Raw genomic sequence first — 57,671 nt, 5'->3', positions numbered from 1 at the left:
AAAATATTAAACTTTTTTCGTTCGACAGAGCAACCCTATTTTTTTTATTTTTTGGGGTAGGGTTTTTGGGTATGCCTTATAAAAAAATACAGTTATTCCAGGAAAGGAAAAAATTTTTTCGGCTAGCGATGGTAGGGGTGGGGGATGCGCCGGCACATCCCCAACCCCTCGGGCGGCCGGTCACCCGTGTGGGGGGAGCTGGATGGAACCATCCCTGGTTCATTTGCAACGTATTTCGATATTAACAATAATTGTGCCGAAAAGAGCATGTATAAAAGAGTATATATTTCAAGATGTCATGTGTTTTAGAAGATAAAAAAAGACCCGGTGTGTGACTTTATTCATGAGCAATATGAATCCGTTCAATTCATATTTGAAAAAAGTCCCACGCCGGGTCCTGGTTGGGGCAAAACCGGATTATGCGCTGTCCAGCAGTATTGTTTGGATATTGGTTGTGCTATCCCCTCTGATCGGTCCGAGTATACGGCGTGTATGGGGGATGCTGGCCTAGCGGGTGGTCCCCGGCTAGCCATCGTTTGACTACGCCGCTAAAAACGCTCGAAATGGTCATCCTCTGGGGGGGGTGCCGTCCATGTGCAATTCTATTCCCTTGGGAGAAGATTTTGGAGAATGTGCTCCGGGCAGCATGCTTTTTTTCGGGGGATGCGCTGTGTGCTTAGCGATGTTGGCAGTGGCCAACGTAGCGGATACCTGTTCTCCGACATGGAAAAAGGCGATGGTCTTTTGGAGTTGTTCGGCCTGGGAAGAGAGTTCTTCGGATGTGGCGGCCATCTCTTCAGAGGCCGAAGCGTTCTGTTGGACCACCTGGTCGAGCTGCTGCACGGCCTGATTGATCTGCTCCGCGCCCGCGTCCTGTTCCTTGCTGGCCGCTGTTATTTCCTGGACGAGATCGGCGGTCTTCTTGATTTCAGGGACTATGGCATCGAGCATTTTTCCCGCGTCTTCGGCCTTGCCCACGCTCGTGCCGGAGAGTTCGCTTATCTCGGCCGCTGCCCGGCCGCTATTCTCGGCCAGTTTGCGGACCTCTGCGGCTACGACCGCGAATCCCTTACCGTGTTCTCCGGCCCGGGCCGCTTCAATGGCCGCGTTCAAGGCGAGAAGATTGGTGTTCCTGGCGATCTCCTCGATGATCGAGATCTTGTCGGCAATATCTTTCATGGCCCCGACTGTTTCGCCGACGGCCGTGCCGGTACTCTGGGCGTCCTCGGCCACCTTGACGGCGATTTTTTCTGTCTGCAGGGCGTTTTCAGTGTTTTGTCGGATGTTTGAGGCCATTTGTTCGGCACTGGAGGTGATTTCTTCTACTGAAGCGGCCTGTTCTGTCGCCCCGTGGGAAAGCTGTTCCGAAGAAGAACTCATCTCCTGGCTTCCGGAGGCGACGTTTTCGGCCCCTGACTGCACTTCCTGGATGGTCGAGCGCAATTTGTCGATCATGCTGTTGAGTGCCTTGGCCAGGACACCGATCTCGTCTTTTTGGTCAATGTCCAGATTGGCCGTGAAGTCGCCCTTGGCCATTGCATCGGCAAAGGCGACGCTGGCAAAAATGGGCCGGGTGGCGGTACCGGAGTATGGTTAATGGCTGTGGTGGATTGGGAAGGGAAGAACGGTCGGGGGTCAGTCGTTGGATATGTCGTATTTGTTCAGGATGGAATAGACCCGGGAGCGGGTCAGTCCGGCTTGCCGGGCGATGTGTTTGACGTCTCCGCCAAAGTGGCTCCAGAGATCCTGGAAGTACCGTCTCTCGGTTTCATGGTACATGAGATCCTTGAAGTTTTTCCAGTCCGGGATGGGATCAAAGGAAAGGGGGGAGCTGTCCGGATTGAGCATGGAAGAGGAGGGATCAGGGGTGCGGAATTGGTTTTTGAGCACGGCCACGCGCATGCTCACGGGAAGGTGTTTCTGATGCAAGATCGGGTCCTTGGCCGCTTTGGCAATGACCCGTTCCATGAGGTTGACCAACTCGCGGACATTTCCCGGCCATTCATAGCTTTGCAATGTCTCCAGGAATCCTTGGCTGAGGGTTTTCGCGGCCATCCCGAGCTTTCCGCAAATGGTAGCCGTGTAGTGTTCGGCAAGCAGCCGGACATCGTCCTGACGGGCTTTGAGCGGGGGAAGGTGGATTTCGTGGGACCTGATCCTGAATAGGAGATCGTTCCTGAATTTTTCTTGTTCGGCCGGGGAGTCCAGATCCTTGTTCGTCGCAGCGACCAGCCTGAAATCGCTCGTGCGTTCCTTGGTCGAACCGATGCGCCGGTAGGTTTTGGTCTCCAGAACCCTCAGGAGGACTTTCTGGTTGGAGGCGGAAAGCTCTCCGATTTCATCCAGGAACAGGGTTCCCCCATGGGCGAGTGCGACCAGCCCTTCCTTGTCGCTGACCGCTCCGGTGAACGATCCCTTGCTGTGTCCGAACAGGGCGTTCTCCACCAGGCTGTCGGTCAGGACAGCGCAATCCACGGTCACGAAAGGTTTGTCCATGCGTGGGCTGTTGTCGTGCACCGCCCGTGCAAAAAGTTCCTTCCCGGTTCCCGTGCTCCCGGTGACCAAGACGCTGTGTTCCCCCCGGGCCGCTTCGGCCATTTCATCCAACGCCTTTTTCAGGGTCGGGCTGGAGCCGATTATATGGGTATGGGCGGTCAGTCTGGTGGGCTCGCGTTTGAGCCGTTCTCTGCGGTATTCCAGGGCCTGCTTGAGGATGAGAGCGATCTGCTTCACGGAAACCGGTTTGGGCACGTAGTCAAAGGCCCCCTGGGTCAGGGCCCGTTCCGCACCATCGAGATCGGCAAAACCCGTGATCACGATGACTTCGGGCCTGGAAGGCATGTTCCTCAAGTCCTGGATGATGTCCAGACCGCTCCCGTCGGGAAGGCGGATGTCCAAGAGGACTGTTGCGATATCCTTGGTCGAGGCGATATCCAGTCCCTGGGCCAGGGTCTTGGCCGTGAATGGTCTGTGCCCGGCCTTGGTCACAAGTGTGCTGAAGAGCTCCCGTATGGGTGCCTGGTCATCGATGGTCAGGATGTTTTGGGGAGAATCGGTCATACAAAGATCCGGTGGGTCGGAACATTTGGCTAAGGGACATTGACTCTTTAGCCCAAACCCGTGATATTCACAAGGAATAATGTGTCGATCGAGTGTACGTGGAATATATGTTGTATGACGATTTTTTGCTTATACGGAACATGAATCAAGGGGGTAACAATGACCGAGGAACGATCCGTCCTTATCGATCAGATTGTCGAAACGATCCGTCAGACGGCAGCCCATTATGGACTCTGGTTTGCCGAAGCCGTGCACCAGGTAGGTCTGGAAACCGCCCTGGATGCGGAGCACGAGGCCGGGGATCGGTTGCGGCACATTCTGGAACACCGGATGTGCCGGGTCTTTGGCAGGGAAACCAGGGAAGAGCTGTTTGCGGGGATGGATGAGCAAAAACTGCATTCGTTGGCCAAGTCCCTGCATTCTTCATGGCTGGCAGCGGACGGTGTGTGGTTCCAGGCGGTAGAGAGCCGGTGTGGTATGGACGACGCCAAACGGGTCAATGATACCTGTTGGATGCGTTTTTCACCCTTTGAGGCCCATCGGATCAAGGCGATCCTCGGACTACCCGAGAATCCGGGACTGGAAGGATTGAAAAAGGCTTTGTCCCACCGCATGTATGCGCATATCAACACCTGGGAGATCGTCGAGGAGACGGAAACCTCCTTTGTCTTCAGGATGAACAAATGCCGGGTGCAGACAGCGAGAAAACGCAAGGGCATGGACGACTATCCCTGCAAGTCCGGGGGCAAGGTCGAATACCGGGGATTCGCTCGGGAGATCGATGCACGGATCAAGACGACATGTGTCGGGTGTCCGCCGGATGAACATCCCAAGGAATGGTATTGCGCGTGGAAGTTCGAGATGGAAGGGTAGAAGGAAGGGGAGACGGGAGAAACGGAGACGGGAGAAACCCGTGTAGGGGCAGATTCCATATCTGCCCTTTGATGGGGCCAGAAGAAACGAGGGCAGGGGGCAGAAGAAATTCCCGTCTCCCTTTTTCTATCCCTTTTTATAGAAAAAAATCCGAAGAATCCCCTCCTCCGGCCCCCTGGTCAGTGTGCTGACGACAACGAAAGCGACCAGCGAGACAGCCAGGGTGGGCACGATGACGTGCATGCCCATGAACCGTTTGATCCAGATGACCAGGGTGAAATAGGAGGCCAGACCGGCACACATGGAGCAGAGGGCCCCCTTGGCATTGGCCCGTTTCCAGTACAGGCCCAGGACCACGGGCCAGAGGAAGGTGGCCTGCATGCCGCCGAAGGCAAAGAGGTTGATCCATACGATGAGGTCCGGCGGGCGCAGGGAGGCGATAAACACGATGGTGCCCAGAAGGGCGGTGCAGTAGAAACTCAATCTATGCAACCGGCTGTCATCTGCGGCTTTGCCCCCGCGTATATAATTGATGTACAGATCCCGGATCAACGTGGCCGAGGCCAGGATGAGCTGGGAATCGATGGTGGACATGATCGCTGCCAATGGGCCTGCCAGGAAGATGCCCGCCACTACGGGCGGGAGAATGGCCAGGCTCAGTGCGGGCATGATCTTGTCACCCACGGTCAGATCCGGGATGATGGCCCGGCCCAGGGCCCCGCACAGGTGCATGCCCAGAACGAGCAGGCCGAGCACCACGGTGCTGACCACGATGGCCGTGTGCATGGACCGGCTGTCCCGGTAGCCGAAGCAGCGCACGGCCGTGTGCGGCAGTCCTATGACCCCGAAACAGACCAGGACCCAGAAGGAGAGGATGAAGGGTTTGGCCAGAAAATCCTTGGGCCCGAACGGGGTGATCAGCCCCGGATCGATGGCCTGCATTTTGTGGATGATGGCGGTCATGCCCCCGCCCATATGGACGATGCCCACAAAAAGGGCTCCCGTCCCCACGAGCATGACCATCCCCTGGACCACGTCAGTGAGGACCACCGCCCGGAATCCCCCCAGGGTCGTGTATAGGACCACGGTCACGGCAAAAACGGTCAGCCCCACATGATAGGGCAACCCCGTAGCCGTTTCAAAGAGCCGGGCCCCGCCGATGAACTGGGCGACCATGGCGGCGATGAAGAAGATGACCAGACTCAATGTGGCCAGAATGACCACGGCCCTGTTTTCGTACCGTGCCCGCAAAAAATCGTTGATGGTCACCGCGTCGATGCGCCGGGCAACGATGGCGAACTTTTTCCCGAGTACCCCCAGGGTCAGCCATGCCGTGGGCACCTGGATCATGGCCAGCAGCACCCACCCCAGCCCCATCTTATAGGCCACACCCGGCCCTCCCACGAAACTGCTCGCGCTGATGTAGGTGGCCACCAAGGTCATGGCCAGCATGATCCCGTTCATGGACCGGCTGCCGATGAAGTATTCTTCCAGAAAATTTCCCGAACGGGACAAAACCCTGTTGGCATACACGGCCAGAAGATAGACAAAACCCAGATAGACCCCCAGGGGAATGAGCACTTCCAGGTTGAGGTTCATGATTGTATCCCCTGATCCTGGGAATGATTGTTTCTGTTTTTGGCCGGATTGACCGATTCACCAAGGTCAATCCGGCCAATTTGGTCACCGGGGTCATCAGGATCCAGGTCCACATCCGTAAACCAAAATCGTACCATACCCCAGGCGGCCACCCCAAAGACCGGGACCCCGGCCACGCAGCTCATGAAAAACCAGGCCGGCAGTCCCAGGATGGGGGTATACGATCCGGCCGGGCCGCTCCCCAGGCCATAGGCGAACCCATACCACCAGATGAAATTGGCGATGGTCAGAAGAACGCAGGCAAGGGCCTCCTTGGCTGCGGTGCTAAAACGTGGGTCCTGCTGCATGGGGACTGGATCCTTGTTTGTCGGGAAGATTATTTTTCTGTTGAGGGGGCCAGGGCCTTGGCGATGGTCTCCATGAGTTGATCCGGGCTGTAGGGCTTCTGTATCAGTCTTCCCTTTTCCGCGATGATCGTATTTTCCTTGAGTTCGTTGAAGCTGTAGCCGCTGCTGAAGATGACCGGAAGATCGGGACGGATGGTCTGGATCTTTTCCCATACCTGTTGGCCGGTCATTCCGGGCATGATCACGTCCAGGAGAACCAGGTCGATGGATCCGTTGTGTTGCTTGAATAATTCTACCGCCTCGTTCCCGTCCCGGGCTTCGATGACCGTATATCCAAGGTCTTCAAGGACCTCCCTGGTCAGGGAACGGACCATCTCGTCGTCCTCGGCCATGAGAATGGTCGCGGCGCAAGGAGTAAGGATATCCGGCCCGCAGTTCTCCGTGGCCTGGTTCTCTTGGGCGTCCGTGGCCGGAAGGTAGATGACAAATGCCGTGCCCTTGCCCGGTGTCGAGTCCACGTGGATCAATCCCTCATGGCTTTTGACGATCCCGTAGACAGTGGCCAGTCCGAGACCGGTACCCTTGCCCGTCTCCTTGGTGGTGAAAAAGGGTTCGAACATGTGTTCCCGGACCTCGGGGGGGATCCCCATGCCCGTATCCCTGATCTCGAGGCGGACAAAACAGCCCTGGCGGGCCCATGGATGGTCGTCGATAAAATCCCGGACCAGACAGACATGGGTGGTGGTGATATGGATAGTCCCCCCCTCGGGCATGGCATCCCTGGCATTGACACACAGATTCATGATGATCTGGTGGAGCTGACTGGTGTCGGCCTCTATTTTGGGTAGAGCGGGAAAGGGATCGAATGTGATCTCGGTCTGTTCCCCTATGGTCCTCTTGAGCAGGCTGAGAACCTCTGCAATCACGCCGTTCAGGTTGACGACCTTCCGGGAGACCATGTCCCGTCGGCTGAAGATGAGCAATTGCCTGACAAGGTTGGCAGCCTTTCCGGACGCATCGGAGATCTTTTCCAAACGGTTTTTGTTGTCAGCGACAATGGTCGGATCCTCGACAATCTTGCTCGTGTACCCGATGATGACCTGGAGAAGGTTGTTGAAGTCGTGGGCGATCCCCCCAGCCAGCTGGCCGATGGCCTCCATTTTCTGGGCCTGTCTGAGCTGGGTTTCCAGCTGGGTTTCCCTGGTCACATCCCGTTGACTGAAAATGTAACACACGGTCGTTCCACGATCGTCCTTGATAGGCGATCCCTTGACCTCGAGATCATAGGTTGCATCCCCATCAAAGGTGGATTGGATATGATCCCGCCATCCCTTGTCCGTTTCAAGGCTGTCCCACATGGGGCCGCTGTTGAACAGGGGCGCGATGTTCCATATGGGGGTGGATCGGACGGTTTCCGGGTCGACATGGTAAAAATCGGCAAAGGCCTGGTTGATGGAATGGATCATGCCTCGGGTGTCACAGATGGCGATGGCCTCTTCGGATTGCTCCAGGGCGGCAACGAGACGCTGCTGTTTTTGTTCGGTCTGTTTGCGTTCGGTGGTATCCCGCAGGGTACCGGTAACCTGGAGGGGCGTCCCGTCGGGGGCCGTTTCCATGATCTTTCCCCGCGCGACCAGCCAGCACCACGTGTTGTCGGCCCTGCGTACCCTGAATTCCTGTTCATAAAAGGGGGTATTCCCCTGTAGATGGTCCATCCTGGCCGTTTCCAGAATGTGGACGTCCTCGGGATGGATATGGGTATGCCACTCTTTGATGCCGGGGGCCCGGAGTTCATCGGGGTAGCCGAGGATATCTTTCCAGAAATATTTGAAAACGATGGTGTCGGCGACGACATCCCAGTAGAAGAGGGCCTGCTCTGTTCCCCGGATGGCCAGATCGAGCCGATCGTTGGTCTGGTCGACCTCCTCTTTTGCCTGTTTGAGGTGCCTGCGGTTCAGGGCAAAGAGAACGATGAGCAGGGTTTCCAGGGCGATGAATAGAATGGTCAGCCATATCCAGGGCCTGTAGGCTTGGTAGAAACTAAATGGTTTGTTTATTATCAGACTGCCGTCAGGGAGTTGTGAAGGGGGGATCCCGAACCGTTCCAGGCCGCTGGAGTCGAAAAGCAAGGTGTCGATCTTGACAGCCCTGTGTAACCCGGGTGGCCGTTGGTTAACCATGAGTACCTGCAGACCCATCTCGGCTGCCCTTGCCCCCTGATGGTATCCGCTGACAACATGTCCTCCGACAACCCCCTGAACAACACTGAAATCCGAAATGACAAAGATGGGCTTGTCTGTGGATTGTGCAACAATTTGTGCGCCGCGGCGGTGGGAAAACCACTTTCCGTCCATGGTCCTGAACAGGACCGTGTATAGAATGACGGTATGCGGGGGGAGGCTAGCCAAACATTCCTGGATGTGTTCAATACTCTTGGGCGCTATGTAGGTGAAATCGACCCTGTCCGCATACTCGTTTTCCAGCCGCTGGATCCGGTCCAGCCCGCCCCTGCCCGTGGGGGAGGTGTCCGCAATGACCGCGATGTGTTTTGTCTTGGGAAAGAGGTCCAGGGCGAGATCGAGATTCTCCTTGTCGCTCCACTGTTCGAAGACACCGCGCATCCCCATTTCAATCGCCCGGGTGGCGGTATGCATGTCGTTGATCCCGCAAAAAATGACAGGGGTGCTGTAAAAGAGTCCCTTCTTGTACTTTAGAAGAAAATCGACGGCATTGTCGTCACAAGCGATGATCAGATCAAAGTGCAAATGCTTGTACTTATGGTGGAACAGGGTGCGCAGTTTTTCGTAATAGACACGGCTTTGGTGGTGCTTGCTGTCCATGTACTCAATGTATATATTTACCTTATCCCTGTATTCTTCGAATACATTGAAGATTCCGTCGACAATGCTGTCCGACCAAACGTACCCCGGGTGGTAGGAATTGAGGACAAGGATACGTTGCCGTTTGGGAAACTCGGCCCCCTCTGCCCGGACCGGAAAAAGCGTGCATAGGAAGACGAGCACGAAAGGAACGTAGCGTAACCATGCGTTTTCCTTTCTCCTCGACGGTCCGCGGTCGGAAAGATGTTGTGTGCAGGGTATCATTGTGTCCTGCCCAAAAGTTGGATGCGTGCCAGGCTTTCGATCTCTTCGGTCAGGGCCAGTGCAGTGACCAGACCATCAGCCCAGACCACGAGGCCGTGGTTTTCCATGAAGATGCAGGGGTGGGTCAGGGATGCAGTGCCCACGGCCTTGGCCAATTCCTCGGTTCCGGGCATGGTTGCCGGGACCGGGATCATTTTTTGGACGAAGACCTTGCCCTCGAACAGGGGAAGATCAAGAAGATTGTCGTTGTTCCGGCACAGGGAGAGGGCCAGTAGGTGGGGGGGATGGGTGTGGACGATGGCCCGGGCTTCGGGCTGGCTGGCATAAACGGCCAGGTGGACCGGTGTTTCCGAGGACTGCGGCGGGCCGGATTCGACCCTGTGGGTACCCAGGTCCATGAGGGTCAGGTCCTTGGGCGTCAGGTGGCCCTTGGCGCTGCCCGTACCGGTTATGAGCATGTGTTCGTCCGTTCTGACGCTGATGTTCCCGTTCATTCCGTTGAACAATCCCCGGCGCCATCCGTCACGGCCCGTTTGTATGATGGCCTCTATCCATTTTTGAGCGGGAGAAGGGGTGCCGGGCCTGCGTCCGGGCAGTAACACCGGTTTGATATCCAATACCGGAGTCGTGTCCATGGCCTCCATGGGATGGACGGACAGGACATTGCCCCGGATTTCTCGGATGGTCACCCGGTGGTGCCCGATGGGGTTGGGACGGTCGGGTGAACGGGTGGCAAAGACCCCGTGCATGGCCCGGTCGGGATTTCCCTGGGGATGGCATTGGAGAACGGTGCGGTCCCCCCGGTCCAGCCAGGTCAGGACGATGATCTCCTGACCGACTTCCAGGCAGTGCATGGCAGGGAGATACTCGGTTGCGATTTCAATACGCGAGACAGGATCGTTGTCTCCGGCCTGCTTGGGGCATTCCTTGCGATTGGCGAATGGTGAACGGACCCGGCCGATGGGAGTGAGATGCATGGGCGTCTGGGACATGATTATTCCGGATAGATGGTTTTCCAGTGGCTGTAAAAAGCCCCGTAACGGTTTGCAAAAATGGCCCTGCGCGCCTTTGTGACCAGATCGAGAAGAAAATGGAGATTATGGATGGTGTTCAGCCGGTAGGAGAGGAGTTCCCTGGAAACATAGAGATGGCGCAGATAGGCCTTGGAAAAGTTCCGGCAGGTGTAGCACGAGCATTCCGGATCGGGGGGAGAGTCGTCTTCCTTGTACTGGGCCCGCTTGATGTTCACTTTGCCCTGTGAGGTGAACAGGGTGCCGTTACGGGCGTTGCGGGTCGGCAGGACGCAGTCGAACATGTCCACGCCGTTTTTGATCCCGTTGACCAGGTCCATGGGTGCGCCCACCCCCATCAGATAGCGGGGTTTTTCCGTGGGCAGGAGAGGAGTGGTGTGTTCGAGCATGTCCAGCATCTCGGTCTTGGATTCGCCCACGCTCAGTCCTCCGATGGCATATCCTTCAAAGGGAATGGACATGATCTCCTCGGCGCTTTGGCTGCGGAGGTCCTTGAAGAATCCCCCTTGAATGATCCCGAACATGAGCTGGTCCCCGGTTTCACCCCTTGTATAGGCGGCCCGGCACCGCTTGGCCCAGGCCGTTGTTTTTTTGAGGGATTTGGCCGTGTAGTCGTGATCCGCGCCATAGGGTACGCATTCGTCCAGGACCATCATGATGTCCGAACCCAGGTTCTTCTGGATGGAAATGACCTTTTCCGGGGAAAAGAAATGCTTGGACCCGTCGATGTGCGAAGAGAATTCCACGCCCTCGTCGGTGATGGTCCGTAGTCCCGCCAGGCTGAAGACCTGGAACCCGCCGCTGTCCGTCAAGATGGGTTTGTCCCAGCGCATGAATTTGTGCAGCCCGCCCCGTCGGGCGATCATTTCGTCACCGGGGCGCAGATAGAGATGGTAGGTGTTGCCCAGGATGATCTGGGCCCCCATGGCGTACAGGTCATGGGGATCGAGACTTTTGACCGTTCCCAACGTACCCACGGGCATGAAGATGGGGGTCTTGATGGTTCCGTGGGGTGTGACCAGGGTGCCGGCCCTGGCTTGGCCGTCCGTGGCTTCACAGGTGAAAAGGGGGGTATTGGTATTCAAGAGTGGTGCTCCGAAAACGGTATGAGGGGGGCGGAAAAAAGGACGATCCGTGTCCGCTTTTTGTTATGAGCCCGAGTAACTACGCAATCTTTAGCCGACCAGCAAGTGGAGATGCCGGAACAGGTCAGGGATGCGGGGGCGGGGGGGTGTGCGCGGCATCTCCGCAGATACGCTGTTTGAGGGCGATAACGCATTACAATGGAGCAACTATTTGTCCTCGTCCTCCTGACGTGATAGGGGGCAGGAAAACCCATCCTACCACCCCAGGAGGAAACCATGCGATCCATTCTCGTGCCTGTGGACTTTTCCACCATGACCGAAGATGTTCTGGAAATGGCCAAACTTTTTGCCGGGACCTTTACCGGTAAGATCCATCTCATCCATGTCATTCGGGTCGATCCCGCATTGACCGGATATCTTCCTGGGCCCCGTCTTATCGAAGAACCCATGCCCGCCCATTGCGGCAAGGCCCATGCCTTGCTCCAGGAACAGGTCCGGCAATTGCGCTATGCCGGATATGAATGTTCCTCGTCCCTGTATGAAGGAGAGATCGTGGGGACGATCATCAAAAAGGCCCGGGACATGGAAGCCGAATTGATCGTCATGGGGGCCCACAACAAGGGGAAGCTGGAACGATTTTTCCTCGGCAGTGTGTCCGAAGGGGTTCTCAGAAGGGCCTGCTGCCCGGCGATGATCGTCCCGGCCGGAGGCAGGGACGGGTGTGAGAAATAGCGGGGAGTGCGGAGTGCAACCTGCGCACTCCTCTCAATATCCATTGGCCGTCGACAGGATGTCCCATGCCTGCTCGGCGGTTTCCACGTATTGGAAGAGGCGCAGGTCTTTCTCCGAGATGGTCCCGGCCTCGACCAGGGCCTCGAAATTGATGACCCTGTCCCAGAATTCTCGGCCAAAGAGGAGGACCGGAAAGGGTTTGACCTTGCCGGTCTGGATGAGGGTCAGGCTCTCGAAAAGTTCGTCCATGGTGCCGAATCCACCGGGAAAGGCGACCATGCCACGGGCACGGATGAGAAAGTGCATCTTTCTGATGGCAAAATAGTGGAACTGGAAGGAGAGTTCCGGGGTGATGTACTCGTTGGGCCGTTGCTCAAAGGGGAGGACGATGTTCAGGCCGATGTTCTTGGCCCCCACGTCATGGGCCCCGCGGTTGGCCGCACCCATGATGCCCTCGCCGCCCCCGGTGATGACCACCAGACTGTTGTCCTCGGTGTTTTGGGAGATGAGCCGGCCCAGTTTCCTGGATTCATTGTAGTACATGGAATACTTGAGCCCATTTTGGGCACGTCTGAGCAGTACGGAATAATCCTCCCGCTCGGGGCATGCCGTGCACAATTCTTGGAGACGTTCGACCTCTTTTTGGGCCTCTTCCGGCTCCTTGAGCCGGGCACTGCCAAAGACCACGATGGTCGATTTGATGTTGTTTTCCTGGAGTAGGAGTTCTGGCTTCATGAGTTCGAGCTGGAGCCGGACCGGCCGGAGTTCGTCGCGGAGGACGAACTCGTCGTCCTGGAAAGCCAGTCTGTAGGATGGGGAAGTACATTGGGGCGTACCCACATGCAGACCGGCCGACTTGGCGTCTTCATGGGCGGAAGGGAAGGGGCTCTTGCGTGGTGGACGTGTCATTGGAGTACCTCCGGAACAATGGGCGGAAGGGGATAGTCGGTCCTGACGATGGAATTTGACAATGATATGCAATAACAGACTGAATTACAATCTGCTTTTTTTGGGGAGGGCAAATTCCCATTGGACCGGTATGAGGAAATGGGGTATTTGGCCCGAAAGTTCGTCCCCTCCCGATCCCCCGTAGGACAGGACGTGGGGATTCTCCAAAGCGTCACGAAAACCGGAAGTATGGTATATCATGAATATTGCACGTTACTATATCCTTGCCTTGAGATCCGGACTGCGCATGGCCGGCAATATCTTCAAACCCAAAGCCGGGACGTTCGAGCGCAAGGCATGTGTTTCCAACAGCGCCCTCTATGACGAGGTGGTCGCCTGGCAGAAAAAACAGATCGCATCGATGTCCTTTGAGGACAGTGTGCCGAGTAAGTCCGGGGGTATGATTGACATAGCCAAGATGCGAACTATCCACAGAAGAACCCTGCTCGAAGTCGAACACCGGGAGGATGGAATGTGGAAGATCTCCACGGATACCCTGCAGAAGGGCCGGGGGATCAGTCTGGACCAGTCCATTGTCCTCATGCACAGGCTCAGGGACGCCGGGTTCCCCGACGGGGCCCTGGGGGTCGTTTCCGTGCAACTCGAACAGCAACGGCATTCTTTTGCCATTATCCAGGACAGGGAAGATGATTTTTGGATGCTGGACAACGGGTATTTTTCCGTATTCCCGGTCCGGGCGAGCCGGTTCTTGGCCAAACGTGAGGATCTTGTCTATTTGATAGGATTTAATTTTTTTGATGTTTGGAATTATTGATTAAGAGTGGGGACGTTGAGACATGGGGGGATTGGAGGTAATTTAAGAAATTGGGGTGGTTGTGGAGCGGAAAGGCAGTCATTGCCAACCCTTGTGCTGGAACTGGTTCAACCCCTCAACTCCCTAAAATTTCTTAACTCTCTAAGATTTCTTAAATTTTCTACATAGCGGGCAGTAAAAATGAGTATTACTAAAAATTTTCAGCGGATCAGGGAGGAAATCCCGGACCATGTCAGGATCGTCCTGGCGGCAAAGACCAGAACCCGCGAAGAGGTGGAGGAGGCGATCATGGCCGGTGCCGGGGATATAGGGGAAAACTATGTCCAGGAAGGCGAGGCCATGCACGAGAGTCTGGGCGGATTGGCCGGCAAGGTCACCTGGCACATGATCGGGGATCTGCAGACCAACAAGATCAACAAGGCTCTGCCTGTCTTTGACATGATCCAGACCGTGGATTCCCTGAAAAAGGCCCGGGCCGTGGACCTGCGCGCCGAGCGGCTCGGCAAGGTCATGCCGGTACTCATGGAGATCAATATCGGCAGCGAGCGGACCAAGTCAGGCATGCCCCCGGAGCTGCCTCTTGTAGAAAAGGTCGTCAGGGAGGCTGCCGGGTTGTCCCATATTGCCATCCAGGGATTGATGACCATGGGGCCGAGATTCGGCGATCCCGAGGCATCGCGGCCCTACTTTAAGGCCACCCGAAAGATTTTTGATACGATCCGGGACCGGGATATCCCTCAGGTGGCCATGGAGGAACTCTCCATGGGTATGTCCAACGCTTACAAGGTGGCCATTGACGAGGGCGCTACCATGGTCCGACTGGGCTCCTGCGTGTTCGGCAGACGCGAGGGATGTAAGCTCGGGTAACGGGCAGGATGGTGGTTTCGGGTCTTGCAAAAACGTGTCATTGTTTGAGCTGAATCTTCGTCTATAGCCGTCAATGCAACGCCAAACCCATGGAGATCCCGGATCAAGTCCGGGATGACGCCACTTTCCGATCTGCGCACTGTGCACTGCGTACTGCGAACTGTGCACTGCGAACTGCGCACTGAAGCTTTTATCCTATATCCTTTATCCTCAACCCCTTACCTTCATCACGGAGACCCACCCACCATGCTTGAACTGGCCATAGTCGTCGGTCTGGCCACCTTGATTTCGGCGTTTTGTTCTGTTGCCGAAGCGGTGTTGTACTCGGTTCCCTGGAGTTTTATCGAACGACTGCGCAAGGCGGGCAAGTCTTCAGGACTCCTGCTTTCCGAACTGCGCAGGCAGATCAAGGAACCCATTTCCGCCATCCTGACACTGAATACGGTCGCCCACACCGCGGGAGCAGCTGTTGCCGGGGCCATTGCCGCGCGGCTGTATGGCGAGGAGCATCTTGGGTATTTCTCCTTGATTTTTACGGTGATCATTCTTGTCTTTTCCGAGATCCTTCCCAAGACCATCGGTGTGGTCTACTCCAAAAGTTTGGCCGCCCCCCTGGCAAAACCCCTGGTCGGACTCGTCTGGCTGTTCAAGCCGGCCATCTGGATGACCAACTGGTTGGTCCGTTTCGTGGAACACAAGAAACCCGGGCCGGCAAGTTCCGAAGAGGATCTTCTGGCCGCCATCAGCCTGACCCGTCGGGCCGGGGCTATCAAGCCCTATGAGGAGCGGTCCATGCACAATATCCTCACCCTGGACAAAAAGGTCGTCCGCGACGTCATGACCCCGAGAACGGTTATTTTTTCACTGCCAAGCCATATGGCCGTTTCCGAGGCCCGCGGTCTCAAGACCTCATGGCCCAACAGCAGGATCCCCGTGTACGATGGTGACGATCCCGAAGACATCGTGGGGCTTGTATACCGTCGGGATGTGATGGTCGCCCTTGCCGATGACCGGGACGGCGTGCCCATCAGCAAGTTGATGAAACAGGTCCGGTTCGTGGTCGAGACCATGACCCTGGACCGGTTGCTGGTCAAATTCCTCGAGTCCAGGGTGCATCTCTTCGTTGTTCTGGACGAATACGGGGGGCTGGCCGGGGTTGTCAGCCTGGAGGACGTACTCGAGCAGATCCTGGGAAACGAGATCGTGGACGAAACCGACCAGGTCGTTGACATGCGGGAGTTTGCCAGGCAACAGCGCGCGGAGTTGATCGGAGGGAAGTGACAGGTTGACCGGCACCGGCATCTGTTCTTGTTTCTTGTGCGTATTCTATATCTTTTATCGTATATCTTTACCCAGTTATCCCATGACCAAGCAAACCAACCAGAAATGGATCTATATCACGGCATTTACGTGTCTCGCCCTGGGGATCGGGTATCTCCTCTTTTCCGGGCTTTCCCAAAATTCTGTCTACTTTCTCAATGTCTCCGAGGCATTGGCCATGGACAGCTCCAAGCTTTCCCAGGCACGATTGTTCGGCAATGTGGCCAAGCAGGGGATCGAGCGGTCCAGTGACGCCATGGAGATATCCTTTGTCCTCGTCGACAAGGAAGACCAGGACAAATCCTTGCCGGTCCATTTTCGCGGTGTCGTACCGGATACCTTCCAGCCGGGGGTCGAGGTCATCGTGGAAGGGGGGATGCAGCCCGGGACGGGTACGTTCCGGGCCAAGACCTTGATGACCAAGTGTCCATCCAAATACAAGAAAAAGTCATCATAAACCGTGTATCCATCCAGCTCCCTTCCGGGATTCCTGCACGTTCCGAACGATTGCCAAAGGGGACGATGCCGCTGGCCCGGCATCCCGGGATATATCGGTTTTACCTGAACATTGGACAGATTGTTCGGTCGCACAAGATCCCGGAACGGGTCCGGGATGACGGTCAACGGATGGATGGCTCTCCATCCGTCGTGACTGGCCGCGAACCGTTGTACAGAATGGTCAACGAAGTCTTTCAACCAAGGACCCTTTTCATATGCATTCCATCGCCTTTGCTTCACTCTTTACGGCCCTCCTGATCACCCTGGCCCTTGCCTGCAAGGGGTGGTTCGATCTCTCCAAGAACAGGGACTCGGTCCTCGTCTGGATGGAACGGGGGCAGCTGGCCTGCACCGGCCTTTTATGTCTGGGATCGTGGATACTCATTCTGGCCCTTGTCCAGCGTGACTTCTCCTTCCTCTATGTCCAGGAATACACGGACACGTTCCTGCCGACCTTCTATGCGGTGACGGCGTTTTGGGCCGGGCAGGACGGATCGTTCCTCTTTTGGGCCCTCATGCTTGCGGTTCTGGGAACGATCATGATCTTCACCCCCGGGTACCGGCTCATGGACCGAAGAACGAAATTGTGGTTCTGGTTGTTCTTTTTTCTGGTCCAGGGATTCTTTCTCCTCCTCTTGACCAGTGTGAGCAATCCCTTTGTCCAGCTGGTCAATCCCCCGGCCCAGGGAAACGGCATGAATCCGCTCCTGCAGAATCCGGGGATGATCTTCCACCCGCCGCTTCTTTTCATCGGCTACGCCGGATTCACCCTCCCCTGTTGTATCGCTTTTGCCTTCTGTGTGACCGGCCACCCCTTTGTCTGGCTCGAACGGTGCCGCAATTGGCTGGTAACGGCCTGGATTTTTTTGACCGCAGGGATTATTCTCGGGGCGTGGTGGTCCTACATGGAGCTCGGTTGGGGCGGATACTGGGCATGGGATCCGGTTGAAAACGCCTCCCTCATTCCGTGGTTCGCGGCCACGGCCCTGTTGCACACCGCCCTGATCGGTAGAACCCGCAAGGGGCTTTTGAAGACGAATATCTTCTTGGCCAGCCTGACCCTGCTTTTGTGTTTCTACGGAACATTCATTGTCCGCAGTGGATTTATCCAGTCATTGCATGCCTTTGGTTCCGGGGGGATCGGGTTCCCGCTCATATCGTTCATGGTTCTGGCCTTGGTGGTCACCCTTGCCGTTATCCACGCATGCCGGTGCCAACCCAGCAGGGAGCTGGACGGAATGTTCAGCAAGCCCGGGATTCTTCTGATTGTTGTCTGGTTGCTCCTGACCATTGGGGGGATCGTTTTTCTCGGGGTCAACTGGCCCCTTATCAGCGGGATTTGGAGCGAAAACACGGTTGGCCTCGGCGCGGACTTTTACAATCGGGTCTGCCTGCCCCCCTTGGCCCTTGTCGTCCTCTTGCTCGGTTTTTGTCCCTGGCTGGCCTGGAAATCCGGTTTCAAGAGCCGCATGGGGGGATATCTGACCCTGGGCGCATTGATCCTGGCCGGTGGGGCGCTCCACATGCTCGGTCTTGTCAAACCGCTCGCCCTGCTCGCCGGGAGCTCCGCCGTGGCCGTGCTCGTCTCCATCACCGCCCTGTTTTTTTCCAACCGGTCATTGACCCGTCGGCTATGGGCCTGGGGTGCATACGGGGTCCACGCCGGAGTCGCACTGGTTGCCCTGGGTATCGCCTTTTCCGGTCCCTATCAGATCAGTCAGGAGGGTATCCTGCAAAAGGGGGGCACCCTCTTGGTCGGGGAGTATGAAATCCTGTACAAGGACTTCCGGGTCATACCCGACCCGGCCATGACCGCCTACGAGGCGCGGCTCATGGTTGCCAAACAGGGACGTCCCCTGGGCATCCTCACGCCCCAGAAACGGATGTACGCCAATTTTGAGCAGTCCTTTGCAGAGGTGTCCATCATCCCTTCCCTCGGCGACGAGATCTACGCCACGTTGCTTGGTTTTGACCAGGACGAGAACATCAGTCTCAAGATATCCATCAATCCCCTGGTCAATTGGCTCTGGATCGGGGGGACACTCATGTGTCTGATGGCCTTTTTTTGTCTCCGGCGCCAGCGCCGGATGGGAGTGGATACTGCGGTCGGGCAGGGGGAGAAAAGACAATGAGCCGTCCCCTTCTCGAGGTCCGGGAACTGTCACATTTTTATGGGTCCCGGCTGGTCTTCAAAAAGGTGGGGTTTTGTCTCGATCCGGGCATGGCCGTGCTTGTGGCCGGTGAAAACGGGGCCGGCAAATCGACCCTGCTCAAATGCATAGCCGGACTGGTCACCCCGGCCGCCGGAACCGTGGCGACCCATGTCGGCCCCCACCAACTGGCCTACATGGGCCATGCGACCTTTGTGTATCCTGGTATGACAGCCATACAGAATCTTTGGTTCTGGAACCGGATGTACGGACTGGGGCGCGATGGAGCCGGGCTCCTCGGATTGCTCGCACGGGTCGGACTCAAACCGTTCGCCTTTGAAAAAGCCCGGGGATTCTCCCGCGGTATGGCCCAGCGTCTGGCCCTGGCCCGGATCCTTTTGATCGATCCAAAGGTCATTTTGCTGGACGAACCGTCTACCGGGTTGGACGATGGTTCCTGTGATCTCCTGTTCAAGGAAATCCGGGCCGCCCGCGACAATGGTGCCGGGATAATGTGGGTCAGCCATAATCTTTGCAGGGACCTTCTTCAGAGCGACAGGGTTCTCTATTTGAAAGAAAAACGGGTGGGTTTCTGGGGTACCTCCCGGGAATATGCGGAGCGGTTGGAGCATGTTGCCTAGAACATTGGTCATCGCCGGCAAGGATCTTCGGCAGGTGCTCACCGGAGGGAACGGGTTGTTCCAGGCCGTTCTTCTGGGATTGCTCCTGGTGTTCATCTTCAGTCTGTCCACCGCGCCCGGAGAACGCATATCCGCGCAGGGGGCAGCGGCGATCTTTTGGATATCCTCCTGCTTTTCTCTGGTTCTCGTCTTCACCATGCTCTACCGCTTGGAAGAGGAAAACGAGACCCGCATGGCCCTGATAATGACCCCCATGCCCATCCAAACGGTATGGCTCGGAAAACTCGTGTCCGGATTGTTTCTCCTGGCCATGGCGCAATGTTGCTTTATCCCGGCGATCATCGTCTTTCTGGGTCAGGAGACATTGTCATCCTTCCTGGGGCTTGTGGTCCTCATTGGCGGGGTCGATGTTGGTCTGGTCGTTCTGGGCTCCCTGCTCGGGGCCGTGTCCCAGGGGCATGAGACACGGGATTCGCTGCTGTCTATCATTTTGTTTCCCCTTTTGCTCCCCCTGCTCCTGGGCGGGGTCAAGGTCGGAGGAACGCTCCTTGCGGGCGTTCCCTTGGAGGGGGTCACCGATTGGTTCGGGATCATCGGGGCCTTTGATATCGTCTTCACCGGTGCCGGACTGCTTCTTTTTCCGTATGTTTATGGGGAAGAGTGACCGTCATCCCGCATACCCATCTCTCAACCACGATGCGCATATGAATGATCGATCGTCACGAACCGCCGGGCTGCCTCTGTTGCCGCTGGCCACGCTTCTGGGCCTTCTGGTTTCCCAGTATTTTATCTGGGTCTATGCCCCGGAAGAACTGACCATGGGGCTTGTCCAAAAAATTTTCTATATCCACCTGCCCCTTGCCTGGTGGGCCCTGGTCTGTTTTGGCGGAGTGTTCGTGGGCTCGATCATGGTCCTTGTGCGCAACAATCCCGCATGGGACAGTTTTGCCGGTGCCTGTGCCGAGGTCGGGGTGCTGTTTTGTGGTTTGGCACTCGTTACCGGTTCCTTGTGGGCGCGGTCCGCATGGAACACCTGGTGGACCTGGGATCCCCGGTTGAGTACGGCCCTGGTCATGTGGTTCGTCTATGCGGGCTATCTCATTTTGCGGGGGAGCGGACTCGGGGGGACCAAGTCGGTCAGACTCCGTGCGGTCCTGGGGATTATCGCCTTTTTGGACGTCCCTTTGGTCTTTTTTTCCGCCCGCATGTGGCGTAGTATACATCCTTCTGTTTTTGCAAATAAATCTGGCGGCCTGGAACCGGAGATGCTCATTGCGGTACTCGTTTCCCTGGCCGCATGGGGGGGGCTCACCCTGACATTGGTCCTGTTCCGTTGGCGTGTCATGCGGTACACGGGCGTCATGGACGGAATCGCCCGGCTCTGAGTTTTTTGCCCCTGTTCTCTTCCCTTATTGTCCACCGGAGTATTCATGAACTATCTTTTTATCGCCAATCTTTGTGTCTGGATCGGTATTGGCGGTTACCTCTGCTTCATCCATGCGGCCCAGAAACGGCTGGCGGAGCGTATCGACCATATGGAGATCATCCATGACCGATAATTCCACCTCCACTCCCGTGGTTCCCGAAAAACCGGTTTTCATTCTGGTTGGCCTGTGTTTGTTGGCCTTGGTCGCCACCATGGTTTTCCATCGGATCACCCACCCGTTGCTGGACATCCGCAAGATCGAGAGCCACACGGGCATGGAACAGGGCCCCATGGGCGATATCACCGGGCTGATGCAGCGGTTGGAAGAGCATCCTGAAGATGTGGATGCCCTGCGCAGCCTGGGGAACGCCTTTATGCACATGAAGGCTTGGGACAGGGCGGTCATGTTCTGGGACCGTGTTCTGGCCATACGACCGCATGATGCCATGGCCTTGAACCAGAGGGGGGTCTGCTTCTTCCAGAAACAGGACTACGAAAAGGCGGCCGACACCTTTGCCACACTTCTAACGACCGATCCGGCCAATGAATATGCCCTGTTCAATCTCGGCGTCCTGCACAAACATTTTCTGGGGCATCCAGAAAAGGGCGACAGGTATCTCGAGACCATCCTGGAACAGGGCCGGGCATCTCCTGAAGTCATGCAGGGGGTACGCCGGGAATTGGATACCAAGCCCCAGGGGACAAGTGGGGAATGATTCTTGCCCCATACATGCCTGTTCCCTGCCCGTAAGCAAGACACTATTTCCTTGTCCTATGCTTGTAAAAAAGGCATGGTTCCTTCATCATCAATCAGGAACTATGCCTTTTTGCGTCTAACCGGGTTGTAGACGATGCGCGGTCTCTCACGACAAAAAACGGTTCTCGTCCACCGACAAGGAGAACGGAAGATGCCGACCCAGCTCCTTTCCTCACCACGTCGGGAGCAATTCCAACAAACTGCTGTCCCTCCCTCTCATCCTACTATGTCTGTACAAATCGACAACGTTCTCCATCAATTGGACCAGATGCCGTCACTTCCTGCCGTGGCCGCAAAAATACTGCATATCGTTCTCGAGGACGAATTTTCTCTTCCGGAATTGGCTACGCTCGTGGAGTCCGATCCTACGCTGACCCTGAAGGTGCTCAACACGGTAAACAATGCCGAGCGGGGTGGACATCCGGTTTCTTCGGTTTCGCACGCCTTTCCCCTGATCGGGATGCGGCCCCTGCGTATTCTTTTGCTTTCGGTCATTGTCAAGGACGGACTGGTAGAAAACGGAACAGACCAGGAGGGTATCCACAAGGAGCTATGGACCCATTCCCTGGCCTGTGCGATTTTTGCCGGTCTGCTGGCCGAACGGACCTATCCGCAGCTACGTAACGAGGCCTTTGCTGCGGGGATGCTCCATGATCTGGGCAAGATATTTCTTCTGGTCTATTTTCCGGAAAAATACCTGGAATGCCGGGAGCGTATTGTTCGGAACAATGAACCGGCATCTGTGGCTGAAGAGCGGATTTTTGGGACCAACCACACCACCATCGGCAGGGAATTGGCCAAAAAATGGCATCTTCCCCAACATATCGAACAGGCCATATGGCGGCACCATCTCGATTCCGCCGTCCTCGGACAGGAGGACGGTCTGCAGGAGATGCTCCTTCTGATCAAGGGGGCTGACTATTTGGCCCACGAGGCCCTGGTGGACACCCCGCAGCCGTCCATGACCCGGGATGCCGACTCCAAGAGGATCATCAATTCACTTGGACTCGACCCGCAGGACATGCTCCAGATAAGGGATGGTTTCTCCAGGGAATTCAAGGAGCATATATCCCTTTTCGATCTTGAGTCCGACGGGACCTCGTTATTCTATCAGGCCCTGCAACGGGCCAATGAACGGCTGGCGCGTATCGCTCTCGAGTTGGACCGGAAAAACGAGTCCCTGACCATCTCGGACCGGTTCTCCACGGCTGTGATCAAGGCGGGCATCGCTTTCAATACTGTCGAGACGGTTGGTGATTTTTTTCCCACCCTCCCAAAATATTTGGGCGCAAATGTGGGTATCCAAAGAGGGATCGTCTATTGGATCAACCGATCCGGGACCTTTCTCGAAGGGATTCTCTGGAAGAGTAATGGGTTTGAGCGGCTTTTTTCCTCACCCATGAACGGGGCCATGGAACCGGTACCTAAATCCGGTACACCTCCATTGAGTCCGGCACTGCATGGACTGATCAAGACCGCCGGGGAACGAGGAAGAGGGTGCGGGGACAACCCCGATCGTACGGATCCTCGGCGGTTCTCCATCGCCCAGGGGCTGACCATCTTTCCCTTCCAGGCGAACGGATTCATGGGGGAGGTCTGCCTCGGCCGGGAGGGGACAGCCGTTCCGCCGACCAATCAGGAACTCATGGGGCTTTCCCAATTCGTGGCCCTGATAGAGACGACCCTGGACCGTTTGCGTGTGAACCGGGATCTCTGTCGGCGGGCCGATGAACTTTCCGCGGCCCTGTGGAAAAACCGTCAGGTCAATCTGCAGCTCATGCAGACGGAAAGACTGGCCGCGGTCGGTCAGCTGGCCGCCGGGGCGGCCCATGAGATCAACAACCCCCTGGCGATCATTTCGGCACGGACCCAGATGATCGAGGCCAGAGAGGAGAACGACAAGAAAAAAAAGGAACTCAAACAGATACATGGCCAGATCGAGCGGATCAGCACAATCCTGACCAATCTGATGGGGTTTGCCAGGCCACCGGTCCCGAGCAAGGAAAGGGTGGATATCAACCAGTTGCTGGACAAGGTCCTTGATCTCGTGGCTCCTCCGATGCTCAAGCAGCATATTCAGGTCGAACGGAACTACGCACGGGATCTCCCCCTGCTCCATGCCGATGGGGGGCAGCTGGAACAGGTCTTTCTCAATTTTTGCATCAATGCCCAGCATGCCATGGAGGAGGGCGGGGGAACCCTGAGGGTTAAGACCGGAAGGGGGGGCTCTCCCAAATGGATCGGAGTAGCCATCGAGGATAGCGGGGTGGGCATATCCGAGAACCATTTGGCCAAGATATTCGATCCATTTTTCACCACCAAGGAACAGGGCAAGGGGACCGGATTGGGCCTCTCCACGGCCTACGGGATTGTGACCAACCACTATGGCAAGATCGATGTACGCAGCGTACCCGGCGAAGGAACCCGCATACTTGTCAGTCTGCCGGTCATGGATTCCCAGCAGGACGAACCGGCCGACGCCCGGCAGGCCGACCAGGGTGCGGTCCAAGAGGAACAACCCGACGCATGTGGTGTCCGCCCCAGAATACTGGTCGTGGATGACGAAGAGCATATTCGGGAGATCCTTACCGAGACCCTCACGGGCCATGGGTGTCGGGTAGATATCGCTGAGAATGGTAAACAGGGGCTCAAAAAACTCACCCGGCACATCTATGATCTCATGCTCATGGATATCCGCATGCCTTCCTATTCGGGGCTGGATCTTTTGGCCAGGATAAAGAACCAGATCGCTCAGATGCCGGTCTTCGTGATCACGGGGCTCGCCTCTTCCGAGGAAATGGACAAGGCCCTGGAACTCGGTGCGACAAAATGCATCCGCAAACCCTTCCACATCAAGTCCCTGATCCAGGATATCAGGACCGTGGTGTCTCTTCCTTGAGGGAAACCATGGCTCCGGGAACACGCATCATTGCCTTTGCCAGCGGCAAAGGAGGGGCCGGGAAGACGACCATGGCCGTGAATATCGGCCTTGCCCTGGGCACCATGGGGGCAAGGGTCTGTCTGCTCGATGCCGATTTCGGACTGTCCAACGTGGATCTGGTCCTGGGGCTGGATCCACCCGAGCGGACGTTGGAAGACGTCCTTTTTTCCGGTCTGCCCCTGGAAAAGGTGATCGTGTCCGCCGGGAACAATCTGGACATCATTCCCGGGAGTTCGGGCATTTCCAGGATGGCCGAACTGGGGCGGGCCAAAAGAACCCTGCTGGCCGAGGAATTCAAAAAACTCGACGGGTATGATTTTATTCTGATCGACAATTCCCCGGGGCTGTCCCAACAGGTCGTCTCCCTGTGCTTGAGTGCCAGGGAACTGATATTGGTCGTCAACCCGGAGGTGACCTCCCTGGTGGACGCCTATGCCTTGGCAAAGGTTTTGCGCGAAAACGGGTTGTGGATCCGTCCGCGGGTCATCGTCAACCGGGCCGGAACCATGGGCGATGCCAAGAAGATTTTTTCCACCCTGAGCACGACGGTCGAAAAATTTCTGGGGCTCAGGAGCTGTTTACTCGGCGTCGTTCCAGTGGACGCCAAGGCCAGGACGGCGTTCAACAAAACACCCTTCTGCCTGGCCCATCCCCATTGTCCGGCCTCCCGGTGTGTCCAGCTCATTGCCAGGCGGATATTCGAACACGAGGACAAGACCTGGAAAAAAACACACCCGGAAGAATTTTGGGAATCCGCACTGACGAGGATCAAACAACGTCCCCGGTTCGATCTGAATCTTCCCTCCCCCCAACTCGATACCGACCTGGCCTCCTATGCGCACATGGCTCCCGAAGAACTCGGCTCCATAATCAGGCAGCGCGCATGGGAAATGGATCATCTGCACAATCATTTACGCAGAAGACTGGGAGAGACCGAGCTGGTCCATCAGGCCGGATCCGTGGCCACTGCACTCCACGATTTTTTCCAACGTCTGGAATCCTTGTCTCCCGATCCTCCCACGCGGGAGATCTGTGGCAGTGGGATCGCCGTTCTCAGCAACCAGCAGGAAATGCGACAGATCCTGTCGGATATGCTCTCGATGCTGGGATATGGAACGCAGCCATTGGTCCCGGAAAAACAGGCGGAGCAGGGGGGAGAGAGGCCGTGTCTGGCCATTGTCAACAACGACCGCCCGTTCCACAGGATCCGAACGGCCCTGGATGGGGTGCGTGACGTGCCTTTGGTTTTTCTTGGGGAATACGGTTGTACGAGGGGGCTTGAGGAATACGCGGCACGGATCGTTGCCGTGCTCCCCCCGCCCATCTCGCTGGAAGGGTTGAGAACGACCCTGGAAAAGGTGGTCGGCAGGGGGAGAGAGCGTTGAGCGGACAGAAAAAATGGACGGTGGAAGGGCCGTGACCGGAATGACTCGGTCACGGCCCTATTTATTGGAGGAGTATTTTTTTGGGTTTATGCCGTATTTCTTGATTTTGTAGTTGATCACCCGGTAGCTTGAGCGCAGTTCCCGTGCGGCTTCAAGCATGTTCCCACGGGTCTTTTTCAAGGCCTCGACAAGAAGTTCCTGTTCAAAGCGGGCCACGGACTCGCCAAAGGAGAGTTCGCTATCCGTTGCCGAACTCTCCGCCGTTTGCAGGGTCGGTGGCAGGTGATAGGTCCGGATGGCCTCGTCCATGCAAAGTAGGGTGGCCCGTTCGATACAATTGCGCAGCTCACGGACGTTCCCCGGCCAATGATACTGGGCGAGAAGATCGATGGCCGGACTTGAGATCCGTTTGATGGTCTTGCCGTATTCCTGAGAAAACATGGTCAGGAAGTGCTCAGCCAGGGGCAGGATATCCTGCCTGCGTTCCCTGAGGGCAGGAATGTATATGGGAAAGACGTTGATACGATAGTAGAGGTCCTCTCGGAACCGGTTGTCCTTGATCAGGGTCTCCAGGGGTTGGTGGGTGGCGCAAACGATACGCACGTCAATGGTCGTCGCTTTTTCGCTCCCGAGACGCTGGATCTCTCCTTCCTGGATGGCCCGTAGCAGTTTTGCCTGGGCCTCGGCACTGAGTTCCCCGATCTCGTCCAGGAACAGGGTTCCCTGGTGGGCCAATTCAAACCGTCCCTTTTTGCTCCCGACAGCCCCGGTAAACGCCCCCCGTTCGTACCCAAAAAGTTCGCTTTCGATGAGTTCCGAGGGCAGGGCCGCGCAATTGAGCTTGATGGACGGAGCCTTGCACCGAGAACTCATGTTGTGGATGGCCTCGGCCAAAAGCTCCTTGCCGGTTCCGGATTCTCCGCGCAGGAGCACGGTGGCACGGCTGTCCGCGACCTGCATGATCTGGCCCATGACCTGTGACATGGCTTTGGATGAAGCCACGATCTTGTTTTTGGCCAGGTTCTCAGCCTGTTTGGTTTCTTTGTTCAGTGAGGGGCCGTGGAGTTGGTTGTGCAGGATACTCTCCTGCAGGTACGCGGTTTGGCGGGCGATGATCCTGGCCAGGGCCTGGAGAAAATTCTTGTGTACTTCCAGAACCTCCCGGGATTGGATGGGAAGATCCGCGCTGAGAACGCCCAGGATCTCCATTTTTTCTCCCGAAGTGAGGACCGGTACACTGACAAAGGACAGCCCCGCCATCTCTTCGTGGCTGCGGCCTCCGGCCCTGTTCAAGAACAGGGGTTCTTCGGACATGATCGGGACGACGATCGGTTCTCCGGTGCTCAGGACATGCCCGGTGACCCCTTCCCCCGGGGCATACGTAGAGGAGGGGGGGCGCGCATGGCCGTGGCTGACGCTGAATTTGAGGGTGTCGGTCTTGGGGTCGAAAATGGCCAGGGTGATCCGTTTGTAACCGGATAGCTCGGCTGTCTTTTCAAGAACCCGCTCGAGGACTGGTTGCAGGGGCTGGAGAGGATCAAGGTCTGCGACGACCAGATTGAGGATCTCGAGCAATGATTGGGGGGTGTTGGACATGGGTATATTAGGGGCTGGATATGTCCGGGGAAAAACCGGCCATGCGGTTTTTCCCCGGGTTCGAAGAATTTTCGTTATCCACTTGGGGCCATTTGTTTGGAGGATTAATTGGGGCTCGTAACAGCAGAGGCCCCGAGGTCAACGGCCCGTAGATTGATGTCCACTATCTTGGGTTTGAGATGGGCCCGTATGCCCGTCTGCAGTTGTGCGAGGTCGATGGGGATCAGTCCCAGGGAGCACAGGGCGCCGAGCAGGACGATGTTTGCGGCCTGGGGGGTCCCTGCCTGTTTGGCCAGGGAGAGGCAGGGAAGGAAAAAGGACTTGTGGGCCTGTTCGTCAGTGGCCTTGCGGATCATGTCCATGTCCGGATAGGCTTCGCGTCCCAGGGCCACGCCGATGGGCAGGACCGGCTCGCTGTTGCTGACGGCCACCCCTCTGGGGGCGAGAAAACAGAGCGCCCTGTAGGTCTCCAGGGGCTCGAAACCGAGAAGGATATCGGCCTCGCCCGGGCTGATCTTTGGGCTCTGGTAACCGCCAAAAAGGATGGTCGAGGCAACCACGCCGCCGCGCTGGGCCATACCGTGGATTTCGCCGGCCGTCACATCCAGGCCGTTGTCCAGGCCGATCTGGGCCAGCAGATTGGTCGCGGTCAGGGTGCCCTGTCCGCCCACGCCGGTGAGATAGATACGGGTCTTTGGCATTATGCAAGACTCCTTTTTCGTGCTTTGATATGGTCGCTGAGCTGGACACAGAGCATGCAGCCCGAACATTGCAAGGGATCAATGCCCACCTTGCCCGCTTTGAGGAAAAAGGCCGGACATCCGAGTTCGTTCAGGCAGGTGAGGACGTCTTCGCTGTTCTCGAAGCCTTCCTCCACATAGGCGATCTGCTTGGAAGCGGATTTGAGCACCTTGCGTTTGAAGATCTCGCAGGGTTCCCGGGAGATGACCACCCTGACCCCGGATAGCCCCTTGTACTCTCCGAGGGTCTTGACCAAGGCTTTCTGGTTCAGAGATTTGACCGTGGCGACATGTTCCACGCCGCAGCCCCTGACAATGGCCTCGATGTCGATCTTGTGGGCGTTGTCCCCGATCTGGGTCTTGTCCACGCCCGGATTGGGCTGATGGCCGGTCATGGCCGTAGTCCGGTTGTCCAGGATGACGACCAGGATGTCGTGGTTGTTGTAGACCGCATTGACCAGGCCGGTCATGCCGGAATGGAAAAACGTGGAGTCTCCGATGAACGCGACCACGGGCTGGTCCGAAACCCTGGCGGCTCCGCACCCCGTGGAGATGGACGAGCCCATGCACAGGAGGAAATCGGCCGCCTTCAGGGGCGGGAGGATGCCCAGGGTATAACATCCTATGTCCGAGGAATACAGGGCATCGTCGCCGAAAACACTGCGGACCGCATAGTAGGTGGACCTGTGGGAGCATCCGGCGCAGAGATTCGGCGGACGCATGGGAAGATTTTCTGGAATCCGGCAGGGGACGTGCTCGGGCAGGGGCTGGTTCAGGGTTCTCAAGAGAAGGTTTCTGACCATGAGCGTGGAATATTCCCCCTGGAGGGGAAGGTGTTGGCCCTTGCCGATAACCTCGACCTGAAGATGGTGCTGTTGGATCAAGGCGCGGACATGCTGTTCCACGATGGGCTCGAGCTCCTCGAGGATGACCACCGTGTCCAGCTTTTTGAGAAAATTCTGGAGGAGTTCATTCGGCAGGGGGTAGGTCATGCCCAGTTCGAGAACCCGTAGGGAATCAGCCAGGTCGTGTTCGGCAATGACGTCGTTGGCATAGGCCCGGCAGATGCCCGAGGCGATCACCCCGGTCCTGCCCTTGCCGCTTTCCGTGTTCCAGGTGCTTGTTTCAGCCTCGCCCTCGAATGCACCGAGCTTGTCCAAGAGTACGTTGTGGCGGACCCGGGAGACCGCTGGAACCGGAACAAAACGCATGGGATTCTTGTCCATGTGTCCCGTGGTCTTTGCTGCAGGGAGTTCCTCAAAGGCCACTGGTCCGCGGAGATGGTTCACCCGGGTGGTGGTCCGGACCATGATGGGCTGTTCGTACTTGGCCGACATGATGAGGGCTTGGCGGGTCATATCCTTGCATTCCTGGGCCGTGGCCGGTTCGAAACAGGGAATCCCGGCCAGTCGGGAATAATAGCGGTTGTCCTGTTCGTTCTGGCTGGAATGACATCCCGGATCATCGGCGCTCAGGATGACCAGACCGCCGGGCGTGCCGATATAGGCCAGGGTCATCATGGGATCGGCGGCCACGTTGACCCCTACGTGTTTCATGGTCACCAGTGTGGGGACTCCGGCCAGGGCGGCTCCACCGGCCACCTCCATGGCGACCTTTTCATTGGCCGAATATTCAAAGACAAATTCGCCTTCGGGAGAAATCCGGAAAAAGGTATCGGGAACTTCCGAGGAAGGCGTGCCCGGATAGCAGGACACGAAACCGACGCCCGCTTCCAGGGCACCCCGGACAATGGCTTCATTCCCGAGAAGAAGCATCCGCGTTTCGGGGGATGTGCTCAAGAGGGGATGACTCATGATGGTTTGCCTTTAGGATGGTTTGAGGTTCGAGTATTGTGTGTAGAAATAATGACGCGCAGGGCATACCGCAGATAGCCGCCGTACGACACGTGGAACGAGGTCTGGGGGCAAGGCGGTTGTAGGGGGTACGTTTGGGGGTTTAGGCAAGACGGGAAACAACGCTCCGGGGTCGGCGCGAGGTCCCGGAGGGGCGATTGTCGGGTCTCCTGCCTCCGGTCTCTCTGTCTCCCGTCTCTGTTTTAACCCATCTTCGCCCTAATCTCGGCGATCTTCATGTCCAGAAACGCCGTATTGGTCACCGCTCCGGTGGTCTTGAGCTCTTCGTAGGCTGCCAGGGCCTTTTTCCAGTCCTGGGCCTGCTCGGCGGCATGGGCGATCTGTCGGGACAGGGGGGTGGCGAAATCCTTGGCCGCTGTCGTGTCGATAGTATCCAGAACCGTGAGGGATTCTTCGTACTTGCCGTCCAGACCCAGAGCCCTTGCCTGCCCCATGAGAGCCAGTATCTCGATTTCCCCCTCAGACTCGCCGGCCACCCGGGACCAGGCCGATGCCGCCTCCTGATAATCCTTGCTGTTCATGGCCGCATTGGCCACCTCCAGAAGGGTTCCAACGGGCATCGCCGATGGATGTTCCGAGAGGAACTGGTTCAGGGAGGTGATCCGTTTGGCCGGGTCTTCCTGGATGAGGATGGAGCCCAATTCATTGTTCAGCTTTTTGGTTTGCATTTTTGCATAGGTGGTATATCCCGAATACCCTCCGACAACGAGGATGATCGCCCCTATTCCCATTCCAATGGGTTTGAGGTTGTCCAGAATCTTTTTGAGAAGGGGGTGGAGATCCTGATCCGCCTCCTGTTCGATTTCATTAAGAATATTACGGTGGTGTTCGTTGGGCTGGGTATCGGTCATGGTCGTGATTCCTCCTGGATCATCGTGGACTTGGCAAAGAGACTGACTTGTATGCAGAATTTGCAAAAAGGTCAAAATTTTCCTGCTGGTGGATGTGGGGTAAAGTCAATAGGTTGAGAATGGTTGGGGTTTGGGGTAGATGGAATTGAGACAAATTTGTCAATAATGAAAATTTTACCTGAATAGCGGGAGGTGGCTTGATTATGGATATGGTTGAACAGATTCGGGACATGGCGGCTCGGGCCAAGCAGGCCGGGCAGGAATTGCTCAAGGTGGCAAGCGGGGAAAAAGAGAAGGCTCTCATGGGGCTTGCCGGGCTTCTTGAAACAAACCGGGATATGATTTTTGCCGCCAACGCCAAGGATATTGGAGCGGCCACGGCCAAGGGCATGGATGCGGCACGCATCGACAGGTTGCGCTTGAGCGATGCGACCATCGGATCCATGGCCGAGGCGTGCCGTTTTGTGGCCAAACTTGAGGACCCCGTAGGAGAGATCGACGCGATGCGCAAACGGCCAAACGGGCTTTTGGTCGGTCGGATGCGTATCCCTCTCGGGGTCATCGCCATTATCTACGAGTCGCGCCCCAACGTGACCGTCGACGCGGCCATCCTCTGTCTGCGGGCCGGCAATGCTGTTATCCTCCGTGGTGGTTCCGAGGCCTTCCATTCCAACCAGGCGCTTGGCAGTCTGCTCTCCCAGGCCATGGAGGAAGCCGGATTGCCCGGCGATGCCGTGCAGATCGTTCCGACCACGGACCGGGCCGCTGTCCAGGCCATGCTCGGGCTGGACGAGTACATTGATGTTGTCATTCCCCGTGGGGGGGAAGGATTGATCCGGGCGGTGGTCAAGGACGCGACCATGCCGGTGCTCAAGCACTACAAAGGGGTCTGCCATATCTATGTCGATGCTGCGGCCGACCAGGAGAGGGGACTGGCCATTGTTCACAATGCCAAGGTCCAGCGGCCCGGGGTGTGCAATGCCCTTGAATGTCTTCTGGTCCACAGGGATGTCGCCGGAACGTTCTTGCCAAGGGTTGCTGAAAGTCTTGGCCGGGATGGCGTGGTGTTCAGGTGTTGTCCCCGTTCACTCCCCTTGCTGGGGGAGAGAGGGGTGCCTGCCGGAGAGGAGGATTACGGCAAGGAATTCCATGCCCTTGAGCTGGCAGTCAGAATCGTGGATTCCCAAACACAGGCCCAGGAACATATTGCGGATTACGGCTCCAACCATTCCGAGGCCGTCATTACCAAAGACCATGACCGGGCCATGCGTTTTCTGCGCGAGGTCGATGCCTCGGCCGTGTTGATCAACGCCTCGACACGGTTCAACGACGGGGGGGAACTCGGTTTGGGGGCGGAAATCGGCATCAGCACTTCCAAGCTCCACTCCTATGGACCCATGGGGGTAAAAGAACTCACCAGTACCAAATTTGTCGTCCTGGGTGAAGGGCAGATCAGGGAATGATACGATCGGGGGCGGGGAATGGCAGGAGGAAATCGGGGACCAATGGTTGGGGCAACCGACAGGTCATCCCGGACCTGCTCCGGGATCTCCATGGTGGCACGGGGCCATTTTTGCTGCGTCCCTTATTTTCCAGGGCGGCCCCTATGCCGGAATGAGGGGAGCGAAGTCCCGGTTTGGAATGTGACGGACCTCTGATGGGGTGCCGGGTAAAAAATTAATGTTTTACTCGAGAAAGTTTTTGATGCCCGTGAAGACAATCTGGGCGGCCAGGGCAGAGAGGATCAGTCCGGTGAGTTTGCTCAGGATGATGATCCCGGTTTTGCCAATGAGCCGTTCTATATGGGTGGCCATGAACAGAAGAATGCCCACACTCACGACCGCCGTTGCCAACGCTGTTGAACCGATGAGGGTTTCAATGATCTGACGGTGTCCGGCACCCATGACGAGCAGGGCGCCCACGGTTGCGGGACCCACGGTGATCGGAATGGCAAGGGGGACAACGCTCATGTCTCCATCCTGGGTGTCGTGCTCCGGTTTTTTCCCGGCTTTTCCCTGGACCAGTTCCACGGCAGAGAGAAAAAGGAGGGAGCCGGCACCGATGCGGAAGGCATCCAGGGTGATGCCGAAAATGTCGAAGATGGCATTGCCCAAAAAGTAGATAACAAAAGTAGTACAAAGCACAGCGCATGTGACCCGCACGGCCATGCGCTGTTTTTCGTGCGGGTCCATATCCCTTGTCAGGGAGAGGAACATGGTCAGGACAAAGAATGGTGTGAGCAGGAAGAAGAGCTTGATGAACAAACTGAGGAACATGTATTGGTCCTATGCCGGTCAATGTGAACGCCTGAAAAATTATCTGCACGGCCACATATGCATAATGGTCGTTCTTGGCAATGTCCGATGTGGGCACGGTACGCTCAGCGCACGACGAGCCAGAAGAGCTCCTTTTCCGCTGCGATATTTCCGGCGGGGAGCAGGGAGCGGTAGTCCGGGGTATGGACCCGCTCGAGGGCCGAATGTTTTCCCTTGGCCATGACAAGAAAAATGACTGTCTTGGCCGCCGAGAGCAGGGGCGCGGTCATGGTCAACCGGGGGATGCGGGGAGGGATTTCCGGACTGGGGACGGGCAGGACCCACCGTCGTGTATGCAGGGCGGGAGCGCCCGGAAAGATGGAGGCGGTGTGGCCATCGGGACCCATGCCCAAAAGGACCAGGTCAAAACGGGGGAACACGAGCGGCCCGCTCTGGTCCCATGCGGCGGGAAAGGCGGGCAGGCCAAAGGACCCGGCTATGGTGTACTCATAGTTCTGGGCGGCCAGTTCCGGATTTTCGGATTCACCGTGCATGCGATGGATGTTCTTGGGGCCGAGGCGGACCTTGTTCAGGAATATGGAGGCGGCCATACCGTAGTTGCTTCTTTCCGATCCGGGATCGACCATCCGCTCATCCCCCCAGAATATTTCCGTCTGTTCCCAGGGGATGCTCGGGGGATTGGTGGAATGCCCAAGGCGTTTGTATAGGGGAATGGGTGATGTGCCTCCGGAAAGAACGAACCGGAAGACACCGTTTCTGGTCACATAGTCGTTTGCCCGTCGGGCAATCAGATCGGCGGCGCAATCGACCATGTCGTCGGAGGTGGAAAAAGAGAGCCGCTGTAAGGATGCTGGGGGGCGCATGGAAGACTCCGGGGGGTTATGGGAGGGAGAGGACATGAACGCGTGCAGCAGAACGTATTGTTGGTTTTGTTCCCGTCTCCTGTGTCCGTTCCTGAATAATATGACAAATTGGGGAAATTGGAGGATTCCATAAATTTGAGAGATGAGAGACCTATATGCTAAACCAAAACCATTTTGGGATGCTGGGTTGTTATCGAACCTCTGATCCAAGCGACGGTCCGTAGGGGCACCCCTTGCGGGTGCCCTTTTGGCGAGTGAACCCACATCTGGCTAGCAAAAGATGGGCCCCTGGAACCCAACACGAGCCGTTATTTTTTATCCGTCATCCTCTAACGAACACGCCCGTCCCTTGAACTGGAAGAAAAAAGTTAATGTTTTACTTACGGTTTTTGAGAAAATCTTGGGCGCAAGAAAGGAACCCGCAGCCCGTTTGTTGATCTCTGCCAGCGTGGGGTAGGGGTGGATGGAAGAGGCCAGGGTAGAGAGCTTCATTCCCCCATTGAAAAAGGCCACCCATCCACCAATGATTTCTCCGGCATGGGGGCCTGCGATCTGCACGCCGATGGGTTTTTCCTTGTGGTCGAGGATGAGTTTGAGCATGCCGGTTTCTTCGTTTTCGGCCAGGGAGCGGTCGTTGGCGGCAAACTGTTCCGTGATCACGGAGTACTCGATCCCGTTCTCTCGCGCCTGTTTTTCCGTGTATCCGATGCCCGCCAACTCCGGATCCGTGTACGTACACCAGGGCATGAATGTGTAATCGACCTTGCGGGGCAGATGGAAGGCTGCGTTGGAAACGACAATCCCTCCTTCGTATCCGGCCGCATGGGTGAACAAATATCTACCGGTCACATCCCCGGCAGCATAGATGTGCTTTTGGCTGGTTCGTAAACGGTCATCGACCGTGATACCCGTTGGGGAGGAATCCACCCCCGCCCGATCGAGTCCGAGGTCCATGACGTTGGGGGTTCTTCCCAGGGCAAGGAGTATTTTATCGGCTTCGAACAGCAGGTTTTTACCCTGGCCATCGGTCACCTTGACCCGTTTCATTTCTCCGACCGAGCTCACTCGGGCAAGAGACAACCCCGTCCGCACGGTGATGCCTTCCTCTTCAAGACATTGCTGGATGATCGTCGCCATGTCCGGGTCTTCCCGGGAAAGAAGCTGTTCGCTGCGCTGGATAATGGTTACCCGGCTTCCGAGCCGGGCAAAGGCCTGGGCCATCTCCACGGCAATAGGGCCACCGCCGAGGATGATCATGGACCCCGGAAGACGATCCAGGGAAAAGATCTCCCGGTTGGTCAGGAAATCAAGGTCTGTGAGTCCTGACACCGGTGGCAGGGCAGGGCTTGAACCCGTGGCCACGACCCATTTATCGGCTGAAAAACGGGTGCCGTCATCAAGGGTTATCTGGTGTTCATCCACAAAGGTCGCATTCCCCGTACGCACGGCAGCCCCGAGTTTACAGAACCGTTCCCTGGAATCGTGTTCCTGGATCTGTTCGATAACACCGCTGATCCGTCTTCTGATGCGGCCAAACTCTACCGGGGGAAGATCCACCTTGGGTAGGCCCAGGGAACGGGTTGTTCCGAGAAGGTGATAGACCCGTGCCGAGTGGATGAGGGTCTTGCTGGGCACACACCCGTAATGCAGGCAGTCCCCCCCGAGCTCGGGTTCCCTTTCCACCACAAGGGTCTTGGCCCCGACCTGGGCACAGCCTGCAGCAACGGTCAAGCCTGCGGCTCCGCCGCCGATGATGCCGATATCATAATCATAGGAAGGCATGTTTGCTCCGGTGAAAGGGGGGAATTACTCCAACTTTTCAATCGACTTCTTTCTGACAACGGCGATGGTCTTCTTGGTTGCCAGGGGGAACAGACCGAGAATGACGAACGCGCCGATGAGTGACGGCGAAAGAATGCCCTGCAGGGATTCGAGCTTGCCCAGTTCTTTTCCCGCGTTGATATACACCAGGGTCCCCGGGAGCATGCCCACTTGCGAGACCCAGTAGAAACGCAGCAGGGGGAGTCTGGTCAACCCCATGAGCAGGTTGATGGCAAAGAAAGGAAAAACCGGGATGAGCCGCAGGGTGAACAGGTAGAAGGCACCCTCGCGGGCGATGCCTTGATCGATTTTGGCAAAGGTTTTGGAAAACCTGGTCTTGATGGGTCCGCGGAACAAATACCGGGCCACGGAACACGCAATGGTCGCGCCCATGGTGCTGGCGAAAGAGACCAGGATCGTACCCATCCAGAAGCCGAACAGCGCGCCCCCGGCCAGGGTCATCACGGCGGCACCGGGAAGGTTGAGGGCCACCACCGTAATGTAGATGAAAAAATACCCTCCGCTGACCAGAAAAGGGTGGGCCATCAAAAGCTCCTGGAAGAATTGCCGGGAGTGTTTGATGGATGCAAGGGTCAAATACCCGTTCAGGTCCAGGGAAAAAAACAGGGTCACGGCAACGATCCCCGCGCCGAGAATGAGGATTTTTTTCCATGTTGTGCTGTCCATGGTCCGATGCCGGTTCATGGGGTCTCTTCTTGGTTCACCCGTTGACGACCGTATGCGGCAGCGCCCCACAGTCCCAGGTCTTCTTCACGGTTTAGAAAAACAGGGATGTCTTGGAGCAGGTCGTGGTAGTCGCTGGACTCCAGAAATTCCATGATGAACGCGGGATGGGTGATCATTGCGGGATGCTTGGCCGCCAGACCGCCGCTTATGTACAGTCCGCGTGTGGGCAGTATATTCAGACAATACTGTCGGCAGGCCCTGCCGTAGAACCGTGCGAACCACTCCAGCGTCTTGGGGAACCGGTCGGATTGGTTTGCCACGTCGGCAGGGGAGAGGACGGTACCGCCCAGAAAGGCATGTAGTCGGGACAATCCGGATCCCGTGACCACCATGTCCCCGGTGGCGTAATCGTGACCGGTTTCTCTGCGCAAAAAGGCCAGATATTCGGTCTCATGTTTACCGTACAGGGGAAAGGCGGCATGGCCGGCCTCCGAGGCGACCGTTACATGCCCCCCGTGTCCATCGGGAACAAGGATGCAGTGGCCGAGCCCCGTGCCCGCGCCCATGACGGCCAGGATACCGTCCGTGTTTGGACTACCCGCCTGGATGGTCATCGCATGCCGGATCAGGTCGGTCCGACAGCCAAAGGCCTGGGCCTGGAAATCGTTGATCAGAATGTTGGTTGGAAAGTACGGGGTGATCATGTTCTGATGGATGTTCCAGGGGATATTGGGCGGATGGACAGACCCATCCTGTTCAACGGCTCCGGCCAGGGCAAACACGGCCATCCGGATATTGCCTACGGGACCGGCATGGCTGACCCGCTCGAGCATATCCGTGAAACACCGGCTCGATGGGGTGGACAGCTGGATACGGTCTGTCATTTGGCAACGATCATTCTCGGTTGTGAACCAGCCAAATCTGCTGGATGTTCCGCCGATATCTGCTGCAAGAATGTACTCTGCCGTGTCCATGGTGCTCATTTTTTGTCGGTTGGTGGATACAAAACGTTTTTACCCAGTATTGCAGAACTTCTGTTCCGGCACAATACCCGATCACAAGAACACGCTGGAAATGGAGCCCCCTCAGGATATCCCGGTCCGGTAATACCCGTGCCCAACCCATTGTTTTTTCTCGTCTCCCGGGGCTCAAAAAAACGGGGGGTTCGCAAAAGGCCCCTGCGAATCTATCCGGAATGATTGTGTTTATGACTATTTTCACCGGGAATTGCCAAAGCCCCCTGGCCATGGACCAAGGGCAAGGGGGCTTTTTGTGGATTATATCAAGGTAGATGAAAACGGAGAATTTTTTGTCAAACGTGCAGGGAGGGGCAGGACCGAAGAAACGTGGGGGTTACTCTGGTTGGGCCAGGCTGATTTCAACGATAAGGTCACCATCATCGGAGGAGAAAGGGATGCTCAAAATGGGGGCGGAGGGGATATGTTCCAGGGACTTGCCCTTGCCTATGACAACCGACGGGGTCGATGCCTGGAAGGTCATGCCCATTTCGGAGAGGCTGCTCCGGGCCTGTCCGGAAATCATGTTTGTCAGTTCACCAACCGCATCGGCGATCTCTTCGTTGATTTCCGTATAGTTTTCAAAAAGCATGTTGTTCACGATTTTTAGGATAGCTTCCTTGCTCAGACTCACGGCGATAACACCTTTGGCGTGTCCGTCGATGGTAATCTGTCCTGTTATATCCCCAACGGCTTTCCCGTCTCTGTTCAAGAAAGGTTGGCTGGGACTGGCCTCCACACCGGCCATGGTGGATAGGACATTCAGCACGGCCTGGAGCAGGGGGTTGATGAAGTTTACATTATACGTTTGTGCTGACATCGTATGCGGATTTCGTCCTCATGATTGTCTATCCATGGGTAGAGGGGCGGCTCAAATAAATCCTTCGAGCACCTGATCGATGCACTCATCGTGGATCGAACATATCTCTTCGATTTTGTTCCGTGTCACGCCCAGGGATTTCCAATGTTCTTCTTGCATTCCCGGCAGAACGAATGTGCTGCCTGATGGTATGGCCATGGCATTGGCCATATTGTCGGCCAACTGGACAAGGGCGGCATTGCGCGGGGCATGGGCCTTTTCCGGAGTGTGGTGGTTGGCAATGATATCCCGTAAAAAATCAGGCATTTGCCATGTCTTGAACAGGAGGTCGCCCACGTCGGTATGGTCGTAACCGAAAATCTGTTTTTCTGCCTCGACCAGCGGGAGCATTTCGCTGCGTGCGGCGAGGAGGGCCTGAACGGATCCGTAGGGCATGTTTTTGAAGATGATCAACCGTCCGGCATCATGGAGTAATCCCGCGGTAAAAAAACTTTCAGCCGGAAGGTCGAGCTCACCGGCGAGCAGCTTGCTGAATATGGCACAACTCAAGGAATGTTTCCAAAAGGTCCGCATGTCAACAAGCTCGGGAGGAATATCCTTGAAAAAATTGATCGCAGAGACACCCAGGGCGAGCGTGGTCAAGGCCTCGTCCCCGATAAGGGAAATAGCCCTGTCTATCGAATCAATCTTTGAGGTGAAGTTGTAAAAGGGGCTGTTGACCAGACGCAAAAGCTTTGCCGAGAGTCCGATATCCTTGGACACGACCTGGGCAATCGCCGACGCAGAACAGGCTTTATCCTCCAGGACCTCCTTGATACGGAAATAGATATCCGGGAAAGAGACCAGCGATGTCTCATGGTCGACAATATCCGATGGACGCCCTTCGCCCTTGAAAAAAAGATCGCGCATATGTTCTACATCGGCACCGCGGAGGTCTTTGGCACACGGAAGATTCCAGTCGACAGTCGAGTTGGACAGGATCCTATCCAGACACAGCCGGTAGAGGTTGTTGAACAGGTCGCTTTCAGGATTCACGTACATGAAAAATTTGTAAGCATACTCGTCGCAACGCCGCAAAAGGTCTTCGGCATCTTTTTGCTTACCCATGGACTCGATAAACACATATCCGATATCCAGATCACTGATGGTCTCAATATTGCTGTCGTCCAGCAGATGTTTTTTGGCCAGTAAAGTGCTACCGTCGGCTCCGGGAACATCCTTGGCCAGAACCATTCCCGGCTGGAGATGTTCTGTACAGATTTTATGCACAACTGCCCTCCGTTTCGAGCTTAGCATGTGGGGAGTTATTTAGCTTTTTTGTACATGATTCCACCGGGCTTTGCCTGGGGAATGAAAAAACGGGCATACTTGTGGAGACTTTCTGAATGGCCGATGACCAGATAACCTTCCGGAAGAAGATTATCGTAAAAATGATTGACGACCTTCCGTTTCATGGCATCATCGAAATAAATGATAACGTTGCGGCAAAACACCACGTGCGATTTTTTTATCCGCTTGATGGCCAATGAGTCATTCAGATTGAGTGCTTGGAACGTGATGGGTTTTTGGATCTTGGGATGAACTTTGTATCCACCGGGCTCGGCGGTAAAATATTTGGAAACGATCTCTTTGGGGGTGTTGCGTAACGAATAGTCGTTGTACACACCACGCTTGGCTTTGGCGATCACGGCGGGCGAGAGATCATTGGCAAAGATACTGATTTTCCAACTCAGGATCGACATTTTTAAAATTTCATGGAGCATGATCGATAGGGTGTAGGCCTCTTCTCCGGAAGAACAGCCCGCACACCAAATATTGAGTTCTTTTTTTCCTGATTTGGTCTGGGCATCGATGATGTTTTTCAGGGCGAACATCTTGAAGACGCCAAGCTGTTTTATGTCCCTGAAAAAGCTTGTTTCATTGGTGGTAATTTTTTCAAACAGCAGATTGATTTCTTTTTTTCGGTCCGTTGAGGTCGTCAAGAATTTGAAATATTCTTTGAAATTACGCAGTTCCAGGGCCTTCAGCCGGGCACCGAGGCGTGTCTCAAGGAGATATTTACGCCGTTCCGGAACATCAATCCCCGTGAGTTTGTAAATAAAATCCCTCAGGGTATGAAATTCTGTATCGGTGATGGGAGGCGTTTTTCGCAGACTTATTGACTGGGACGATAGAGGTGACATGGTCCTTTCCGCTGGTTGTTGGGATGAATATTCCGTTGGCGGGCTTGGAAGTGTATCTACTGACTATACGATTTTCTTTGAGAAATAAAGCGATAAACAGTGTTGGCAGATTTACGCTAATCGTCTTGAAAAAAAGATCTTTGCTGGCAGTCAGTCACAATTGTATGACAAAATGATTATATTTCTGTGACGATGGCTGGTTGTGGAAAATCATAGCAAACAGGGGGTATTCAGCAAATGGGTGCGTACCGTCAAGAGCATTTTTGGCCCTTTGACAGGTAAAGACCGCCTATCCGGCAAGAGCGTACGTGGGATCGCCCCGCGGTGTTGACTGGTATATTGCATGCCTTTTCCACCCGGTGGGGGGGCGGAGAAATACCCTATCAGGGCATCCGCGATGGCCAAGGTACGCTTGTGCCGGATGGGATAAAATTAATGTTTTGCTATAAGTATTGTCCGTACCGGCTATTCTCGGTCCTGATGTTTTTTTTGGAAGGCAGCAAAGGCCTCCATCATTTCAGTATTAAAGGCAGCGATCTGTTTTTCCGCGAGCATGGCCTTGTGCAGCGCATTGACGTTGGTAACGAGTGTCTCCGCATAGTCGGTTTTTGATCCGAGGATTTCAATGGCCTTGGAAATAACCTCGGCGACATTAATGGTTCCGGTCGGGACCACGTTCCGTGTTTGTTGCGGACGTGAAGAAGGGGTGGAGGAAGCATGCGGAGAAGGGGAGTGGCCAGCAGGGCTCGAAGAGGCGGTCGCGGAGTCCCCAACAAGCCAGGATCTGGAGATCCCGGTTTCCAGAGAGATTTTATCGAACCATGAAGAAGGAATTTTTTGTTTCTTTTTGACGCTGCTCACCCCGGCAGGAGTGATGGAGAGAAAGTGGGCCAGGGCTGAATCGGTTTGGGCGTTGATCGCCCCGAGCATTCTTTGCCAGGTCTGGTCGAAGGATGGGGGTGGCTTGGTCATGGGTGGTAGGGGGGTAATTGGTGTAAGTGGTGTTTCCTCTTGAAAATCTTTTAAGTTAATTATTGGTTAATGTCAACACCGGGGAAATGGTTAACTTAAGCACGGGTGGTATCCGGTTCGTGTTAACCTCGTGGTAGATTAATAGTACGCAACGGGGGAATGGTGTTGCCGGTATTCCGGACTGCCTGTTTCAGAACGGGGATATGGCCCTTGGGAAAGAAGGGGGGGGGGCTGCTCGGGCATTTGGGGGGACTTGCGACCGATCGTGGTTCCTCTTGCTGGTGGATGGTGTGGCGGGGACCATGGTCGGGAGAGAAGGCCGGAAAGGATGGATCAGCGCACCGTTCCATGGATGAAAATTAACGTATCAATGTAAGTGCGCAAAATTAACGCAGCGCGTTAACTTTATACATTGTTGGCCCTGTGCCTTGGTTCTGTCATGGTGGGGCAGCCGGACAGATGGGAGCTTGGATGCGCGGGGCCGTGTAGACACCCCCCGTCCTGGTGGGCGATCAGGCAACAGTCTGCAGCCGATCAAACGGAAGAAACCTGGCCGCTGTCACCCCGTTTTTTTGTGCGACAACAGCCACCCCGTACAGCGGTTTTCGTTGATGACAAACGGCGCAAGGTGCCGGTTGGGTGGTTTATATACCCGGGGGGAGTTACTGGAGTTTAGTTAACCAGTTGTTAACCATCTGTTCACCAAAGAGGCACAGGGGGGAGGGCTGGAAGTTAACTATGGTTTAGTAACTAAAGTTTAGTTAACTTTACTTCTTTTTTTGGGGGGGGGGACGAGAAAGAGTATTTCAGGTCCGGGCACATGCTCCAACGGAGGGAGGGCATAGCCGGCGATGAGAGGACCGATTGCTCCATCGGTGCGGTTAGAACAGTTTAAGGATCCTGTTGCCGGATGGGCCTTTTCGCTCTCTCCGGGATCGGCCATTGTATGGTTTTTCCCGGTCCTTCCATGGAATATTCAGTGAAAATGGAGCCCGTATCCGGTTTCAGGATGCTTTTTTCACGTAAATGTAATCTAGTACATCCACTTTTTAAGTGGTCTAAAGTTAAAAGTTATACTTGAGGTTTTGGCCCGGCGTATATTTTGGGGCGGCCCCATCCTGCCGGCGGTATACCCCAAGAAACGACCAGCCGAACCTGTGGCTGGAAAAAGATTGGATGGCCATGGGTGGATTTATACCGACAGAATGGCGGGGGTTTCATCCAACTCCAGAACAGGCGGGAAGGTCAGGGTTACCTTGGTTCCCACCCCTTTTTGGCTCTGCAGATCTATTTGTCCGCCAAACTCCTCCACCGCTTTCCGTATCATCGGAAGTCCCAGACCATATCCTTTTGATTTTGTTGTATGGAAGGGACTGAAAGCCATCTCGATTTCATCTTCGTCCATCCCCACCCCGGTATCGGCAATGGATATCCGGAGTTTATCCTCGGATAATCCGGTCTCGATAACTATCTCCGAGCCGTCGGGGGTCGCTTCCATGGCGTTTTTGACCAGGTTGAGAATGCATTGTTTGAGGACGTCCGGTTTTCCCTTGAGCAGGGGGATTTCTTCGGCCAAGTTCACCTGAAAGACGTGGCCCCGAAGATTGTACCCGATCTCGATCAGTTCGAGTGTCTCCTTGACCACTCCGTTGAGATCGATCTCGCCGAATTTCTTTGCATCCCGTCTGGTGAAATTGAGGATGTTTTGCAGGACATTGTCCAGTTTGGCGGTCTCTTCCTCGACAATGCGGATCTTTGCCCGTTCCTGCTCAGAAAGATTGGATGACTTGAGCAGGGACTTGGTAAAACCGCCGATGACACACAAGGGGTTACGGATTTCGTGGGCCAGATACATGGACATGGAGGCCAGAATGGACAGCTTTTCTTTTTCCTGGACCTGTTTTTCTTTGTGCGTCCTGGAGGTAATGTTCCGGCGCATGACAAGGACCTGGGCAAGCTCTCCCTGGGCATTGAACACGGGATAGGAATAGACCCGGTAATAAAGCAGGTGTCCGTCGTTGCTGACCCGTGTGAGCAGGGATTCAGCTTTTTTTTTCGTGAACAGCGTTGTCGCAACGGGGCATTGCTTGTCCCGTTTGGGGCAGAAAATATCTCCTCCCGGGAGTGCCTGGGCGTCCCAACAATGTTTTCCGATGATCTCCTCCTTGCTTTTGCCGATCCTGTTGGAGACATTGGGGTTGAGATCCATGACCCTGTAGTCTTTGTCCAGCAGGAGGATATCCTCCCTGATGTTGCTGATGATTGCATCAAGAAGGATTTTCCGTTGGTCCAGATCAACCTTGCAGTGCGAGGCCGTCTGGAACATGTTGTGCAGTCCGCAGAAAAAAATGGACGTGTCGTGGTCCATGAACGAGACATTGTCCGGAAGGGCCTTGCGGATCTCCGAGGGATTGAACTTGAAACCGGAAACATCCACGACCAGATTTATCCGGGGATGTTTTTCCAGCATTGTTCTCCACTCGTGATATATGGGAACCTTCAGGCTCCGGATATAGGAGCGTTTGTGGGAGATGTTGTTTTGTGGGCCCACGACAAGGGCCTCTAGACGGAGAGGGGGGAGAAAGTCCTGATATTCTTTGGAGGCAATGAGGTCCAGGATGGTGGTGAACCCCGCACCCGTTCCGAGAAGGCCGATACGGAATTCGAAATTTTCGACCTCCCATAGACAGAATCCATCCTTAGAGACAGTTTCTTTATGCAACGTGTGGGTCATGTTCAACGCTCCCCGATAACATGGAATCCAAAGAAGACGATAGCGTATATGTATGGTGGAGGGTACAAAACGGAACAATCACGATTATACCAGAATATAACCGACATACTCTTGCGGGTGGGGTAATGCAAGAAAAGGTCGTAGTTGGCTGTCCTCAGGGGCTGGATGCCGTGGTGTGCCCGAGGGATGGGGGCTATTTTTTTCTGTTATCCAAACGGTATTTGGTCACTCCGGCCAGGATCCCGCACAGAAATCCGGTCAAAAGGGCGCGTAAGGGGTGCATACCGAACCAGCCGGCGATGAGGCCGATGGAGCCGCCCAAAAGAAGGCCGCGCATGACCGCCTGGCCAAGATCATTGTTTTGCTGCATGGTTGGATCCTTTTTGGTTATGGGTGGTAGGAGTGTGGATAGATTGGACAATGCCCAAATAAAAAATATTAGGGCATTGGAGCGCTGGTGTCCAGACGAGTGGGTCCCCATTTTGGATCGGATTTTTGCCCAAAGCCGCCATTCACGGCAAAGTCCGGGCTTGTAACGGACAAGGAACGGGCCAAGACGCCAACGCAACGCCAAACCTGGAAAGATTCCGGATCAAGTCCGTCAATGACGTGCCGTGTATCGGAGCGGATCCCCCCTCCCAGGGTATCCTTCCCGCTAACGGTTACAGTCAAAATTTTACTATTGCAACATATTGAAATTTATCATCAAACCTGAGTGCCGATCAATAAATTTGGGAAACTGGAAGATGTAAGGAATGAGAGAGCTACATGCTAACCGCCAATAATTTCTTAAATTTCTTATATCCGCAATGCTGATTCTTGGAAAATGCACCCGCATCGTTACCCGTCCTGTTTGCTCTCGCCATATATCCCGAGTATCTTTTCGATATCCTGAACGATTTTTTTCCGGTACCGAGCAACAACATTTTCATTGGACATGATCATATCCAGTTGCCGGGTATGCATGAGCAGATACCCGAGAACGATCAAACGGGTTTCCAGAAACGGTTGCTCGTAATTGTCCATGCGCGCGAACATGGCGTCTTCCCGCACCCGGGTTTGGAAATCGTAATTTTCCAGGATTTCTCCGATGAATTCCGCCCGTCTGACCTTTCGTTGATAATCGGCCGCCCCTCCCTTGAACTGGAACCGCAGGTAATTCTCCCGGACCCGCTCACCGACAAGGCCCTCGATACTGGTGAAATGGTAGCCAAACCGTGATTGCAGATTGCAGAAATGTTTGGAGATCATGAAATAGTTGCGGTTGGTGAAGTCCGAGGCGATGGCCGGGTTGAGCTGGGGGTTGGTGGCCGATTGCATCATCACATTCATGAATCCTTTCCCGTCAAGGTTGGGCGGCCCGTCCCAGGGGATGGCAACGCATCCCTTCCATATGGCCAGCATAGGGATAGAGGCGATATTGTCCAGATCCACGTATTTGCCGCGGACTTCCTCTTTGAACCCATTGTCCAGATTGATGATCCACCATTGCATGGGCACCTTCGCCCGCAGCTGTTTGCTCGACCGGGGGGAAAAGGGATTGGCCTTGCCGAAATCGAACATCTCTTGCACGGATTTTTCATGGGCGAAACGGGTGATGTCGTGGTAGGTCCGGCAGGACGAGGGGGTGAAAGCGAGGGAATCCGGGTCCAGGAGATTCAGGGGGAGTATATGCCGGGACACGTTCTTCAGGGTATTGTACACCGGACTGCCCTGCATCAGATTCTTGTGGGGACGGCGGTCTTTGAGAACCGTCTCGATCCTTCCCGGATAGACCGCCCGCCCCTCGGCATCCAGGGTTATCTCTTGGCCGGTGTGCAGCAGGGACGTCGCCCCGGTGACCCCGAAAAGGGCGGGGACGCCGAATTCTCGGGAGACATTGGCCAGATGTCCGGCAACGCTGCCGTGTTCCGTGATCACCCCTTGGGCCTTGCTAAGGACCGAGGCCCATTTGGGAAGGGAACGGGATGAGACCAGAATGGCATCCTTGGGAAAGAGCAGAATATCCACATCCTTTTGGACAATGAACACCTTGCCGCTGCCAACCCCCGCACCGGCAGTGGTCCCTCCGGTAAACAGCGGCTCCACGCCGGGCGGGGTCTTTATCGTGCCGGAGAAGGGTTCTTGGGGCACATCGTGCTGTTTGAGGGGGCGGCTTTGGAGCAGAAAGACCTGGTCGGAGGTGTCGATGGACCATTCCACATCCTGGGGCCGGCCGTAATGGGATTCTATGAGCTCGGCCAAGCGGGCCAACCCACTTGCTTCTTCATCGGACACGGATTGGAGCAGGCAGGTATCCTCCTCGAGATCCTCGCGTTTGATCCCCTCTCCCTCATCGCAGGACAATTTTTGGGTTTGCGAACGGATTTCCTTGCCGACCACCCCGTAGGGGGCCTTTTTGTGCACCACGAGCTGATCCGTTGCCACGGAACCGTCGACCACCGACTTGGCCAATCCCCAGACAGAATTGATGTATACGTCCGTATCCCGAATATCCAGGGGGTTCCGCGTGTACATGACCCCGCCCGCACGTGCAGGGACCATGGTCATACACCCTACGCACATGGGGACATCCTCGTCCCTGATACCCCGATTGTACCGGTAGGTCAGCGCCCTAAGCGAGTATTTACTGGCCACGATGTCTTTGTAGGCCTGGATGATATTCTCCCTCTCCACATTGAGTTCGGAACGGTACTGGCCGGCAAAGGAGGTGTCGGCCATGTCCTCGCCCAGGGCACTGGAACGCAGGGAGACCTTTGGACAGCTATCGGTTTTTTCACAAAGCTGGTCGTAGGCCTGAAGAATGGCGTCCCGCAATCCATCCGGAACGGGCGCCTTGGCAATGAGTCCCTGGATCTGGGCGCAAACCTCAAAGAGATTGGAAGGTTTGACCCCCATCATGTCACATGTCTTGGACAGATCATTGTCCTGATCGTCCTTGCTTGCGATGGGTTCGATGGGGGTGGCCTGGATAAGGCAGTTGACCCGGTCCTGCAGCCCCTGGTGGTTCATGAGGAGGTGGTACCCACGGGTGGTGACCACAAATCCCTCGGGAACGCGGAGTCGCAGACGGTTTTTGAGTTCACCCAGATTGGCCATCTTGCTCCCAACTGCATCCGCAGATTCCTTGGTTATCTCCTCAAAGGAGAGAATAATCCGGTCCCCGGCGGTGGGGCCCCCTGTTGCTAGATGTCCCGAAACCCTGTGCTGTATTTCCTTGAAGGTGGTTTTCAGCCCCTGATAGTCCGTGGGATTGAGTTCACACAGATTGCGGATGATCCGGTAGACATTGGTTGAAACGGCCGTGCACCGGGATCTGACAAACGACATGCCAAAGGGGCGGTTGCCCTGAAGGGCCTCTTCCATGTCCGTCATCAACTCGAGGGTTTTATTGTTGGCCGCGAGCAGCTGTCTAAAGGCGTGATAGCGGGCCTTGAAAACATGGGCCCGGGATTCCTCGTCGATAGGATCCCGAGCGGTAGCCGGTCGTCGAGTGAAAAGGCCGGCTAGACGGCGTTTCAATGTTTTTAATAGTTGCATGGCGATTGTTGTGTTGCATGTGTCGGATAGGATGGTTCTAACGGACCAAGGCCTTTCCATTTCCATGCCGTACAGAAAAAAAAGTACAGCAAAGAGGAGACGTGGGGGAGACGGATCTCTGGGATCCAAGATCTCCCGAGGTTTCTGTCAGCAATTTTTACAGTCTGTAAAAACACGGTTGGAGATATGATTGCGGGATTTTTGCAAACATTCTCCACCAGATTGGCCCATTACCTCCTGTCCTTCTTGGCGTCCAGCCCTGTGTCTCCATAGGGTCCTTTCTATTGTCGGATGCAAAAGGTCGCCGCACCTCACTCGGCTCCAGCGTGTCCGGCCCCCCCTTCTTTTCCAACGACTTCCATAAGCTTATTTGATTATAAAGATGATGTATTCCAGGTGGATGGGCTTGTAATGCCACCGGTGATCACCTTCCGATCCCCCCTTTTTCCAGCATTGGCATATCGGTTGCTTTTCATACTGCGGTTTGTTCCGCATTTCTGCACACCATATTCAGGATCCCCCAGGATCGCCTAGCAACCATGGAAAACAAACAATTCAGGAAACTTGGGGCCAAAATTACCGGGCTCACTGTGGGATTTGCGGTCATTCCTCTCCTGCTTCTGGGTGTCACCATCTATTATCAGTTCAGTGGGACATACACGAACAAGATCACCGAAAGCCTTTCCACTCTGGTGACCAACAAGGGACGGGCGCTGGATCTTTTTTTGGATGAGAGGATCGCTCAGCTCAAGATCATAGCCGGGACACAATCCTATGCCGGAATCAGCAGGAGCGAGTATCTGGAGAACATTCTGCGGATTATCCGTCAGGGATCGGAATCTTTTATCGACCTGGGGGTCATCGACCGGCAGGGCAATCATGTCGCATATTGCGGACCCTACAATCTCCAGGGGGTCAACTACAGGAACGAAAGATGGTTCCACGAGGTCCTGGCCAAGGGGGTATATGTGAGCGACGTGTTCATGGGATTCCGGAAATTTCCCCATTTCATCATCGCAGTATTGCGTAGGGAGGGGGATACCAACTGGATACTCAGGGCGACCATCGATTCGGGGGTGTTCGAATCATTGGTCCAATCCATCCAGCAGGGCACACATGGCGACGCCTATCTGGTCAACGAGACCATGCAATTCCAGACCACCCCCCGTTTTGGGCAAACCCCATCGCTCAAGACCCTCCTCGGTACTCCCTCACGCTTTTCCGGTCCCAGAATTCTTGAAAGGTCTTCCCCGTCAGGGGAGATCCTTTTCGGCTTGCAATGGCTCGAACGCAAGGACTGGTTACTCATCGTCCGTGAAGATCCCAAGGAGGAGTTCTCTCCACTGCTCCGGACCCAGCATTATGTCATCGCCACCGGGATTGCGGGGGTTGCGATCATCCTGTTCGGAACCCTGGTCCTTACACGGCTGATGATCCGTCAGCTCATGCGTGCCGAGCAGGAAAAGGCCATGCTCGATGAAAGTCTCATGCAGTCGAGCAAGATGGCCGCCCTGGGCAAGATGGCCGCGGGTGTTGCCCATGAGGTGAACAATCCCCTGGCCGTGATCAAGGAGAAGGCCGGATGGATCCATGATCTTTTGGAAGAGGAAGACGTCAAGAACAGCGAAAATTTTCATGAATTCAATGATTCCGTGGACAAGATTGAGATCCACGTCGAGCGGGCCAAAAAGGTCGTGCACCGATTGCTCGGTTTTGCCAGAAGGATGGAACCCTTGCGGGAAAGCGTGGACGTGAATGCGGTCCTTGAGCAGACCCTTTCCTTTCTGGAGAACGAGGCCAAATACAGAAATATCAGCATCACCACGCGGATGCAGCAGAACCTTCCCAGAATACTCAGCGATACTTCCCAATTACAACAGGTTTTTCTGAATATCCTGAACAATGCCATCGATGCCATCGGCAAGGGCGGGGATATATCGATCGCTACCCTGGCAGAACTGCGTACAAAGGAGATACGCGTGGTTATCCAGGACAGTGGTCCCGGCGTTCCCAGAGAAATCGAGAAAAAGATATTCGATCCTTTTTTTACCACCAAGAACGTGGGCCAGGGAACCGGGCTCGGGCTGGCCATCAGCTACAGCATCATCGAGAAACTCGGCGGGACCTTGCGTCTCGAGAATACCAGGGGAAAAGGGGCCTCCTTTATTATAACCCTGCCCCTGACCGTCCAACAAGGATAGTCCAATGGATGCCATTCGCGTACTCATAGTCGATGATGAACCGGATCTTCTTGAAACCCTGGTCAAGCGATTGAACAAACGGAAACTCCAGGTTGTGGGCAGGTCCGATGGTCAAGGGGCGCTTGAATATCTGTACACCAATGGGACCGATGTCGTCGTCCTGGACGTGAAGATGCCCGGCAGGGACGGGCTGGAGATCCTGGAGGAGATCAGGAAGACCTATCCGGAAATCGAGGTGATCATGCTCACCGGTCATGCATCGGTCCGGGCGGGTGAGCGGGGCATGGGACTGGGGGCCTTTGATTACATGATGAAGCCCGTGTCCATTGACGAACTTTTGGAAAAGATCCGTCAGGCATGGATCAAGGCCCGGAGAAGGAGTCGGCCGTGAACAGGAATGAACAAAAACTGCGTCTTCTCCTCGTGGACGACGAGGTCCATTTTCTGGAAAGCGCCTCCAAACTGTTCCGGCGAAAGGGGGTCATGGTGTTGACCGCTGACAGCGGGGGACGGGCCCTGGAAATCCTCGAGGAGAACACCGTGGACGTGGTTGTCCTGGATGTGAAAATGCCCGGAATAACCGGTATAGAAACCCTGGTTCGGATAACGGACCGATATCCCGAGACCCGAGTGATTCTACTCACGGGACACGCGACCATGGAATCGGCCGCCCAGGGGATGCAGTATGGAGCGGCGGGATACATGGTCAAACCGGTGGACCCGGACGATCTCCTGCAAAAGGCCAAGAAAACCTGTGGTCAACATTGATTGTTCGGCCCGATTTTTTGGAAGTACATGACACCAATATACATCTTTACCACAGTCCGACCAAAAAGGAGGTAGATAATGGCAAAGAAGATCAAGGTGTTGATGGTTGACGATGAAGAACGGTTCCGTTCGACGACCTCCAAGATCCTGGAACGGAAGGGATATGAGCTTTCCATTGCCGGGAGTGGGGAAGAGGCCCTGGATATCTTGAAAAAAGCCCCCCACGATGTGGTGGTCCTGGATATCAAGATGCCGGGGTTGAGCGGCGAGGAAGCCCTGCCCAGGATCAAGGAGATCGACGCGGATATCCAGGTTATCATGCTCACCGGACATGGGGGCATGGAATCGGCCAGGAAATCCCTACTCAAGGGGGCCTTTGATTATCTGAACAAACCCTGTGACATTGATCTGTTGTCCGCAAAGATCAACGATGCGCACACGTCCGTGCATACACGTTTTCCCAGGGAGAAGACGGCCGCCGAGATCATGATTCCCATCGAGGACTATACCTCGGTGCAGGCTGGCAGCACCGTCAAGGAAGGGATTGAGAAACTCAAGGATGCATACGAGAAATTCTTGTCAACGGGCAAGATCATGGAGAGCGGTCACCGGGCCATCGCCGTGTTCGAGGGAAGGAAGGTGGTGGGCGTTTTGACCATGCAAAAACTTCTCGAGGCCATCCGGCCCGAGTATCTTTCAGCGCCCAAGCCGTCCATGGCCGAATCCATGCAGTATTCGACCATGTTCTGGACCGGGCTTTTTTCTACCCAGGTCAAGAAACTCAAGGACAGAAAGATCCGGGACGTGATGAGGGAATGTCCTCCGGTGGTGGATGGGGATGCCAATCTCATGGAAGTGGCCGACACCATGTTCGCAAAAGGACGCAGGCGTGTGGTGGTCGAGGAGGGCGGCCGGGTCATCGGCGTCATCCGTGAACAGGAATTGTTCTATGAAATTTCGAAAATCATCCTGGCTGCATAACCAGACACACCAATTTTCCATGCCCAATCTGACAACCAAGTAGAGGTATATATGACACAGAAAAAGAAAAAGGCCACAGGATACGACAAGTATGTGGACTGGAAGATTTTCATCATTCCGGTCGTGCTTTTTTTCATCATACTTGTCCTGCCGACCCCGGGGAGCATGGTCAAGGTCGGTACCCAATACAAGGTCGGTCCCAAGGCCGTGGTGGATCTGTTGACCGGAGAATTGTTCCAGAAAAAGAGTTCGGATGTCGAACAGTGGCAATTGCTCACCGCCCAGATGATGGAGCGGAACATGCGCATGGGCGCCCTGAGCAAATCCCGTTTCATGAAGAGAACGGCCACGTGGTGCAAGAAGTACCGTATTCCTTGTACGGCTCCCAATTTCAAAAAGGCCAATGTCTTTGTCGCGGACAACTTGGACGACCAACAGTTCCGGACAATCATGGAAAAGGCCTATGACTATCGAACAAATGTTTTGGATTACAACACGTTGTCTGAAAAGGACAAAAAATCAGCGGACAAGGGAACCTGGGCGATCAAGGTTTCCATCGCCATGATGGTCTTTGTCGTCCTTTGCTTTGTCACCGAATGTATCCCGTTGCCCGCGGTCGCCTTCTGTATCGGGTTGATTCTGGTCTTCTGCAACGTTGTCACCAGGAAGCAGGTGGCCATGCTCTATTGGTCAGACGCCTGTTGGTTCATCATGGGAAGTTTGATGTTCGCCGCGGCCTTCGTCAAGACGGGCGTGGATAAGCGGGTGTGCATGATGATGTTCAAGAAGTTGGCCGTGCCCAATGTCCGGTGGATCACCCTGATCTTTTTCTTGATCATCACCCCGTTGGCCGCTTTCATCTCCGACCACGCACTGGCCGCCATGTTTCTGCCCATCGGTATGCTTCTGTACCAGAACAGTCTGACCAAAGAGGTGCCCGAGGACAAGGAACTGGCAAAGATGCTCATGATCGCCATTGCCATGGCCTGTAACATCGGTGGTCCCGGTGCCCCCTCCGGAGGTGCCCGCAATGTCATCATGATGACCTATCTAAACGACATGTTCGGGTTCGACATCGGCTACTTCCAGTGGGTCACCTATTGTTTCCCCTTCCTTATCGCCATGATTCCCGTCACCTGGTTCGTGGTCAATTGGCGGTTCAAGCCCCGGATCACATCCCTGAAGCCGGCCATGCAGCATCTTGAGAAGGAAATCGGAAAGATGGGCAATTGGGACCGAAAGCAGATATGGGCGGTTGTTATCTTCCTGGTCATGGTCTTTGGATGGTTCACTGAAAAAATCTTCTACAATATAGGCATCTATCCCGTACGCTTGGGTATCGGTGTTATCGCCGTTGCCGGCGCCGTGGGGTATATCATGACCGGTGTCGTCAATTGGCGTGATTACCAGAACAAGGTCGATTGGGGGGTTGTCTGGCTGTACGCCGGTGCGATCATCTTCGGTCGTACCCTGGACAAGACCGGTGCGGCCTATTGGCTGGCTAATTCGGTCATCGACTTTCTGGCCCCATTCGGCATGGATCAGGGACTGCCACTCATGGCCACGGCCAACGCCTTGACCGCGGTCCTGACCAACCTCATGGCCGATGGTCCTGCAGCAGCGGCTGTTGGTCCGATCACCCTGAACATGGCCGGCCTGGTCCATCCGGGCACGAGCTTCCTCCCCTTCATGGCCATGAGTACCGCTGCGGCATCATCCTTTGCCTATTGTTTGATCATAGGCACGCCCCCCAATGCCATCGTCTACGCCAGTGGCTATCTCGAGCCCAAGGATTATTTGCGCGTGGGCATTCCCATGTGGTTTGTCGCCAACATTGTCATATTGCTGTGTACCGCTGTACTTTGGGGGGTCATGGGATTTCCCGGTTTGCCGGGATACTAGACCTGCTTGTGCTTTACGGGCCGTGCTCTACAAGGGATTTTTTTGCGGAGCACGGCCCGTAAGGAGGGGGGCCGGACGCATGGTCCGGCCCAATCGCTTGATACCGGAGAATGAGCAACGGAAGGACACCATGAATGCACAACCGAGAAAACCGATCGTCCATAAAGGTGGTACAACCTATTTTACAAAAAAATTCGAACGGCTCCTTTTCTTCATCCTGACGATGGTCATGCTCGGATGGGGGGTTGGGGAAAAGATCCTTCATTATTTTGGTCAGTAACGTATCACCAACGCCTCTTTCTAGCCAGGAGAAGCCATGCGTACAGAAACACTCCCCGTCCAGGAGATGGAGCACCGGGATAACGATACCACTGCACACAAGCAGACATATTTCCAGACGGTGGTCGGCTTGATCACCTCTCCCAGAGTTTTTTTCAGCGGTCTTCCTGAAGATACCGGGTATAAAAACGGGTTGGTATTTTTGGCCATTTCCGGAATATTTTGGGCCAGCCTGCGTTTTGCCTATTTCTCCGACCATTCCCTGTTCCAGGGGGTCACCCTGGCAGTCAACGCCGTCGGCATGCCGTTTGTTTTGGCCGCGTTCACCTTTATGACCATGGGCATGTTCTTTGGTCGGTTGGCATCCTACCGACAGCTGGTTATCATCTACGCCTATGCAACCGGCACGACCATGATGGTCTCCTGGTTGCCGACAACGGAAATTTTCACCGAGCCATGGCGGTTTATTCTGGTGGCGGTGGGGTTGGTCAAATGGTGTTCCCTCAAATGGATGCAGGCCGTTGTCTCCATTGTCCTTGGGGTGATAGTCCTTTTGGCCATGCTCGCATCCATGGCTCCAGTGCTGGTCTATTTGCGCCAATGCCTTTTTTAGCCACAAGGACGTGTCCAGGGTCATGGAAGAAAAGTATTATGCCAGACTGCGCAAGCAGATCCTTATGGGGATGATCCTCGTCCCGGTGGTCCCCTTTCTGATGATCATCGGGGTCGGATATTACCATTTTTCCACGTCGATCAAGGAAAACACCGTGTCCTCCATGCAGCGGATTGTCCGGGACCATCGGGAAATGGTCACGTCCTTTCTCAAGGAGCGCAGGGCCGATCTCACCTTTGTTCTCGCTGAACACGGCTTCCGGGAGCTCAAGGATCCACGGACACTGGCCCTGGTCTTCGACCATTTACAAAAGGAGTCCCCGGCATTTGTGGATCTGGGTATTTTCGATCCCCACGGGGTCCATGTTTCTTATGTGGGCCCCTACAAGCTGAGCGGCAAGATGTACAGGAATGCAACCTGGTTCAAGGAGGTCGTTGATAAGGGGAGCTATCAGAGTGATGTCTTTATGGGCTTCCGGAACGTTCCCCATTTCGTCATTGCCCTGTCTAGAATGCACAAGGGGAATCCATGGGTTATTCGAGCGACCATCGATACCTATCGGTTCAGCGAATTTGTTGAAAAAATACGTATCGGCCGGACAGGAGAGGCGTATATCGTCAATCAGGATGGGGTTTTCCAGACACAGCGGAGACCGGGCGGAGGATTCCTCGCCCAGGATAACGAGGACCTGGAGTACCCGGACCATCCGCGGGAAATCAGAACATATGTTAACGAAGACCGCAATGGGATGACCTATCTCTATGCCACGACCTGGATCATCCCCCACAAATGGCTTCTTGTTGTCAGACAGGACAAGAACGACGCCTTTGCCCCCTTCGATCGGGCCGTTTGGATGACCCTGGCCATCACCTTTGTCAGCGGTGTCGGCATTGTCATTTTGGCCGTTGTCCTGAGCGGACGTATCGAAAAACAACTCCGGATCACGGACAGGGAGAAGGCATCCCTCCAGGACCAGCTCGTGCGTGCGACCCGTTTGGCCGAACTCGGTGAGATGGCTGCGGGATTCGCCCACGAGATCAATAATCCCTTGCAGGTCATGAAGAGTGACCATGCCTATATCGGGTTGGTCCTGGAGGACATGAAGAACAAGGGGGACTTCAAGGAAGGGGAGGACAGCCGGGAGATCCGGAATTCCCTGGTCCAGATCAAGAAGCAGATAGACCGGTGTGCCAAGATCACCCGTTCGATCCTGAGTTTTGGACGCCGGGGCACACCCGAGTACAGGGATATTGATCTGAACGCATTCATCCCCGAGGTCGTGTCCATGATCGAGAAAAAGGCCTCGGTAAACGGTATCGAGCTGGGTTGTGAATTGTTTGAAGAGTCTTTGAGTATCTACGCCGATCCAGGACATATCCAGCAGGTATTGCTCAATTTTTTTAACAACGCCATCTATGCGATTGTCGAACGTCACGGCAGCCAAGGGGGAAGACTCGTTATCGTTGGAACCCATAGCCCCGAAGGGCTCGTGGAAATCAGGGTCCAGGACAATGGTGCGGGCATCAGCCCGGAAAACCAGAAAAAGATCTTTTCTCCATTTTTTACCACCAAACCCGTTGGCAAGGGAACAGGTCTTGGTCTGTCCGTGTGTTTCGGTCTCGTTGAAAACATGGGCGGAACCATGGAGGTCAGCAGCCAACAGGGCGTAGGAACAACGTTTACCCTCAGGTTTCCCCCGCGCTAACACCGCACACGCCTCCCTCCAAAACGGGAAACCTATGTAAGCGCCCACCAGGACACCCATCCGTCTTGGTGGGTTTTTTGTGTCTTGAACTATCCGGAGGACATAAAGGGGAAAAAAAGAGGCCGGGAAAATTTTCCCGGCCTCAAGAACGGCTAACTCCATGATGGATAGGAGACTATCATGCTGTGGTCTCCACCGTCATTGACGTCGTGTCGGTTGTTCGTCCGCCCTCTGGAAGGGTTAACGTGTCTGATAGGCCCCAGAGATGACAACGAGCACGCGGCGGTTTTTCTGTCTTCCCTCAGGGGTGGCATTGTCGGCGATAGGCGTTTCTTCCCCGTATCCCTGTGAGGTGATCATAGACGGATCCACGCCAAATTTTTTCGTGAGATAGTCGACCACGCTCTGGGCGCGTTTTTGGGACAGTTTTTTGTTATAAGAGGCGGCTCCCTGACTGTCCGTATGGCCTTCAACCACGGCCGTGACTCCGGGGTGGTGGATGAGAAAAAGAGCGACCTCTTCTAGCTTGTGGTGGTATTTCTGCTTGATGTCGGCCCTGTTCAGATCAAATTCGAGTCCGAGGTCAATACTGATGGGCTGGGGACATCCCTTTGCATCCACGACAAAATCAGCCGGGGTTCCGGGGCAGGCGTCCAGGTAGTCGGATACGCCGTCACCATCGGTGTCCAAAGGACAACCGACCTGGTCGATTTGAACACCAGCAGGGGTATCCGGACATTCGTCCAGGTAGTCGTAGACACCGTCACCATCTGAGTCAAAGGGGCACCCCTTGTCATCCACGGCAACGCCCATGGGGGTAGCAGGGCATTCATCGTTGATGTCTGCCACGCCGTCCTGGTCGCTGTCGGGGGCAATGCCGTAGAAGACTTCTTGAATGAAACCAGCGCGTTCATTCTGGTCCTGGAGTCTATCCAGGGTCGTGTTCACCGAGCAGGAACTCAGCGATGCGATATCGTCCAGGAGCTTTTGTCCTTTTTCGGTGTCTGCCAGGCTGATCACATGTATACACAGATTGGGATGGTGCTTTTCATACAATCGTTGGGCCGCTTTGACCGGGTCCCCGCCACTATTGTTGCCTCCATCGGAGATGAGGATGAGTGCCTTGGATCCGGGCATGCAGCCAATGATGGAATCCATGGCCGTGATGCCTTCCCCAAGTGGTGTCGGGTTGCCCATGAACCCCCAGGTGAGGATATCGGTAGGAATGGTGTCTATGGCCCGACCATAGGCCATGGTATTGTATACGGCCGGCTCCGCATACGTTTTGAGTGGGGCCAACGTATCCAGACTGGAGACGTATCCCAGCTCGGGGATATGCCGGTTGAGCTGGCTCAGGATCTCCTTGGCCAGAACGATTTTGGTCTTTCCGCTCTCCTTGTAGTCCCAGCCCATGGAACCGGAGCTGTCCACAAGGAAGATGAAGTTGTCGACTTTCGGGACCAGGTCCATGGCAGATGCAGAGCCCAGTCCGCCGTATATGAGAAACATTCCGGCAAACACGAGAGCGAGTAGTTTTTTTTGCATGGGCTAACCTCCTAATGCGGCCAAGCCGCAGTTTTAAGTTTTAGGTTTTACGTTCAATAGGTTGTAGAATTTTCTTGCTGTTATGGCAGACTTTCATGAGTAAGGTAGTCTAAATTCTTTTAACTTTCTAAAATATCAACAATCTCTAAAATCTCAACAATCTCT

47 protein-coding genes and 1 pseudogene are annotated in these 57,671 nt (G+C 55.3%); 23 read left to right on the top strand and 25 right to left on the bottom strand.

Annotated features, from left to right (window positions below):
- Nucleotides 1-548: 548 nt before the first annotated feature.
- A pseudogene (locus ACY692_RS04445) lies at nt 549-1,575 on the bottom strand (methyl-accepting chemotaxis protein); the annotation flags it as partial.
- A gap of 60 nt (nt 1,576-1,635) precedes the next feature.
- Complete coding sequence (locus ACY692_RS04440; protein WP_462324138.1) at nt 1,636-3,060, bottom strand: sigma-54-dependent transcriptional regulator; 1,425 nt, start codon at nt 3,058-3,060, stop codon at nt 1,636-1,638.
- A gap of 159 nt (nt 3,061-3,219) precedes the next feature.
- On the opposite strand from ACY692_RS04440, the gene ACY692_RS04435 reads away from it, so the two are divergent.
- The gene (locus ACY692_RS04435) at nt 3,220-3,933 is read left to right on the top strand and encodes a DUF6125 family protein (protein ID WP_462324137.1); all 714 of its coding nucleotides are present in this window, start codon (nt 3,220-3,222) and stop codon (nt 3,931-3,933) included.
- Between the two features lie 126 nt (nt 3,934-4,059).
- On the opposite strand, the gene panF is transcribed toward ACY692_RS04435, so the two are convergent.
- The 5 genes from panF to tgt are packed head-to-tail and all read right to left on the bottom strand — an operon-like array spanning nt 4,060 to nt 11,099.
- Nucleotides 4,060-5,532, bottom strand: coding sequence for a sodium/pantothenate symporter (gene panF, locus ACY692_RS04430; RefSeq protein WP_462324136.1), 1,473 nt, complete (start codon nt 5,530-5,532; stop codon nt 4,060-4,062).
- Complete coding sequence (locus ACY692_RS04425) at nt 5,529-5,879, bottom strand: YhdT family protein (RefSeq protein ID WP_462324135.1); 351 nt, start codon at nt 5,877-5,879, stop codon at nt 5,529-5,531. Before ACY692_RS04425 ends, panF begins: the two co-directional genes overlap by 4 nt.
- A 29-nt stretch (nt 5,880-5,908) precedes the next feature.
- Entirely contained in the window at nt 5,909-8,983 is a 3,075-nt protein-coding gene (locus ACY692_RS04420; RefSeq protein WP_462324134.1) for an ATP-binding protein, read from the bottom strand.
- Nucleotides 8,980-9,975: a tRNA (N6-threonylcarbamoyladenosine(37)-N6)-methyltransferase TrmO gene (gene tsaA, locus ACY692_RS04415; RefSeq protein ID WP_462324133.1), complete on the bottom strand. Its 996-nt coding sequence runs from the start codon at nt 9,973-9,975 to the stop codon at nt 8,980-8,982. Before tsaA ends, ACY692_RS04420 begins: the two co-directional genes overlap by 4 nt.
- Before the next feature lie 2 nt (nt 9,976-9,977).
- Nucleotides 9,978-11,099, bottom strand: coding sequence for a tRNA guanosine(34) transglycosylase Tgt (gene tgt, locus ACY692_RS04410; RefSeq protein ID WP_462324132.1), 1,122 nt, complete (start codon nt 11,097-11,099; stop codon nt 9,978-9,980).
- 276 nt (nt 11,100-11,375) lie between these two features.
- On the opposite strand from tgt, the gene ACY692_RS04405 reads away from it, so the two are divergent.
- Complete coding sequence (locus ACY692_RS04405; RefSeq protein WP_462324131.1) at nt 11,376-11,831, top strand: universal stress protein; 456 nt, start codon at nt 11,376-11,378, stop codon at nt 11,829-11,831.
- Between the two features lie 33 nt (nt 11,832-11,864).
- Here ACY692_RS04405 and ACY692_RS04400 read toward each other — a convergent pair whose 3' ends face one another.
- Nucleotides 11,865-12,740, bottom strand: coding sequence for an LOG family protein (locus ACY692_RS04400; RefSeq protein ID WP_462324130.1), 876 nt, complete (start codon nt 12,738-12,740; stop codon nt 11,865-11,867).
- Nucleotides 12,741-12,978: 238 nt separating this feature from the next.
- Between ACY692_RS04400 and ACY692_RS04395 the strand changes: the two genes are divergently transcribed.
- From ACY692_RS04395 to ACY692_RS04340, 12 genes are all read left to right on the top strand, one after another.
- Nucleotides 12,979-13,554, top strand: coding sequence for a hypothetical protein (locus ACY692_RS04395; RefSeq protein WP_462324129.1), 576 nt, complete (start codon nt 12,979-12,981; stop codon nt 13,552-13,554).
- Between the two features lie 180 nt (nt 13,555-13,734).
- On the top strand, nt 13,735-14,421 hold the full coding sequence (locus tag ACY692_RS04390) for a YggS family pyridoxal phosphate-dependent enzyme (protein WP_462324128.1): 687 nt from the start codon (nt 13,735-13,737) through the stop codon (nt 14,419-14,421).
- A 246-nt stretch (nt 14,422-14,667) separates the two neighbouring features.
- On the top strand, nt 14,668-15,702 hold the full coding sequence (locus tag ACY692_RS04385; protein ID WP_462324127.1) for a hemolysin family protein: 1,035 nt from the start codon (nt 14,668-14,670) through the stop codon (nt 15,700-15,702).
- Between the two features lie 82 nt (nt 15,703-15,784).
- Nucleotides 15,785-16,198 carry a cytochrome c maturation protein CcmE gene (locus ACY692_RS04380; protein ID WP_462324126.1) on the top strand — a complete coding sequence of 138 codons (414 nt, stop codon included), beginning with the start codon at nt 15,785-15,787 and terminating at the stop codon, nt 16,196-16,198.
- A 256-nt stretch (nt 16,199-16,454) separates the two neighbouring features.
- A complete protein-coding gene (locus tag ACY692_RS04375; protein ID WP_462324125.1) occupies nt 16,455-18,371 on the top strand; it encodes a heme lyase CcmF/NrfE family subunit in 1,917 nt (638 codons plus the stop codon).
- Nucleotides 18,368-19,030, top strand: a complete 663-nt coding sequence (locus ACY692_RS04370; protein WP_462324124.1) for an ABC transporter ATP-binding protein — start codon at nt 18,368-18,370, stop codon at nt 19,028-19,030. Before ACY692_RS04375 ends, ACY692_RS04370 begins: the two co-directional genes overlap by 4 nt.
- Entirely contained in the window at nt 19,020-19,694 is a 675-nt protein-coding gene (locus tag ACY692_RS04365) for a heme exporter protein CcmB (RefSeq protein ID WP_462324123.1), read from the top strand. Before ACY692_RS04370 ends, ACY692_RS04365 begins: the two co-directional genes overlap by 11 nt.
- A 40-nt stretch (nt 19,695-19,734) precedes the next feature.
- On the top strand, nt 19,735-20,415 hold the full coding sequence (gene ccsA / locus ACY692_RS04360; RefSeq protein WP_462324122.1) for a cytochrome c biogenesis protein CcsA: 681 nt from the start codon (nt 19,735-19,737) through the stop codon (nt 20,413-20,415).
- A 45-nt stretch (nt 20,416-20,460) separates the two neighbouring features.
- Nucleotides 20,461-20,589 (top strand): CcmD family protein, encoded by a 129-nt coding sequence (locus tag ACY692_RS04355; protein WP_462324121.1) that lies wholly within the window; start codon nt 20,461-20,463, stop codon nt 20,587-20,589.
- Nucleotides 20,579-21,172, top strand: a complete 594-nt coding sequence (locus ACY692_RS04350) for a tetratricopeptide repeat protein (protein WP_462324120.1) — start codon at nt 20,579-20,581, stop codon at nt 21,170-21,172. The genes ACY692_RS04355 and ACY692_RS04350 overlap by 11 nt, the downstream gene beginning before the upstream one ends.
- A 267-nt stretch (nt 21,173-21,439) precedes the next feature.
- Nucleotides 21,440-24,112, top strand: coding sequence for an HDOD domain-containing protein (locus ACY692_RS04345; protein ID WP_462324119.1), 2,673 nt, complete (start codon nt 21,440-21,442; stop codon nt 24,110-24,112).
- Nucleotides 24,113-24,120: 8 nt separating this feature from the next.
- Nucleotides 24,121-25,539 (top strand): AAA family ATPase, encoded by a 1,419-nt coding sequence (locus ACY692_RS04340; protein ID WP_462324118.1) that lies wholly within the window; start codon nt 24,121-24,123, stop codon nt 25,537-25,539.
- A gap of 57 nt (nt 25,540-25,596) precedes the next feature.
- On the opposite strand, the gene ACY692_RS04335 is transcribed toward ACY692_RS04340, so the two are convergent.
- From ACY692_RS04335 to ACY692_RS04320, 4 genes are all read right to left on the bottom strand, one after another.
- Nucleotides 25,597-27,135, bottom strand: coding sequence for a sigma-54-dependent Fis family transcriptional regulator (locus ACY692_RS04335; protein WP_462324117.1), 1,539 nt, complete (start codon nt 27,133-27,135; stop codon nt 25,597-25,599).
- Nucleotides 27,136-27,239: 104 nt separating this feature from the next.
- Nucleotides 27,240-27,836: an indolepyruvate oxidoreductase subunit beta gene (locus ACY692_RS04330; protein ID WP_462324116.1), complete on the bottom strand. Its 597-nt coding sequence runs from the start codon at nt 27,834-27,836 to the stop codon at nt 27,240-27,242.
- Nucleotides 27,836-29,689, bottom strand: a complete 1,854-nt coding sequence (iorA, locus tag ACY692_RS04325; RefSeq protein WP_462324115.1) for an indolepyruvate ferredoxin oxidoreductase subunit alpha — start codon at nt 29,687-29,689, stop codon at nt 27,836-27,838. Before iorA ends, ACY692_RS04330 begins: the two co-directional genes overlap by 1 nt.
- Nucleotides 29,690-29,931: 242 nt before the next feature.
- Complete coding sequence (locus tag ACY692_RS04320; RefSeq protein WP_462324114.1) at nt 29,932-30,600, bottom strand: tetratricopeptide repeat protein; 669 nt, start codon at nt 30,598-30,600, stop codon at nt 29,932-29,934.
- Between the two features lie 203 nt (nt 30,601-30,803).
- Between ACY692_RS04320 and ACY692_RS04315 the strand changes: the two genes are divergently transcribed.
- The gene (locus ACY692_RS04315; RefSeq protein ID WP_462324113.1) at nt 30,804-32,063 is read left to right on the top strand and encodes a glutamate-5-semialdehyde dehydrogenase; all 1,260 of its coding nucleotides are present in this window, start codon (nt 30,804-30,806) and stop codon (nt 32,061-32,063) included.
- A 222-nt stretch (nt 32,064-32,285) separates the two neighbouring features.
- Here the strand turns inward: ACY692_RS04315 and ACY692_RS04310 are convergent, their stop codons facing one another.
- The 12 genes from ACY692_RS04310 to ACY692_RS04255 form a co-directional block, all read right to left on the bottom strand.
- On the bottom strand, nt 32,286-32,876 hold the full coding sequence (locus tag ACY692_RS04310; protein WP_462324112.1) for a MarC family protein: 591 nt from the start codon (nt 32,874-32,876) through the stop codon (nt 32,286-32,288).
- Nucleotides 32,877-32,980: 104 nt separating this feature from the next.
- Nucleotides 32,981-33,739, bottom strand: a complete 759-nt coding sequence (pgl, locus tag ACY692_RS04305; protein ID WP_462324111.1) for a 6-phosphogluconolactonase — start codon at nt 33,737-33,739, stop codon at nt 32,981-32,983.
- Between the two features lie 315 nt (nt 33,740-34,054).
- Nucleotides 34,055-35,521 (bottom strand): dihydrolipoyl dehydrogenase family protein, encoded by a 1,467-nt coding sequence (locus ACY692_RS04300; protein WP_462324110.1) that lies wholly within the window; start codon nt 35,519-35,521, stop codon nt 34,055-34,057.
- 24 nt (nt 35,522-35,545) lie between these two features.
- Nucleotides 35,546-36,265, bottom strand: a complete 720-nt coding sequence (locus tag ACY692_RS04295) for a TVP38/TMEM64 family protein (protein WP_462324109.1) — start codon at nt 36,263-36,265, stop codon at nt 35,546-35,548.
- Entirely contained in the window at nt 36,262-37,230 is a 969-nt protein-coding gene (locus ACY692_RS04290; protein WP_462324108.1) for a glucokinase, read from the bottom strand. The genes ACY692_RS04295 and ACY692_RS04290 overlap by 4 nt, the downstream gene beginning before the upstream one ends.
- Before the next feature lie 370 nt (nt 37,231-37,600).
- Nucleotides 37,601-38,083, bottom strand: a complete 483-nt coding sequence (locus tag ACY692_RS04285; protein WP_462324107.1) for a chemotaxis protein CheX — start codon at nt 38,081-38,083, stop codon at nt 37,601-37,603.
- A 51-nt stretch (nt 38,084-38,134) separates the two neighbouring features.
- A complete protein-coding gene (locus ACY692_RS04280; RefSeq protein WP_462324106.1) occupies nt 38,135-39,352 on the bottom strand; it encodes an HDOD domain-containing protein in 1,218 nt (405 codons plus the stop codon).
- 35 nt (nt 39,353-39,387) lie between these two features.
- Nucleotides 39,388-40,266, bottom strand: coding sequence for a CheR family methyltransferase (locus ACY692_RS04275; protein ID WP_462324105.1), 879 nt, complete (start codon nt 40,264-40,266; stop codon nt 39,388-39,390).
- Between the two features lie 465 nt (nt 40,267-40,731).
- Nucleotides 40,732-41,238, bottom strand: a complete 507-nt coding sequence (locus ACY692_RS04270) for a helix-turn-helix domain-containing protein (RefSeq protein WP_462324104.1) — start codon at nt 41,236-41,238, stop codon at nt 40,732-40,734.
- A 1,192-nt stretch (nt 41,239-42,430) separates the two neighbouring features.
- Nucleotides 42,431-43,972, bottom strand: coding sequence for a two-component system sensor histidine kinase NtrB (locus ACY692_RS04265; protein WP_462324103.1), 1,542 nt, complete (start codon nt 43,970-43,972; stop codon nt 42,431-42,433).
- 193 nt (nt 43,973-44,165) lie between these two features.
- Nucleotides 44,166-44,342 carry a hypothetical protein gene (locus ACY692_RS04260; RefSeq protein WP_462324102.1) on the bottom strand — a complete coding sequence of 59 codons (177 nt, stop codon included), beginning with the start codon at nt 44,340-44,342 and terminating at the stop codon, nt 44,166-44,168.
- A gap of 470 nt (nt 44,343-44,812) precedes the next feature.
- Nucleotides 44,813-47,512 (bottom strand): PEP/pyruvate-binding domain-containing protein, encoded by a 2,700-nt coding sequence (locus ACY692_RS04255; RefSeq protein WP_462324101.1) that lies wholly within the window; start codon nt 47,510-47,512, stop codon nt 44,813-44,815.
- A gap of 539 nt (nt 47,513-48,051) precedes the next feature.
- Between ACY692_RS04255 and ACY692_RS04250 the strand changes: the two genes are divergently transcribed.
- The 8 genes from ACY692_RS04250 to ACY692_RS04215 all read left to right on the top strand — a co-directional run bounded on the left by ACY692_RS04250 (nt 48,052) and on the right by ACY692_RS04215 (nt 55,961).
- The gene (locus tag ACY692_RS04250) at nt 48,052-49,713 is read left to right on the top strand and encodes an ATP-binding protein (RefSeq protein ID WP_462324100.1); all 1,662 of its coding nucleotides are present in this window, start codon (nt 48,052-48,054) and stop codon (nt 49,711-49,713) included.
- A gap of 4 nt (nt 49,714-49,717) precedes the next feature.
- A complete protein-coding gene (locus ACY692_RS04245) occupies nt 49,718-50,104 on the top strand; it encodes a response regulator (protein ID WP_462324099.1) in 387 nt (128 codons plus the stop codon).
- Nucleotides 50,101-50,481, top strand: a complete 381-nt coding sequence (locus ACY692_RS04240) for a response regulator (protein WP_462324098.1) — start codon at nt 50,101-50,103, stop codon at nt 50,479-50,481. The genes ACY692_RS04245 and ACY692_RS04240 overlap by 4 nt, the downstream gene beginning before the upstream one ends.
- Nucleotides 50,482-50,559: 78 nt before the next feature.
- On the top strand, nt 50,560-51,462 hold the full coding sequence (locus ACY692_RS04235; protein WP_462324097.1) for a CBS domain-containing protein: 903 nt from the start codon (nt 50,560-50,562) through the stop codon (nt 51,460-51,462).
- A 51-nt stretch (nt 51,463-51,513) separates the two neighbouring features.
- On the top strand, nt 51,514-53,364 hold the full coding sequence (locus tag ACY692_RS04230; RefSeq protein WP_462324096.1) for an SLC13 family permease: 1,851 nt from the start codon (nt 51,514-51,516) through the stop codon (nt 53,362-53,364).
- A 130-nt stretch (nt 53,365-53,494) separates the two neighbouring features.
- Nucleotides 53,495-53,644, top strand: a complete 150-nt coding sequence (locus ACY692_RS04225) for a hypothetical protein (RefSeq protein WP_462324095.1) — start codon at nt 53,495-53,497, stop codon at nt 53,642-53,644.
- A gap of 36 nt (nt 53,645-53,680) precedes the next feature.
- Complete coding sequence (locus ACY692_RS04220) at nt 53,681-54,256, top strand: YIP1 family protein (RefSeq protein ID WP_462324094.1); 576 nt, start codon at nt 53,681-53,683, stop codon at nt 54,254-54,256.
- Between the two features lie 22 nt (nt 54,257-54,278).
- A complete protein-coding gene (locus ACY692_RS04215) occupies nt 54,279-55,961 on the top strand; it encodes a sensor histidine kinase (RefSeq protein ID WP_462324093.1) in 1,683 nt (560 codons plus the stop codon).
- Between the two features lie 240 nt (nt 55,962-56,201).
- Here the strand turns inward: ACY692_RS04215 and ACY692_RS04210 are convergent, their stop codons facing one another.
- Complete coding sequence (locus tag ACY692_RS04210) at nt 56,202-57,506, bottom strand: OmpA family protein (protein ID WP_462324092.1); 1,305 nt, start codon at nt 57,504-57,506, stop codon at nt 56,202-56,204.
- Nucleotides 57,507-57,671: the final 165 nt, after the last annotated feature.

It is taken from the genome of Desulfoplanes sp. (assembly GCF_054921335.1).
The sequence above is the reverse complement of the archived record's forward strand: the minus strand, read 5'-3'. Positions and strand labels throughout refer to the sequence as shown.

Coding starts and splice junctions, on each gene's coding strand:
- ACY692_RS04440 (WP_462324138.1), bottom strand. CDS start 3,060: ATGACCGATTCTCCCCAAAACATCCTGACCATCGATGACCAGGCACCC.
- ACY692_RS04435 (WP_462324137.1), top strand. CDS start 3,220: ATGACCGAGGAACGATCCGTCCTTATCGATCAGATTGTCGAAACGATC.
- panF (WP_462324136.1), bottom strand. CDS start 5,532: ATGAACCTCAACCTGGAAGTGCTCATTCCCCTGGGGGTCTATCTGGGT.
- ACY692_RS04425 (WP_462324135.1), bottom strand. CDS start 5,879: ATGCAGCAGGACCCACGTTTTAGCACCGCAGCCAAGGAGGCCCTTGCC.
- ACY692_RS04420 (WP_462324134.1), bottom strand. CDS start 8,983: ATGATACCCTGCACACAACATCTTTCCGACCGCGGACCGTCGAGGAGA.
- tsaA (WP_462324133.1), bottom strand. CDS start 9,975: ATGTCCCAGACGCCCATGCATCTCACTCCCATCGGCCGGGTCCGTTCA.
- ACY692_RS04405 (WP_462324131.1), top strand. CDS start 11,376: ATGCGATCCATTCTCGTGCCTGTGGACTTTTCCACCATGACCGAAGAT.
- ACY692_RS04400 (WP_462324130.1), bottom strand. CDS start 12,740: ATGACACGTCCACCACGCAAGAGCCCCTTCCCTTCCGCCCATGAAGAC.
- ACY692_RS04395 (WP_462324129.1), top strand. CDS start 12,979: ATGAATATTGCACGTTACTATATCCTTGCCTTGAGATCCGGACTGCGC.
- ACY692_RS04390 (WP_462324128.1), top strand. CDS start 13,735: ATGAGTATTACTAAAAATTTTCAGCGGATCAGGGAGGAAATCCCGGAC.
- ACY692_RS04385 (WP_462324127.1), top strand. CDS start 14,668: ATGCTTGAACTGGCCATAGTCGTCGGTCTGGCCACCTTGATTTCGGCG.
- ACY692_RS04380 (WP_462324126.1), top strand. CDS start 15,785: ATGACCAAGCAAACCAACCAGAAATGGATCTATATCACGGCATTTACG.
- ACY692_RS04375 (WP_462324125.1), top strand. CDS start 16,455: ATGCATTCCATCGCCTTTGCTTCACTCTTTACGGCCCTCCTGATCACC.
- ACY692_RS04370 (WP_462324124.1), top strand. CDS start 18,368: ATGAGCCGTCCCCTTCTCGAGGTCCGGGAACTGTCACATTTTTATGGG.
- ACY692_RS04365 (WP_462324123.1), top strand. CDS start 19,020: ATGTTGCCTAGAACATTGGTCATCGCCGGCAAGGATCTTCGGCAGGTG.
- ccsA (WP_462324122.1), top strand. CDS start 19,735: ATGAATGATCGATCGTCACGAACCGCCGGGCTGCCTCTGTTGCCGCTG.
- ACY692_RS04355 (WP_462324121.1), top strand. CDS start 20,461: ATGAACTATCTTTTTATCGCCAATCTTTGTGTCTGGATCGGTATTGGC.
- ACY692_RS04350 (WP_462324120.1), top strand. CDS start 20,579: ATGACCGATAATTCCACCTCCACTCCCGTGGTTCCCGAAAAACCGGTT.
- ACY692_RS04345 (WP_462324119.1), top strand. CDS start 21,440: ATGTCTGTACAAATCGACAACGTTCTCCATCAATTGGACCAGATGCCG.
- ACY692_RS04340 (WP_462324118.1), top strand. CDS start 24,121: ATGGCTCCGGGAACACGCATCATTGCCTTTGCCAGCGGCAAAGGAGGG.
- ACY692_RS04335 (WP_462324117.1), bottom strand. CDS start 27,135: ATGTCCAACACCCCCCAATCATTGCTCGAGATCCTCAATCTGGTCGTC.
- ACY692_RS04330 (WP_462324116.1), bottom strand. CDS start 27,836: ATGCCAAAGACCCGTATCTATCTCACCGGCGTGGGCGGACAGGGCACC.
- iorA (WP_462324115.1), bottom strand. CDS start 29,689: ATGAGTCATCCCCTCTTGAGCACATCCCCCGAAACGCGGATGCTTCTT.
- ACY692_RS04320 (WP_462324114.1), bottom strand. CDS start 30,600: ATGACCGATACCCAGCCCAACGAACACCACCGTAATATTCTTAATGAA.
- ACY692_RS04315 (WP_462324113.1), top strand. CDS start 30,804: ATGGATATGGTTGAACAGATTCGGGACATGGCGGCTCGGGCCAAGCAG.
- ACY692_RS04310 (WP_462324112.1), bottom strand. CDS start 32,876: ATGTTCCTCAGTTTGTTCATCAAGCTCTTCTTCCTGCTCACACCATTC.
- pgl (WP_462324111.1), bottom strand. CDS start 33,739: ATGCGCCCCCCAGCATCCTTACAGCGGCTCTCTTTTTCCACCTCCGAC.
- ACY692_RS04300 (WP_462324110.1), bottom strand. CDS start 35,521: ATGCCTTCCTATGATTATGATATCGGCATCATCGGCGGCGGAGCCGCA.
- ACY692_RS04295 (WP_462324109.1), bottom strand. CDS start 36,265: ATGAACCGGCATCGGACCATGGACAGCACAACATGGAAAAAAATCCTC.
- ACY692_RS04290 (WP_462324108.1), bottom strand. CDS start 37,230: ATGAGCACCATGGACACGGCAGAGTACATTCTTGCAGCAGATATCGGC.
- ACY692_RS04285 (WP_462324107.1), bottom strand. CDS start 38,083: ATGTCAGCACAAACGTATAATGTAAACTTCATCAACCCCCTGCTCCAG.
- ACY692_RS04275 (WP_462324105.1), bottom strand. CDS start 40,266: ATGTCACCTCTATCGTCCCAGTCAATAAGTCTGCGAAAAACGCCTCCC.
- ACY692_RS04270 (WP_462324104.1), bottom strand. CDS start 41,238: ATGACCAAGCCACCCCCATCCTTCGACCAGACCTGGCAAAGAATGCTC.
- ACY692_RS04265 (WP_462324103.1), bottom strand. CDS start 43,972: ATGACCCACACGTTGCATAAAGAAACTGTCTCTAAGGATGGATTCTGT.
- ACY692_RS04260 (WP_462324102.1), bottom strand. CDS start 44,342: ATGCAGCAAAACAATGATCTTGGCCAGGCGGTCATGCGCGGCCTTCTT.
- ACY692_RS04255 (WP_462324101.1), bottom strand. CDS start 47,512: ATGCAACTATTAAAAACATTGAAACGCCGTCTAGCCGGCCTTTTCACT.
- ACY692_RS04250 (WP_462324100.1), top strand. CDS start 48,052: ATGGAAAACAAACAATTCAGGAAACTTGGGGCCAAAATTACCGGGCTC.
- ACY692_RS04245 (WP_462324099.1), top strand. CDS start 49,718: ATGGATGCCATTCGCGTACTCATAGTCGATGATGAACCGGATCTTCTT.
- ACY692_RS04235 (WP_462324097.1), top strand. CDS start 50,560: ATGGCAAAGAAGATCAAGGTGTTGATGGTTGACGATGAAGAACGGTTC.
- ACY692_RS04230 (WP_462324096.1), top strand. CDS start 51,514: ATGACACAGAAAAAGAAAAAGGCCACAGGATACGACAAGTATGTGGAC.
- ACY692_RS04225 (WP_462324095.1), top strand. CDS start 53,495: ATGAATGCACAACCGAGAAAACCGATCGTCCATAAAGGTGGTACAACC.
- ACY692_RS04220 (WP_462324094.1), top strand. CDS start 53,681: ATGCGTACAGAAACACTCCCCGTCCAGGAGATGGAGCACCGGGATAAC.
- ACY692_RS04215 (WP_462324093.1), top strand. CDS start 54,279: ATGGAAGAAAAGTATTATGCCAGACTGCGCAAGCAGATCCTTATGGGG.
- ACY692_RS04210 (WP_462324092.1), bottom strand. CDS start 57,506: ATGCAAAAAAAACTACTCGCTCTCGTGTTTGCCGGAATGTTTCTCATA.